General features: G+C 64.0%; 51 protein-coding genes, 1 tRNA gene and 1 pseudogene (1 of these 53 running past the window's edge). 20 read left to right on the plus strand and 33 right to left on the minus strand.

Annotated features, from left to right (window positions below; genetic code table 11):
- Positions 1-110: 110 nt before the first annotated feature.
- From OJI97_RS01405 to OJI97_RS01470, 14 genes are all read right to left on the minus strand, one after another.
- Entirely contained in the window at positions 111-914 is an 804-nt protein-coding gene (locus OJI97_RS01405; protein ID WP_297660257.1) for an enoyl-CoA hydratase-related protein, read from the minus strand.
- 297 nt (positions 915-1211) lie between these two features.
- A complete protein-coding gene (locus tag OJI97_RS01410) occupies positions 1212-1676 on the minus strand; it encodes a MaoC family dehydratase (RefSeq protein ID WP_297660260.1) in 465 nt (154 codons plus the stop codon).
- On the minus strand, positions 1673-2455 hold the full coding sequence (locus OJI97_RS01415; protein WP_297660263.1) for an SDR family oxidoreductase: 783 nt from the start codon (positions 2453-2455) through the stop codon (positions 1673-1675). The genes OJI97_RS01410 and OJI97_RS01415 overlap by 4 nt, the downstream gene beginning before the upstream one ends.
- A 12-nt stretch (positions 2456-2467) precedes the next feature.
- Positions 2468-3649 carry an acyl-CoA dehydrogenase family protein gene (locus OJI97_RS01420; RefSeq protein WP_297660266.1) on the minus strand — a complete coding sequence of 394 codons (1182 nt, stop codon included), beginning with the start codon at positions 3647-3649 and terminating at the stop codon, positions 2468-2470.
- The gene (locus OJI97_RS01425) at positions 3646-4710 is read right to left on the minus strand and encodes an acyl-CoA dehydrogenase family protein (protein WP_297660268.1); all 1065 of its coding nucleotides are present in this window, start codon (positions 4708-4710) and stop codon (positions 3646-3648) included. Before OJI97_RS01425 ends, OJI97_RS01420 begins: the two co-directional genes overlap by 4 nt.
- Position 4711: 1 nt before the next feature.
- Positions 4712-5614 carry an SDR family oxidoreductase gene (locus tag OJI97_RS01430; RefSeq protein ID WP_297660269.1) on the minus strand — a complete coding sequence of 301 codons (903 nt, stop codon included), beginning with the start codon at positions 5612-5614 and terminating at the stop codon, positions 4712-4714.
- A 5-nt stretch (positions 5615-5619) separates the two neighbouring features.
- Entirely contained in the window at positions 5620-6771 is a 1152-nt protein-coding gene (locus OJI97_RS01435; RefSeq protein WP_297660272.1) for an acetyl-CoA C-acetyltransferase, read from the minus strand.
- A gap of 13 nt (positions 6772-6784) precedes the next feature.
- On the minus strand, positions 6785-7798 hold the full coding sequence (locus OJI97_RS01440) for an acyl-CoA dehydrogenase family protein (RefSeq protein WP_297660275.1): 1014 nt from the start codon (positions 7796-7798) through the stop codon (positions 6785-6787).
- Positions 7799-7804: 6 nt separating this feature from the next.
- Positions 7805-8956, minus strand: coding sequence for an acyl-CoA dehydrogenase family protein (locus OJI97_RS01445; protein WP_297660277.1), 1152 nt, complete (start codon positions 8954-8956; stop codon positions 7805-7807).
- Positions 8956-9711, minus strand: coding sequence for an enoyl-CoA hydratase family protein (locus tag OJI97_RS01450; RefSeq protein WP_297660280.1), 756 nt, complete (start codon positions 9709-9711; stop codon positions 8956-8958). Before OJI97_RS01450 ends, OJI97_RS01445 begins: the two co-directional genes overlap by 1 nt.
- Before the next feature lie 3 nt (positions 9712-9714).
- Positions 9715-10794, minus strand: coding sequence for a nitronate monooxygenase (locus tag OJI97_RS01455; protein WP_297660283.1), 1080 nt, complete (start codon positions 10792-10794; stop codon positions 9715-9717).
- Positions 10794-11717 (minus strand): enoyl-CoA hydratase, encoded by a 924-nt coding sequence (locus OJI97_RS01460; RefSeq protein ID WP_297660286.1) that lies wholly within the window; start codon positions 11715-11717, stop codon positions 10794-10796. The genes OJI97_RS01455 and OJI97_RS01460 overlap by 1 nt, the downstream gene beginning before the upstream one ends.
- 3 nt (positions 11718-11720) lie before the next feature.
- On the minus strand, positions 11721-12521 hold the full coding sequence (locus OJI97_RS01465) for a ketoacid CoA transferase (RefSeq protein ID WP_297660288.1): 801 nt from the start codon (positions 12519-12521) through the stop codon (positions 11721-11723).
- 11 nt (positions 12522-12532) lie between these two features.
- The gene (locus OJI97_RS01470) at positions 12533-13396 is read right to left on the minus strand and encodes a CoA transferase subunit A (protein WP_367184739.1); all 864 of its coding nucleotides are present in this window, start codon (positions 13394-13396) and stop codon (positions 12533-12535) included.
- Between the two features lie 143 nt (positions 13397-13539).
- Between OJI97_RS01470 and OJI97_RS01475 the strand changes: the two genes are divergently transcribed.
- A complete protein-coding gene (locus tag OJI97_RS01475) occupies positions 13540-14304 on the plus strand; it encodes an SDR family oxidoreductase (RefSeq protein ID WP_297660293.1) in 765 nt (254 codons plus the stop codon).
- Between the two features lie 118 nt (positions 14305-14422).
- On the opposite strand, the gene OJI97_RS01480 is transcribed toward OJI97_RS01475, so the two are convergent.
- Positions 14423-15280, minus strand: coding sequence for a tyrosine-protein phosphatase (locus tag OJI97_RS01480; protein ID WP_297660296.1), 858 nt, complete (start codon positions 15278-15280; stop codon positions 14423-14425).
- A gap of 59 nt (positions 15281-15339) precedes the next feature.
- On the minus strand, positions 15340-17562 hold the full coding sequence (locus OJI97_RS01485; protein WP_297660299.1) for a TonB-dependent receptor: 2223 nt from the start codon (positions 17560-17562) through the stop codon (positions 15340-15342).
- A 142-nt stretch (positions 17563-17704) separates the two neighbouring features.
- Here OJI97_RS01485 and OJI97_RS01490 point away from each other — a divergent pair, with 142 nt between their 5' ends.
- Positions 17705-18337, plus strand: coding sequence for a TetR/AcrR family transcriptional regulator (locus OJI97_RS01490; RefSeq protein WP_297660302.1), 633 nt, complete (start codon positions 17705-17707; stop codon positions 18335-18337).
- 72 nt (positions 18338-18409) lie between these two features.
- Here OJI97_RS01490 and OJI97_RS01495 read toward each other — a convergent pair whose 3' ends face one another.
- Positions 18410-20149 carry an amidohydrolase family protein gene (locus OJI97_RS01495; RefSeq protein WP_297660304.1) on the minus strand — a complete coding sequence of 580 codons (1740 nt, stop codon included), beginning with the start codon at positions 20147-20149 and terminating at the stop codon, positions 18410-18412.
- 288 nt (positions 20150-20437) lie between these two features.
- Between OJI97_RS01495 and OJI97_RS01500 the strand changes: the two genes are divergently transcribed.
- The 4 genes from OJI97_RS01500 to OJI97_RS01515 are packed head-to-tail and all read left to right on the plus strand — an operon-like array spanning position 20438 to position 24961.
- On the plus strand, positions 20438-22612 hold the full coding sequence (locus OJI97_RS01500) for a TonB-dependent receptor (protein WP_297660307.1): 2175 nt from the start codon (positions 20438-20440) through the stop codon (positions 22610-22612).
- Positions 22613-22635: 23 nt separating this feature from the next.
- The gene (locus OJI97_RS01505) at positions 22636-24024 is read left to right on the plus strand and encodes an MFS transporter (RefSeq protein WP_297660310.1); all 1389 of its coding nucleotides are present in this window, start codon (positions 22636-22638) and stop codon (positions 24022-24024) included.
- A complete protein-coding gene (locus OJI97_RS01510) occupies positions 24021-24416 on the plus strand; it encodes a nuclear transport factor 2 family protein (RefSeq protein ID WP_297660313.1) in 396 nt (131 codons plus the stop codon). Before OJI97_RS01505 ends, OJI97_RS01510 begins: the two co-directional genes overlap by 4 nt.
- A 20-nt stretch (positions 24417-24436) precedes the next feature.
- On the plus strand, positions 24437-24961 hold the full coding sequence (locus OJI97_RS01515; protein ID WP_297660316.1) for a VOC family protein: 525 nt from the start codon (positions 24437-24439) through the stop codon (positions 24959-24961).
- 45 nt (positions 24962-25006) lie between these two features.
- Here the strand turns inward: OJI97_RS01515 and OJI97_RS01520 are convergent, their stop codons facing one another.
- From OJI97_RS01520 to OJI97_RS01535, 4 genes are all read right to left on the minus strand, one after another.
- Entirely contained in the window at positions 25007-25450 is a 444-nt protein-coding gene (locus tag OJI97_RS01520) for a MarR family transcriptional regulator (protein ID WP_297660319.1), read from the minus strand.
- Positions 25451-25651: 201 nt separating this feature from the next.
- Positions 25652-27982 carry a TonB-dependent receptor gene (locus OJI97_RS01525; protein WP_297660322.1) on the minus strand — a complete coding sequence of 777 codons (2331 nt, stop codon included), beginning with the start codon at positions 27980-27982 and terminating at the stop codon, positions 25652-25654.
- A gap of 118 nt (positions 27983-28100) precedes the next feature.
- A complete protein-coding gene (locus tag OJI97_RS01530; protein ID WP_297660325.1) occupies positions 28101-30191 on the minus strand; it encodes a PEP/pyruvate-binding domain-containing protein in 2091 nt (696 codons plus the stop codon).
- Positions 30192-30318: 127 nt separating this feature from the next.
- Positions 30319-30978, minus strand: a complete 660-nt coding sequence (locus OJI97_RS01535) for a TetR/AcrR family transcriptional regulator (protein ID WP_297660328.1) — start codon at positions 30976-30978, stop codon at positions 30319-30321.
- A 193-nt stretch (positions 30979-31171) separates the two neighbouring features.
- Between OJI97_RS01535 and OJI97_RS01540 the strand changes: the two genes are divergently transcribed.
- From OJI97_RS01540 to OJI97_RS01560, 5 genes are read left to right on the plus strand one after another with little or no spacing between them, the layout of a single operon-like run.
- Positions 31172-32389, plus strand: coding sequence for an amidohydrolase family protein (locus OJI97_RS01540; protein ID WP_297660331.1), 1218 nt, complete (start codon positions 31172-31174; stop codon positions 32387-32389).
- Between the two features lie 33 nt (positions 32390-32422).
- Complete coding sequence (locus tag OJI97_RS01545; protein ID WP_297660333.1) at positions 32423-33472, plus strand: hypothetical protein; 1050 nt, start codon at positions 32423-32425, stop codon at positions 33470-33472.
- 56 nt (positions 33473-33528) lie between these two features.
- Positions 33529-35238, plus strand: coding sequence for a PEP-utilizing enzyme (locus tag OJI97_RS01550; protein WP_297660334.1), 1710 nt, complete (start codon positions 33529-33531; stop codon positions 35236-35238).
- On the plus strand, positions 35238-36479 hold the full coding sequence (locus OJI97_RS01555; protein ID WP_297660336.1) for a cytochrome P450: 1242 nt from the start codon (positions 35238-35240) through the stop codon (positions 36477-36479). The genes OJI97_RS01550 and OJI97_RS01555 overlap by 1 nt, the downstream gene beginning before the upstream one ends.
- Before the next feature lie 52 nt (positions 36480-36531).
- Positions 36532-37269 carry an SDR family NAD(P)-dependent oxidoreductase gene (locus tag OJI97_RS01560; RefSeq protein WP_297660338.1) on the plus strand — a complete coding sequence of 246 codons (738 nt, stop codon included), beginning with the start codon at positions 36532-36534 and terminating at the stop codon, positions 37267-37269.
- Between the two features lie 271 nt (positions 37270-37540).
- On the opposite strand, the gene OJI97_RS01565 is transcribed toward OJI97_RS01560, so the two are convergent.
- Entirely contained in the window at positions 37541-38098 is a 558-nt protein-coding gene (locus OJI97_RS01565) for a hypothetical protein (protein ID WP_297660341.1), read from the minus strand.
- Between the two features lie 140 nt (positions 38099-38238).
- Here OJI97_RS01565 and OJI97_RS01570 point away from each other — a divergent pair, with 140 nt between their 5' ends.
- The 5 genes from OJI97_RS01570 to OJI97_RS01590 all read left to right on the plus strand — a co-directional run bounded on the left by OJI97_RS01570 (position 38239) and on the right by OJI97_RS01590 (position 44018).
- The gene (locus OJI97_RS01570; RefSeq protein ID WP_297660344.1) at positions 38239-39522 is read left to right on the plus strand and encodes a phospholipase D family protein; all 1284 of its coding nucleotides are present in this window, start codon (positions 38239-38241) and stop codon (positions 39520-39522) included.
- A 297-nt stretch (positions 39523-39819) separates the two neighbouring features.
- Positions 39820-40980: a site-specific integrase gene (locus OJI97_RS01575; protein WP_297660347.1), complete on the plus strand. Its 1161-nt coding sequence runs from the start codon at positions 39820-39822 to the stop codon at positions 40978-40980.
- A gap of 13 nt (positions 40981-40993) precedes the next feature.
- Positions 40994-41710: a hypothetical protein gene (locus OJI97_RS01580; RefSeq protein ID WP_297660349.1), complete on the plus strand. Its 717-nt coding sequence runs from the start codon at positions 40994-40996 to the stop codon at positions 41708-41710.
- A 281-nt stretch (positions 41711-41991) separates the two neighbouring features.
- Positions 41992-42258 carry a hypothetical protein gene (locus tag OJI97_RS01585; RefSeq protein WP_297660352.1) on the plus strand — a complete coding sequence of 89 codons (267 nt, stop codon included), beginning with the start codon at positions 41992-41994 and terminating at the stop codon, positions 42256-42258.
- The gene (locus OJI97_RS01590; protein ID WP_297660355.1) at positions 42255-44018 is read left to right on the plus strand and encodes a bifunctional DNA primase/polymerase; all 1764 of its coding nucleotides are present in this window, start codon (positions 42255-42257) and stop codon (positions 44016-44018) included. The genes OJI97_RS01585 and OJI97_RS01590 overlap by 4 nt, the downstream gene beginning before the upstream one ends.
- Positions 44019-44198: 180 nt before the next feature.
- Here the strand turns inward: OJI97_RS01590 and OJI97_RS01595 are convergent, their stop codons facing one another.
- From OJI97_RS01595 to OJI97_RS01610, 4 genes are all read right to left on the minus strand, one after another.
- Positions 44199-44498 (minus strand): hypothetical protein, encoded by a 300-nt coding sequence (locus OJI97_RS01595; protein ID WP_297660358.1) that lies wholly within the window; start codon positions 44496-44498, stop codon positions 44199-44201.
- Between the two features lie 70 nt (positions 44499-44568).
- On the minus strand, positions 44569-44796 hold the full coding sequence (locus OJI97_RS01600; RefSeq protein ID WP_297660360.1) for a hypothetical protein: 228 nt from the start codon (positions 44794-44796) through the stop codon (positions 44569-44571).
- 228 nt (positions 44797-45024) lie between these two features.
- Positions 45025-45624: a hypothetical protein gene (locus tag OJI97_RS01605; protein WP_297660364.1), complete on the minus strand. Its 600-nt coding sequence runs from the start codon at positions 45622-45624 to the stop codon at positions 45025-45027.
- Positions 45625-45751: 127 nt separating this feature from the next.
- The gene (locus OJI97_RS01610; protein WP_031292190.1) at positions 45752-45955 is read right to left on the minus strand and encodes a helix-turn-helix domain-containing protein; all 204 of its coding nucleotides are present in this window, start codon (positions 45953-45955) and stop codon (positions 45752-45754) included.
- A 139-nt stretch (positions 45956-46094) separates the two neighbouring features.
- Between OJI97_RS01610 and OJI97_RS18985 the strand changes: the two genes are divergently transcribed.
- Entirely contained in the window at positions 46095-46367 is a 273-nt protein-coding gene (locus OJI97_RS18985; RefSeq protein ID WP_367184740.1) for a DUF5818 domain-containing protein, read from the plus strand.
- A 136-nt stretch (positions 46368-46503) separates the two neighbouring features.
- Here OJI97_RS18985 and OJI97_RS01615 read toward each other — a convergent pair whose 3' ends face one another.
- From OJI97_RS01615 to OJI97_RS18990, 5 genes and pseudogenes are all read right to left on the minus strand, one after another.
- A complete protein-coding gene (locus tag OJI97_RS01615) occupies positions 46504-46923 on the minus strand; it encodes a very short patch repair endonuclease (protein ID WP_297660371.1) in 420 nt (139 codons plus the stop codon).
- Positions 46924-46925: 2 nt separating this feature from the next.
- Positions 46926-48212: a hypothetical protein gene (locus OJI97_RS01620; RefSeq protein ID WP_297660373.1), complete on the minus strand. Its 1287-nt coding sequence runs from the start codon at positions 48210-48212 to the stop codon at positions 46926-46928.
- Between the two features lie 2 nt (positions 48213-48214).
- Complete coding sequence (locus OJI97_RS01625) at positions 48215-49486, minus strand: AAA family ATPase (protein ID WP_297660376.1); 1272 nt, start codon at positions 49484-49486, stop codon at positions 48215-48217.
- Between the two features lie 94 nt (positions 49487-49580).
- Entirely contained in the window at positions 49581-50069 is a 489-nt protein-coding gene (locus OJI97_RS01630) for a hypothetical protein (protein WP_297660379.1), read from the minus strand.
- A 12-nt stretch (positions 50070-50081) separates the two neighbouring features.
- Positions 50082-51014 (minus strand): annotated as a pseudogene (locus OJI97_RS18990) (DNA cytosine methyltransferase); the annotation flags it as partial.
- A gap of 306 nt (positions 51015-51320) precedes the next feature.
- Between OJI97_RS18990 and OJI97_RS01635 the strand changes: the two are divergent.
- On the plus strand, positions 51321-51785 hold the full coding sequence (locus OJI97_RS01635) for a hypothetical protein (protein ID WP_297660382.1): 465 nt from the start codon (positions 51321-51323) through the stop codon (positions 51783-51785).
- A 105-nt stretch (positions 51786-51890) separates the two neighbouring features.
- Here OJI97_RS01635 and OJI97_RS01640 read toward each other — a convergent pair.
- A tRNA-Lys gene (locus OJI97_RS01640) sits at positions 51891-51966 on the minus strand.
- A gap of 176 nt (positions 51967-52142) precedes the next feature.
- The gene (locus OJI97_RS01645) at positions 52143-53180 is read right to left on the minus strand and encodes a LacI family DNA-binding transcriptional regulator (protein WP_297660385.1); all 1038 of its coding nucleotides are present in this window, start codon (positions 53178-53180) and stop codon (positions 52143-52145) included.
- Between the two features lie 137 nt (positions 53181-53317).
- Here OJI97_RS01645 and OJI97_RS01650 point away from each other — a divergent pair, with 137 nt between their 5' ends.
- The gene (locus OJI97_RS01650) at positions 53318-55807 is read left to right on the plus strand and encodes a TonB-dependent receptor (RefSeq protein ID WP_297660388.1); all 2490 of its coding nucleotides are present in this window, start codon (positions 53318-53320) and stop codon (positions 55805-55807) included.
- Between the two features lie 7 nt (positions 55808-55814).
- Positions 55815-56602, plus strand: the 5' portion of a protein-coding gene (locus tag OJI97_RS01655; RefSeq protein WP_297660391.1) for a family 1 glycosylhydrolase. The gene runs 535 nt beyond the window's last position; the window shows 788 of its 1323 coding nt (coding positions 1-788); it begins with the start codon at positions 55815-55817; its stop codon lies off the right edge, out of view.

Here is a 56602-nt window from a genome sequence, read left to right on the forward strand (position 1 = left end):
CCCCCGGCCCCACCCCGCCCAACCCCACCACCCCTGGGGGGTGGGGCGTGGAGGGGGCCTCCCCCCCCCCCCGCCCCCCCCCCCGGCGCGGGGGCGACGCTGTTATTTCATCATTTCCCCGTGAACGCGGTTTTGCGCTTCTGCTGGAAGGCAAGAATGCCTTCCATCGCGTCGGCGCTGTTGCCGGCGATGAACTGGCCCTTCGCTTCGGCGTCGAGCGTGTCGGCATAGCTTCGCGACAGGCCCTCGCGCAGCACCTTGCGCATCGTGCCGAGCGCGACGGTCGGTCCGTTCGCGAGCCGCGCCGCCAGTGCCTTTGCCTCGCTCAGCAGGTCGGCATCCTCGACGCATTTATAGATCAGGCCCCAGTCGGCGGCCTGCTCGGCGCCGATCTTTTCGCCGAGCATCATCATCTGCGCCGCGCGCGGCAGACCGACGAGGCGCGGCAGGATCCATGACGAGCCGCCGTCGGGGACGAGCCCGATATTGACGAAGGCCTGGAGGAAATAGGCGCTCTTGCCCGCGATGGTGAAATCGCCCGACAGGCCAAAGCTGCACCCGACCCCCGCCGCGGGGCCGTTGACCGCGACGACGACCGGAATATCGAGATTGGCGAGCGCGAGCAGCATCGGGTTATAATGGTTGCGCAGCGCCTTGCGGCTGTTCGCGCCGCCGCCGACCGCCGACCCGCTGCGGTCGCCCGCAAGGTCCGCGCCCGAGCAGAAACCGCGCCCTTCGCCGGTGATCAGCAGCGCCCGCGCGCCGAGCACCGGCAGATAGTCGAGCGCGGTGCGGATATCGTCGGCCATCGCAGGCGGCATCGAATTGAGCCGCTCGGGCCGGTTGAGCGTGATGGTCGCGACATGGTCGGCGACGTCGAACTTGATCGTGTCGAAGCTGGGGGTGTCGGTCATGGGGAATTATCCTCTCGCGGGGGCTTTACCTTTACGTTCACGTAAAGTTTTGACGCATTTGGAGGGAGAGTGCAAGAGGGAGGACGAGTGGAGGTGCAGTGTCTGTTTTCGAGCGATTGTGGCCCCCGGCGGAGCTTGCTCTCTCCCCTTCAGGGGAGAGATACGAAGGCTTGCCGGTTTACCGGCTAGCCGGAGTTGAGAGGGGCGTGGACGCCTCCCCCTCTCCCAACCCTCTCCCCTGAAGGGGAGAGGGCTTTATGGCCACTCCCCACCCCAATACGGAAATAGCTCTTCGGATCACGTCTCGGGGTAAAAGCGGCTGATCGTATCGACCACGCAGGCGGGCTTTGCTTCGCCCTCGATCTCCACCGTCACGCGCACCACGGCCTGCACGCCGCCCTTGGCTTCCTCGGCCTTGACCAGTTCGCCGAGGCCGCGGATGCGGCTGCCCGAGCGGACCGGGTTCAGGAAGCGGAGATTGTCGGTGCCGATGTTGATCCCCATCGCGACCCCGCGCACCTCGACAAGGTTGGGGAGGAAGCGGTTGACGAGGCTCATCGTCAGATAGCCGTGCGCGATCGTGCCGCCGAACGGGCCGTCCCTGGCGCGTTCGGGATCGACGTGGATCCATTGATGATCGTCGGTCGCCTCGGCGAACAGGTCGATGCGGTCCTGCTCGATGGCAACCCATTCGGTCGGGCCGAAACTTTCGCCCACCGCGTCCAGCAGCGCCGCGGGCGTGGCAAAGACGCGCGCGCTCATGCCTGCTGGCTCGACACAGCGACGACTTCGCCCGCCATATAGGAGGAAAGATCGCTCGCGAGGAACAGCATGACGTTCGCAACCTCCCACGGTTCGGCATAGCGGCCGAAGGCTTCCTTCTCGGTCAGTTCCTCGAGCAGCCCCGGCGGCGTCACCTTCGACAGCGAGGCGTGCATCGCAAGGCTGGGCGACACCGCGTTGATCCGCACGCCGTGCTCGGCGGCTTCGAGCGCCGAGCAGCGGGTGAAGGCCATCACCCCGGCCTTGGCCGCGGCATAATGCGCCTGCAGTTTCTGCGCGCGCCAGCCGAGGACCGAGGCGTTGTTGACGATCGCGCCGCTCTGGCGCGCATACATGTGCGGCAGCATCGCGCGGGTCATGCGAAAGACGCTGGTCAGCGTCACGTCGAGCACCTTGTGCCATTGCTCGTCGGTCATCTCGACGACCGGCGCGGCGCCGCCGAGCCCGGCGTTGTTGATCAGCACATCGACATGCCCCATCGCGCCGATCGCGCCCTGCACCAGCGCCTGCACCTGGCCCTCATCGGTGACGTCGCAGACGAGCGTGCCGGGGCGGATGAAGCCGAGCGCTTCGATGCGGTCGGCGGTTTCGCCGAGGCGGCGCTCGTGCATGTCGGAGAGGAACAGGGCCGCGCCTTCCTCGGCCGCGCGCTGCGCGACGGCGCCGCCGATGCCGCTGCCCGCGGCGGCGGTGATCAGCACGGTCTTGCCCTTGAGGAGGCCGGTCGGGGTCGGATAGTCGGGGGCCGGTCGTGCCACGTTTCGGTTCCTTTACTTGAGGTCGCCGCGCGGCTCGCGCGGGAGGCCGAGCGCGCGCTCGGCGATGATGTTGCGCTGAATCTCGTTAGTGCCGCCATAGATGGTGTCGGCGCGGCTATAGAGGAACAAATTGGGAAGGGCGGGGAAGGCGTAATCGCCGCCGGGCGCCGTCTCGCCCGCCGGGCCGAGAACGTCCATCGCGAGCTCGCCGAGGTCGCGGCGCCACGTCGCCCACTGGATCTTGTAGGTGAGCGCGGCGGGGTTGAGCCTGCCGTCCTCGGCATCGGTCAGCATCCGAAGCGCGCCGTAGCGCATCAGCTTGAGCCCGATTTCGGCCTGCGCGATCCGCTGACGGATCAGCGGATTCTGCGCTTCGCCATTGGCGCGCGCCGCCGCGATCACGGCGTCGAGTTCGTTGCGGAACCCCATCTGCTGCGCCAGCGTGGAAACGCCGCGCTCGAAACCCAGCAATCCCATCGCGACCTTCCAGCCGTCGCCGGGCGCGCCGAGGATGTTTGCCGCTTCGGTGCGCGCGCCGTCGAAGAAGGTTTCGTTGAACTCGGCCTCGCCGGTGATCTGGTGGATCGGGCGGACGGTGACACCAGGCTGATCGACGGGCACGAGCAGGAAGGACAGGCCCTTCGGCCCGCGCGAACCCTCTTCGCTGCGCGCGATGACGAAGATCCAGTCGGAAAATTGCGCGAGGCTGGTCCACACCTTCTGGCCCTCGATTACCCAGTCGACGCCCTCGCGCCAAGCGCGGGTGCGGACGTTGGCGAGGTCGGACCCCGCGCCGGGCTCCGAATAGCCCTGGCACCAGATTTCCTCGCCCTTTGCGATGGCGGGCAGGAAGCGCGCCTTCTGCTCGTCGCTGCCGAAGGCGAGGATCGTCGGGCCGGCGAGTTCGATGCCGATATGGTTGAGCCGCGGCGGGCCGCCCGCGCGCGCATATTCCTCGGCGAAAATGACCTGCTGCGCGAGCGTCGCGTCGCGTCCGCCATAGGCTTTCGGCCAGCCGACGCAACTCCAGCCCGCTTCGCCGAGCCGCCGCTCCCAGTCGCGGCGGCGTCCGGGTGCATCGGTCAGGCTGGTCAGCCCGCGCACGTCGGCGAACGGGCCACCCAATTCGGCCGTCAGCCAGGCCGCGGCCTCGGCGCGGAAAGCCTCTTCGTCGGGGGAGAATCCCAGCTTCATGCCGCCTCGTCCAATCCGGCCATCCGCGCGATCCGCTCGCGGTGCCAGTCGGGGGTGCCGAGCAGGGTGCGGTCGCTGCGCGCGCGCTTGAAATAGAGGTGCGCGTCATGCTCCCAGGTGAAGCCGATGCCGCCGTGAAGCTGAATCATCTCGCCCGCGCAATGGCTATAGGTGTCGCAGGCGAAGGCCTTGGCGGCGTGAACCGCGAAGGCGGCTTCGTCCGACCCTTCGTCGATCGCGCAGGCGGCCCAGTAGACGGCCGATCGCGCCTGTTCGACCCCGACCATCATGTCGGCGAGGCGGTGCTTGACGGCCTGAAAGCTGCCGATCGCGCGGCCGAACTGGACGCGCTCCTGTGCATAGGCGACGGTGCGGTCGAGGCACGCCTGCGCGCCGCCGAGCGCATCGGCGGCGAGGACGAGCGTGCCGGTGCGCTGCGCGGCGGCGAGTGCGGCGATGGGGTCGGCGAGCGGCTCGGCCGCGACCGCCCCGAAATCGAGCCGCGCATAGGGGCGCGTCTGATCCATGCTGGTGAGCGGGGTAAGGGCGAGGCCGGGCGCGTCGCGTTCGACGAGGAACATCGCATCGCCGACCACGACGGCGAACAGATCGGCGCGCGCGCCGTGCGGGACGTGCAAGGCGGCGCCGGTCAAGGCGCCATCGCTCCGGGTCGTGCCGGGCGCGGCCTCGGCAAAGCTCGCGACCAGCCCGCCCGCGGCGAGGCGGGGAAGAAGGCGCGCTTTCTGTTCGGCGCTGCCGCCGGCAAGGATCGCCGGAATGGCAAGACCGACGCTGGCGAGTAAAGGCAGCGCCGCGACGTGCCGCCCCGCTTCCTCGGCCAGGATGGCAAGCTCGACCATGCCGAGCCCGCCGCCGCCTTCGCTCTCGGGCACCGCGACCCCGGCGAGGCCGAGTTCGGCGGTGAACGCCTGCCACAGCGCCTCGTCGACGCCGGTGCCGGCCATCGCGGCGCGGGTGCGCTCGCTCGTCGCCTGCCCGGCAAAGAAGGCCTTCGCCGTCTCGGCGATCATCGCCTGCTCGTCGGTGAAGGCGAAATGCATCCTAGCTGCCCCAGACCTTGCGCGGCGCGCGGCGTTCGGACAGCAGCTTGCCGACTGCCGCGCCGACGTCGGCGGGGCTCCATTTGGCGTTCTGGTCGACCGTCGGGCCGAGGTTCCAGCCGTCCTCGATCGTGATCCGCCCGCCCTCAAGCTCGAAGACGCAGCCCGTGACATGCTTCGACTGTTCCGAGCCGAGCCACACCACGGTCGGCGCGATATTGTCGGGGTCCTGCACGTCGAAGCCGGTTTCGATCGCCGCCATCTTGTCGGCGAAGGCCTGTTCGGTCATCCGCGTCCGCGCCGCGGGGGCAAGGGCGTTGGCGGTGATGCCATAGCGGCCGAGCTCGGCGGCCTGCACCAAAGTCAGCGCAGCGATCCCGCCCTTCGCGGTCGAATAGGCCGCCTGCGCGATCGAGCCTTGCAGCCCGGCACCGCTCGTCGTGTTGATGATCCGCGCATCGACGGGGTTGCCCGCCTTTTGGCTAGCCCGCCAGTAATCGACGGCGTGGCGGGCGACGCAGAAATGGCCGCGCAGATGGACGTGCATCGTCGCGTCCCATTCCTCGGGCGTCGCCGACACGAACATGCGATCGCGCACGATGCCGGCGTTGTTGACGACGACATGCAGGTCGCCGAACGCGTCGACGGCGGCGTCGACGATCCGCTTCGCCGCATCCCAGTCGGTAATGTCCTCATGGTTGGCGATGGCGTTGCCGCCCGCCGCCTCGATCTCTGCTACCACGCCGTCGGCGGCCGAGGTGTCGCGGCCCTCGCCCGACAGGCTGGTACCGATATCGTTGACGACGACATTCGCGCCCTCGGCGGCAAAGGCGAGCGCATAGGAGCGCCCGAGCCCGCGCGCCGCGCCGGTGATGATGACCGTTCGTCCTTCGCAAATGCCCATGGGTGTCACAGCCTTTCGATGATGGTGACGTTGGCCTGGCCGCCGCCTTCGCACATGGTCTGCAGGCCATAGCGGCCGCCGGTGCGTTCGAGCGCGCCGAGCAGGGTGGTCATCAGCCGCGCGCCGGTCGCACCGATCGGGTGGCCGAGCGCGATCGCGCCGCCCTGCACATTGACCTTCTCGTGCGGCACGCCGAGTTCCTGCATCCACGCCATCGGCACGCTGGCAAAGGCCTCGTTGCATTCGAACAGGTCGATGTCGTCCACCGTCATCCCCGCCTTTTCGAGCGCATATTTCGTCGCCGGGATCGGGCCGGTGAGCATCCACACCGGATTGTCGGCGCGGACCGACAGATGATGGATGCGCGCGCGGGGCTTTAACCCGTGCGCCTTCACCGCCGCCGCGCTCGCGATCAGCAGCGCGGCGGCGCCGTCGCAATTCTGGCTGGCGATGCCCGCGGTGATCACGCCGCCCTCGTTGACGGTGCGGAGCGTCGCGAGACCCTCGGGTGTCGTCTGCGGACGGACGGTCTCGTCCTGCTCCAGTCCTTCGAGCGGCGCGATTTCGGCCTTGAACCAGCCATTGTCGATCGCGGCCTGCGCGCGGCGGTGCGATTCGGTGGCGAAGGCCTCCATCGCCTCGCGGCTGATCCGCCACTTGGCGGCGATCATCTCGGCCGATTTGATCTGGTTGACCTCTTCGGTGCCGTAGCGGGCGTCCCAGCCCTTCGAGCCGATGAAGGGGCTGTCGAAGCCATAGGGCTGGCCCGCGAACATCGCCGCCGAAATCGGGATCGCGTTCATCGCCTGGCTGCCGCCCGCGACGACCAGATCCTGCGTGCCGCTCATCACGCCCTGCGCAGCGAAATGCACCGCCTGCTGCGACGATCCGCACTGGCGGTCGATCGTCGTGCCGGGAACGTGCTCGGGAAGCCCCGCGACGAGCCACGCGGTGCGCCCGATGTCGCCCGCCTGCGGGCCGATGGTGTCGCAGCAGCCCCAGACGACATCGTCCACTTGGCCTGCGTCGATTCCGGTGCGCTCGATCAACGCCTTGATCGGATGCGCGGCGAGGTCAGCGGGGTGGACGGCCGCGAGGCTGCCCTTCTTGCGCCCGATGGGAGTGCGGACGGCGTCGATGATATAGGCTTCTGCCATTATTCCTTTTTCCTTATGCGAAGCTGTGGCCGGGGCCGATCGGCAGCGCGCCGCCGAGGATAGCGGCGTCGATGCGGCCAAGATGGAAAGCGCGGTCGCCCCATGCGCCGGACAGCGCCCAGGCGCGCTTCATCCAGAAATGCAGGTCGACTTCGTAGGTATAGCCCATCGCGCCGTGGGTCTGGATCGCGGTCTCGCTCATCGCCCACGCCGCGTCGGCGGCGGCGAGCCTGGCGTGGCTGACGTGGACGGGGGCGCTGGCCGATCTTTCGGTGAGCGCCACCGCGGCGCGCTGGATCACCGGCTTGGCGAACTCGATCTTGACCACCGCGGTCGCGAGATGATGCTTGACCGCCTGAAAGCTGCCGATCGGCTGGCCGAACTGGCTGCGGTTCTTCGCGTATTCGGTCGCCTGTTCGAGCATCGCATCGGCGACGCCGACAAGCTGCGCGGCGGTTATCAGCGCGGCATGGTCGAGCAGCGCATCAGCCGAACCGACCTTGGTTCCCGAGGGTGCGATGGGTGCATAGAGGCGGCGGAGCGGATCGACGCTGTCGAGTAATTCGCCGCCGCCGCTATGGTCGGCGAGCAGCAGCGCGCCGTCCTTTGCCGACAGGACATGGCTGGCGCCATCAAGGTCGGCGACCCACGGATTGGCCGGATGCTGAAGCGCAATTTTCGCGTCGCCGCTGGCGATCGCGGCGAGCAGCGCGTCCTGTCCGCCTGCCTTTGCGAGCAGCGGCGCGGCGACGAGCGCGGTATCGGCCAGCGGTTCGGCGACCCCGGCGCGGCCCAATTCGGCGGCGATCAGCACCGCGTCGAGCAGCGACAGGCCGAGCCCGCCCTGCGCCTCTGGCACCAGCAGGCCGGGCAGGCCCATCTCGGTGAGACCCTGCCAGACGTCGGCCGAGCGGCGGCTGTCGCTGGCGTCGAGCGCGCGCAGCAATTCGGGCGCGTGGACGCCCGCCAGATAATCGCGCACGCCTTGCGTCAGCGTCGCCTGATCTTCGGAAAGAGTGACGTCCATGGCGCCTTACCTCGGCAGGCCGAGCAGGCGCTCGGCGATGATGTTGCGCTGAATCTCGTTCGACCCGGCGTAGATCGGGCCGGAGAGCGAGAAGATATAGCCTTCGAGCCACGCGTTGAGCGCGCCGCCGTCGAGATGCCGCAATTCGGCCGATGCGCCGAGAAGCTGCATCGCGGTGCGATGCGCGGCGCGGTCGAGTTCGGACCAGAATATCTTGTTGAGGCTCGCCTCGGCGCCGATGTGGCCGCCCGCCATGATCTTCGACGCGACGGCATAGGTGTTGTAGGCATAGGCCTGCGCGTCCATCCACGCCTGCATCACCTGCTCGCGCGCGGCGGGCGCGGCCTTGGCCTCGTGCTGGCGGAACAGCCTGACGAGACGTTCGGTGGCCGCCTGAAAGCGCGCGGGCGAGCGCAGCATCAGCCCGCGCTCGAAGCCCGCGGTCGCCATCGCGACGTTCCAGCCTTCGCCTTCGCCCGCGATGCGGTTTTCGACCGGCACGCGCACTTCGTCGAAGAAGAGTTCCGCGAAACCGGGATCGCCGTGCAACTGGCGGATCGGGCGGCGTGTGACGCCGGGTGAGTTGAGGTCGAACAGGATGAAGCTCAGCCCCTTGTGGCGCTTCGAGTCCGGGTCGGTACGGAACAGGCCGAAGCCCCAGTCGGCGAAGCTGGCGCGACTCGACCAGGTTTTCTGGCCGGTGATGACATAATGATCGCCGTCCCGGATCGCCTTGGTCGTAATGGCCGCCATGTCGGACCCGGCGGCCGGTTCGGACCAGGCCTGCGCCCAGATCACCTCGCCTTTGGCCATCGGGGTCAGGAAGCGCGCCTTCTGTTCGTCGGTGCCGAACTCCATCACCGTCGGGCCGAGCAGGAAGATGCCGTTCTGGTTGACGCGCAGCGGCGCCCCGGCGCGATAATATTCTTCCTCGAAGATCAGCCACTGGATGAGATCGAGCCCCCGCCCGCCATAGGCTTCGGGCCAGGTGACCATGCCCCAGTTGCCGCTCGCGAGCTTTCGCTCCCACTCGACATGCTGATGATAGCCGTCCTCGCGCTCGAGCGTGACAAGCGGCTCTTTCGGCACATTCGCTTCCATCCACGCGCGCACCTCGGCGCGGAAATCCTGCTGTTCGGGGGTGTAGGCGAGGTCCATCAGAATTCGGCCGCCTTGCCCGTCTCGACGAAGGCATCGCGCGATTTCTGGCTGTCCTCGTGCATATACATTTCGAGCGTGAAGCCCTGTTCCCAGCGATAGCCGCGATCGACGTCGCGCGCTTCGAGGCCGTTCAGCGCTTCCTTGGCGATCACCAGCGCCTTGCGCGACTTGCCCGCGATGACGGCGGCAAAGGCGCGCGCTTCCTCGACGAGCTTTTCGCGCGGCACGACCTTTTCGACCGCGCCGAGCCGGTAGGCTTCCTCGACCGGGATGTTGCCGCCGGTGAAGAAGGCCGCGCGCACCTTGTGCAGCGGCAGCATGCGCGAGAGGTGCGACGCGCCGCCCATCGCGCCGCGATCGACCTCGGGCAGCGAGAAGAAGGCGTCGTCGGCGGCGATGATCGTGTCGCTCGCGCCGCAGATACCGATGCCGCCGCCGATCACGAATTTATGCACCGCGACGACGACAGGAACCTCGCAGTCGCGCACCGCCTTGAAGGTCAGGTAATTGCCGCGATTGAGCAGGGTGATGCGTTCGGGATGCGCCTGCATTTCCTTGATATCGACGCCGCCGCAGAATCCGCGCGCGCTCTCGGCGGCGCGGATCAGCACGACATTGACCTCGGGATTGTTCCCCGCCTCGCGGATGATCGCGGGCAGGCCGTTCCACGTTTCGCTGTCGAACGCGTTGACCGGCGGGACGTCGAAGACGATTTCGGCGATGCGGTCCTTGATCTCGGTATGGATCGGCATGGGTCAGGCCCCTGTTGACGAGGAAGAGAAGAGGGCGGCGAGACGTGCGCGTGCGTCGCGTTCGATGTCGCCAAGCAGGTCGGCGCAACTCGGCAGGTCGGCGAGGCGCCCGGCAACAAGGCCGGTCGCCATCAGCCCATGGTCGGGGTCGCCCTCGACCACCGCCTTCTGAATCAGCATCGGCGCCGAAGCGGCCATCATCGCCTGCGGCAGGGTCAGGCCGCCGTGGCTGGTCATACCCTTCGCGGCGCGGAACAGTTCGGCAAAGGAGGCGCCGGTCTGGCGCTTCATTGCGAGCCCGCTCTCGACCGCGCGGCGCCAGATGCCGAGCCCGGTCGAGCGCTCGATGCGGTTCAGCAGCGCATTTTTGATCATCCGCTGCGGCAGGCCGTCGACCTTGGTCGACACGAGAATGTCGTCGGTGCCCGCGCCAACATAGCGCGCCTTGGTCACATCGGGGATCGGGCTTTCGCGTGTCATCAGGAAGCGCGTGCCCATCGCGATGCCGACCGCGCCGAACGCCAGCGCCGCCGCGAGCCCGCGCCCGTCGCCGAAGCCGCCCGCCGCGATCACCGGCACCTTCACCGCGTCGAGCACCTGCGGCAGCAGGATCGTCGAGGCGACCGAGCCGGTATGCCCGCCGCCTTCGCCGCCCTGCACCGTCACCATGTCGACGCCCAATTGCACCATTTTCTGCGCGTGTTTGACCGCGCCGACCGTCGGCACGCAGAGGATGCCCGCATCCTTGAAGCGCCCGATCATCTTGGCGTCGGGGCCGCGCCCGAAGCTCACCGCGCGGATCTGGTCGCGATGCTTCAGGATGATCTCGACGATCTCCGCCGCGCCGGGCTGGAACATATGGAAATTGACGCCGAAGGGCTGCTTCGTCCCCGCCTTGACCGCGAGGATCGCGGCTTCGAGTTCGACTGGCTGCATCACCGCGCCCGCGAGAAAGCCGAAGGCGCCCGCCTCGCTCGACGCGACGACGAGCGCGGGCGTCGCGATCCAGCCCATCGCGGTCTGGATCACCGGCAGGCGGCAGCCGAGCCGTTCGGTCAGCAGGGTGGCGAGCGGGTCGGCCATCAGCCTGCGTCCTGATCCTTTTTGGCGGCGTCCTTCTTGTTCGCTTCGGCCATCTTCTTGCCGTCGAACCCGGCGATATAGTCGCCCTTGACGAGGCTGTTGTTGGCGTGGGCGAAATGATGGTAGCCGAACGCAGCATCGATCCCGGCATTCTTGCCCGCCAGCGTCTCCATATGGTTGCATGCCTGTTTCGCGAGCTGGAGCGCGAGGCGCGGCTGGGTCGCGATCCGTTCCGCGACGCGCTTCACTTCGTCGGCGAGCTCGGCACGCGGCACGACGCGGTTGACCATCCCGGCTTCGCGGGCGCGTTCGGCGCTCATCCGTTCGCCCAGGAACAGGAATTCCTTCGCCAGCCGGACATTGAGCTCGTGGCAATGCGCGAAATATTCGAGCCCCGGAAAGCCCATCTGCAGCACGGGGTCCTGAAAGAAGGCGTCGTCCGACGCGATGATCAGGTCGCACACCCAGGCGAGCATCAGCCCGCCGGCGATGCAGCCGCCGTGGACCTGCGCGATGGTCGGCTTGGGAATGTCCCGCCACCTCTTGCACATGCCGAGATATTGCTCATGCTCGCGGGCATAGGCCTTTTCGGCGCCGGCCTTGGTCGAGTGATCGTACCACATCAGCCGCCGCTCGACCGGCGAATGAAAGTCGCGCCCCGGCGTGCCGATGTCGTGCCCGGCGCTGAAATGCTTGGCGTCGGATTTGAGGACGATGACCTTGACCGCATCGTCGTCGACGGCGCGGTAGAAGGCGTCGTCGAGCGCATAGGTCATCTGGCTGTTCTGGACATTGTGATATTGCGGGCGGTTGAGCGTCACCCACGCAATGCCGTCGGCCGCCTCATAGAGGACCGGCGTATCGGTCTCGTAAACCGGCGCTTCATCGACCGGCGGGATCAGCCCGTCATTCTGATCGGTCATGGCTCAGCTCCTCTTGCCCGCGGGATTGTCCTTGAGCACCCCGGCGCGCAGACCATGCGGGTCGAGCCGCGCGATGATCGCAAGCTGTTCGGCGGTCGGGGCGGGGGTGGTCGCGACCTCGGTGGCGGCTTCGAGCGCGAAGCCGGTCGCGTCCTGCACCTGCTCGAAAGTCACGCCGGGGTGCAGCATGACGACGCGGATCGCCTTGTCCTTGCCGCCGAAGTCCATCACACACAGGTCGGTGACGATCAGCCGCAGGTCGACGCGGCTGAAATTGACGCCGGGGGTGCGGCGCGCCGGATTGTAGCCGACGCTCGACACCATATCGACCTCGCCCTCGACGAAGACGCGCTTCGAATGGGCGGGGACGAACATCGAATTGATGTGGCAGATGCTGTTGCCCGGAAAGCCGCGCGCGCCGAGCATCTGCACCTTCGGCTGGTCATAGGTGCCGCCGAGGTAGGAGATGTTCGTCTGGCCGAAGCGATCGATCTGGCTCGGCGTCACCATCGCATGGCGCTTGCCCGACCATACGGCGGCGTCGAAGAAGCGCGAGAAGGGCAGATATCCCGCCGCTTTGCGGTCGTCATAGCCGCGCGGGCCGATCGGCACGGGGTCTTCGACCAGAAAGGCCTCGCCGTCGGTCATCATCAGTTCGGGCGTGTGGGTCAGCTTGGCGAGCCCGGCGGCGAGGCGCGGCGCGGGGCCGATGCCGGTCGCGACGAGCTCGCCATTGCCGCGCCACGCCTCGGACGCGGCGACGATGAGCTGTTCGCAAAGGGTGAAGTCAGGCGCGGTGGTCATGGTCGGCCGCCTCAGAAGATGGGAAGGGGAAGGGCGACGACGGCATCCTTGCCGCCGACACGGGCCAGATAATCCGCCTCGTCGGCGCCGATGATGTCGGCGGCATAGGCATCCCAGCCGGCTTCTTCGCGCGCGCTCGCGGCATAGGCCTTGAGCTGCTTCATATCCCAGCCATAGGCGGGCGGCATCGAGGTGGGGTGCGCACCGAAGGGAGCTTCGATCACGGCGTGGACAAAGCAGCGTTCGACGATGTTCGCGCGAGCGTCCTCGGGGTAGCTGTGGTCCATCCGATCGACCACTTCCTCGGCCGAGACGAAGGTCCGGTCGGCGGCGCGCGCGAACCATTCGTCATAGTAAGTGTCGGGGCCGAGGGCCTGGATATTGCCGAGCCGGTCGGCGCGCTGGACATGCAGCAGCGCCGCGTCGAGTTTCAGCGCCGGCATTGCGAGCAGTACCTCGCCGTCGGCATAGGGCGACTGGACGGTCTTGAAGCCGCCGTGCGTCATCACGTCGGTGCCGAGCCCGACGTGCGTCGGCAGGAAGGGTAGACGGAACGCCGCGGCCTTGAGGCCCCATTGCAGCATGCCTTCATCCAGTTCGAAGATGTCGAGCCCGCCCGCCTCGCGGCTTTTACGGAAATAGGGTTCGAGCGGGATCGCGTCCATCGAGACGAAGCCGAAGATGACCTTCTTCACCTTGCCTGCGGCGCACAGCATTCCGACGTCGGGGCCGCCATAGGCGACGATCGTCAGGTCGGTGAGGTCCGAACGCAGGATCGCGCGGACCAGTGCCATCGGCTTGCGCCGCGGACCCCAGCCGGCGATTCCGATCGTCATCCCGCTTTTCAACGAGGCGACGAACTGCTCGATAGTCACTTGCTTGTTCAATTCCCTCTCCAGCATCATGGGGCCTTTGTCGGGCTGGATTAGGGACTCTGGCGGCGGGTCCGATACCGCCATATGGGGGGAGACTTCGCGCCGGCCGGAGCGGAGAGGTCGGCCGAAGGATGGAGGCGGATATGACGGACGGAAAAGGGCGCGTCGCGCTGGTCACCGGGGGCGGCAAGGGGATCGGCCGCGCGATCGCGCAGCGCCTGCTTGCCGACGGCTTCGCGGTCGTGATCTGCGGCCGCAATGCGCCAGAGGAACTGCCGTCGCACGATGGCGTGGCCGCCGAGTTCGAGGTGTGCGACGTGCGCGAGGCCGATGCGGTGCAGGCGATGGTCGATCGCATCTTCGCGCGCCACGGCCGGCTCGACCTTGCCGTCAACAATGCCGGTGGCTCGCCCGAGGCCGACGCCGCGACCGCCTCACCACGCTTTTCGGAACGCGTCCTCGCGCTCAACCTGCTCGGGCCGCTGCACGTCGCGCAGGCGGCGAACCGGATCATGCAGGCGCAGGCCGGGGGCGGCAGCATCGTCAATATCGCCAGCGTGTCGGGGGTGCGGCCCTCGCCGGGAACCGCGGTCTATGGCGCGGCGAAGGCGGGGCTGCTCAGCCTCACCGAATCGCTCGCGATGGAATGGGGGCCGAAGGTGCGCGTCAACGCGGTCGTCGTCGGGCTCGTCGCGACCGACGCGGCCGCCGACCATTATGGCGGGGCGGAGGGCATGAAGCGCATCGACGCGATGCTGCCGCTCGGCCGCATGGCGAACGGAGCGGACATCGCGGGGGTGGTGAGCTTCCTCGCCTCGCCCGACGCCGCCTATGTCAGCGGCGCCCGGATCGCGGTGCACGGCGGCGGCGAGCGGCCGGTGTTTCTAACGCTGGCGAGCGGCGGGTAGGAAGTCACCAGAGCTCAATCGTCATTGCGAGCGAAGCGAAGCAATCCAGAGCGGCTTGTCACGCCCTGGATTGCTTCGCTTCGCTCGCAATGACGGAGTTTGGGGTTGCGGCGGTGCGTCAGCGCAGCATCCGCTGGCGCAGCCGCTGAATCGCCGCGCGGTCGACCCCCAGTTCGCGCTTCAGATAGCTCTCGACGCTGCCATAATCCTTGTCGATCTGGTCGAAGGCGGCGTCGAGATAGGCGGGCTCGACGTCGAGCAGCGGCTTGACGGCGTCGGCGGGCAGCGCCGCCGTCGCGGCGTTCAGCCCGGCATCGGCGCGCAGCTTGTCCATGTCGAGCGCGCTGTTGCTCAGCAGATAATCCTGCATGATCGTCTCGCGCGGAACGCCGAGCGCGCTCAGCACGAGCGCGGTCGCCAGGCCGGTGCGGTCCTTGCCCGCGGTGCAGTTGACGATCACGGCCTTGTCGGAATGCAGCAGCCGGTCGAACAGCATGCGATAGGAGGCCGCCTGCTCCTTGGGGAAGCCGCGATAGCCCTCGATCATCGCCGCGCGCATCGTCGCGGCGTCGATCTTGGCGCCCTTGGTGAACAGCGCGCCGAGATTGCCGGCGGACAGGTCATAGTCGCGCGTCCAGTATCCGACACCGGCATCCTGCATCCACGGGGCCTTGTCGGCCTGCCGCTCGCGCGTCGAGCGCAGGTCGATGATCGACCCGACCGACAGCGCATGGATCAGCGCCTGATCCTCGGCCGTGTAGCGCCCGACCGACGCCGAGCGGTAGAGCTTGCCCCACATCACCTTGCGGCCATCCGTGGTACGATAGCCGCCGACATCGCGGAAATTGTCGCCGCCGGTCATCGCAAATTCGCGCGTCACCGTCGTCGCAGAATCGGCCGCCACGGGGCCCGGTGCAGCTTGCGCCATCGCCATCGCGGGCGAGAGGAGCAGCAGCGCGAGAAATGCCTTTTTCATATCCTGTCCCTTTTCAAAAAACCGCCCGGCGGCAACCACCCCGCCGGGCGATTCCTCCCTTAGAACTTCATCCGGGCCTCGAGGCCATAAGTACGCGGTTCATTATAGAATGTCGCGGTCACGCGGCCCGGAATGCGGAAATCGAGCAGATTATAGGTCGTGTTGGTCAGATTCTTGCCCCAGACCGCAATCTCCATCTCACCCCCGCCGAGCGCGATCTCGCCGAGCGACAGCCGGCCGTTCAGCAGCAACGCCTTGTCCGCCTTCACGTCGACCGTGCCGTTGGGGATATAATTGCCCGCGGTATCGAGCCCGACGTGTGCGCGAAGCTGTCCGAACGAAAAGGCCGGAAAAGCGTAATCGGCCGCGAAGGACGCCGAGTGCTTCGGCGTGAAGGCCGAAAAAGTCTCCTCAATCACGCCGGTGAAGATGTTCCGCACCGGCGTCGGCGGGGCGTCGGTGTAGACATAGTTGACCGACAGCGACAGCCCGCGGACGGGAACAAGCGTGATATCGGCTTCGACCCCCTTGATGTGACGCTTTTCGGGTGCGTTCACCGTTTCGGTGTTCGAAATGAAGGCAGGGTTGAGGAAATCGACCTGCTGGTTCGACAACCGGCTGGCATAGGCGGCGAGGTTGACGCGCAGATGGCGGTCGAACAGGTCGGCCTTCACCCCCGCTTCCCACGCCGTCAGTTCCTCTTCGCCGAACGTGCGCAGGATCGTCGAGCGCGTGTTGGCGCCGCCGGCGCGGTACGCGCGGCTCCACTTCACATAGGCGTTGATATCGTCGCTGACATCATAGGCGATCGTCGCCATCGGGTCGACGCGGCTCGAATTGAAGACAAATGACAGGTCCGGGTCGGCCCCGGCGATAAACAGCAGACGGCCGTCCTTGTGATCGTCGGTGTAGCGCGCGCCCGCGGTGATGTGCAGTCCGCGGATCGCCTCGGGCGACCAGGTCGCCTGGCCGAACAGCGCTTTCGAGCGGACGCGGACGTCTGCGGCGCGGTCGGGAAGCCGCGCGGCGCCACCATCGGGCGAGGGTTCGGGAAAGAGATTGACCCCGGTCAACGCCGGATTGAGAGTCCCCAGCGAATAGACGATCGCTTCGTCGCGGCCGTTTTCCTTGAAATAATAGCCGCCGACGACGAATTCGAGCTCACCCAGATCACCGACGAGCTGGAATTCCTGGCTGAACTGGTTCTGCCTGACATTGGCATAGCTGAGCCGGCCGAAGCGGCGGCCCGGACCCCAGGTCGTGTTCGACCCTTCGTCGCCGTCCATCTGCGTCGAATCGAGGCTGCGCCACGCGGAGATGGAGCGGAGCGTCAGCGCGTCGTTGACCTCCCATTCGGCGGTCAGGCTGTGCCCCTTCGCTTCCTGCGGATTGCGATAGAGCGGCAGGCCGATGCGGCCGGTTTTGACGCGGCCGGTGTCGAGCTTGATGAAGGTCGGCGTGTTCGCCGCCGGCTGTGTCGAGGCGGTGATATAATGATAGAGGCCGGTCGATTTGTCGCGCGACAGATCATAGGAATAAAGCAGCGAGACATTGTCGGCCGGGCGCCACAGCGCCGAGATCTTGAAACCATATTTCTTGACCTCGCCATAGTCGCGCGCGTCGCCGCCGAGCGGGTTCTGCACCAGCCCGCCGCGCCCCTCGAAGACGCCGTCGACCTTGACGCTGATCCCCGCCGCCTCGGGCAGGTTGATGTGCGTCGCGAACGACCGGCCGCGGTAATTGCCGATCCCGGCCTTCATGTCGAAGCCCAATTCTCCGGTCGGGCGCTTCGATACGATGCTGATTGCGCCGCCGATCGTGTTGCGGCCGAACAGCGTGCCCTGCGGGCCGCGCAGCACCTCGATCCGTTCGATGTCGGCCAGCTCCATTCCGAGCCCCGACACGCGGCCGAGATAGACACTGTCGACATAGACGCCGACCGTCGCGTCGCGCGTCACCTGCGTCGCGTCGACCGGGACGAGTCCGCGCATCCCGATGCTGACCGCCGACACGCGGCCGACGAAGGGAGCGATGCGGATCGAGGGCACGGCGCCGGTGAAGAGGTCGGTCAGCGAGCCGATGCCTTTCTGTTCGAGCGCTTCGGACCCGAGCGCGACCATCGAAATCGGCGTGTCCTGCAGATTTTCCTCGCGCTTCTGCGCGGTCACCACGATGTCGGCGACGCCGATATCCTGCGTCGGCTGGTTTTCCTGCGCGCTCGACGGCGTCGCCGCCAGCCCCATAGCCCCCATGGCAACCGAGGCCGCCAAAGCCACGCGCATCGGACCCGTCTTTTCCCTGACCATAAACACCCTCCCAATATCGCGGTTTGCCCGCATTTGAATCACCTACTGGTGAGTAGGTGAATGTCTAGCCGCGAGTCGGCGAATTGCAAGAGCAAAGGGAATCGGCCACAGAAGGCCGATGGAGATGGCCATTTCGATGCCGGCGACGCGCAAGGAGCGCGCCGATGCGACCCGCGAGGCGATCCTGCGCGAGGCCGAGCATGTCTTTGCGATCATGGGGTTCCGGGCGTCGCGGCTCGAGGACATCGCCGATGCCGTCGGCATCCGCCGGCCCTCGCTGCTCCACCATTTCGTGACCAAACAGATGCTCTACGACGCCGTCGAGGAGCGCCTCTTCGCCGATATGAGCGCAGCGAGCGAGTCGCGGATCGCGGGGATCGCGGACCCGATGGAGCGGCTCATCGCGCACCTCGACGCGTGGCTCGATTTTTTCCTCGTTCGACCGTCAGCCGCGCGGATTCTTCAGCGACTGGTCGCCGATACCGCGGTGCGGCGGGGCAATCCGGTCCAATTTTCCTATCGCGTGCTCGAGGATATGGACCGCACGCTGGCCTATGGGATCGAGAAGGGCGCCTTCGCCTCCATCTCGACGATGATGTTCGTCAACGGCGTCGGTGCCGGTATCCTCTTTTTCATCTGCAACAGCCGCCAGGTCGGCGAGCAACGGAATTACGAACCGTCCAATCCCGCCGATCTGACGGTCTTCAGGACCTTGCTGCACAAACTGGCCCGCACCGCCGTATCGCCTTGATTTGCAGCCATATCGGCATGGCAGATTGAACCCGCGACATGGGCGCGTCGAACGCTCTCCGGTCGAACCTGCTCAGGCGGCGCGTTCGAGCGGCTGCGCGCGTGATCGCCGCACCAGCCGGCCCGGCAGCGCGCCGGTATGCTCGCCGTCCAGATAGGTGATCTCGCCCGACACGATCGTCGCGACATAGCCGTCCGACGCCTGCTGCATCCGCTTGCCCCCCGCGGGCAGGTCATAGGCGACGCGCGGGACGTGCAGCCGCAGCGCGTCGAGGTCGATGACGTTGATGTCGGCCTTCCAGCCTTCGGCGATCCGCCCGCGATCCGCCATGCCCACGGTCGCCGCCGCCTTGCTCGTCAATTCGGCGATCGCCAGCGGCAGCGGCAGCCGCTGGTCGTCGCGCGCGTCGCGTGCCCAGCGCTGGAGCAGATAGGTGGGGAAGCTGGCGTCGCAGATCAGCCCGTAATGCGCGCCGCCGTCGGCCAGCCCCATCACGGTGTTCGGATGCCCCAGCATCTCGCGCACGCTGTCGAGATTGCCGCCCGAATAATTCGCCGCGGGAAGGTAGAAAACCGCGTGGCCCTCGTCGCCGAGCAGCAGGTCGTAGCTATAGTCTTCGAGCGATCGGCCCGCCGCGGCGGCCAGCGATTCGACGCGGTCCTCGCGCGCCGGTTCATATTGCGGCGTGTCGCCCCACGGGCAGGTCGCGCGGAATGCCGCGACGAGGTTCAGCGTGACCGGATTGCTGTCCTCGGGCTGTTCGGACAGGAGCCGGCGGCGGAAGTCCGGATCGTGCATCCGCGCGACCCGCTCGGCGAGCGGCAGATGCGCGATCGCCCGGTAGCTCGGATGGCAGGAGAAGAGGTGCAGGCTGAGGTCGAGGCCGAAGAACATGCCGACCGGCCGCGGCGCGACCTGTCCGCGCATTTCGACGCCGTCGGCGGCGGCGCGTTCGAGCCCCGCGAGCATGTGCCGCCAGCCGCCGCCGGGCTGGCCCGCGACGTCGAGCAGCGTGAAGGAAAGCGGGCGGCGGCCGTGTTCGGCGACGGTCCGGAGCACATCGAACTCGACCCCGGCATCGCCGTCGGGCGCCGGGATGATCTGGAACACGCCGGCGTCGGCGTCGGTCAGCCCGTCCATTAGCGCGCAAAGCTCGTCGACGTCGGAATGAAGGCTCGGCGCCAGCTCGCCCGCCTTCGTGCGGTGCATCATGTTGCGCGAGGTGGTGACGCCGAACGCGCCCGCGTCGATCCCCTCGGCGACGAGCGCGCGCATCTTTGCCAGATCGTCCGCCGTGGGTGCCTCGCGCCGTGCCGCGCGTTCGCCCATGACATAGATGCGCAGCGCCGAATGCGGAATCTGCGCGGCGATGTCGATGTCGAGCCGCCGTTCGTCCAGCGCGTCGAGATAATCGGGGAAGCTTTCCCAATTCCAGGGGAGACCGTCGACCATCACCACTTCGGGAATATCCTCGACCCCCTCCATAAGCTTGACGAGCATGTCGCGCTGGTGCGGGCGGCACGGCGCGAAGCCGACGCCGCAATTGCCCATCACCACCGTCGTGACGCCATGGCCCGACGAGGGCATCAGCCGCTCCTCCCAGGTGACCTGTCCGTCATAATGAGTGTGGATGTCGACGAAGCCGGGGGTGACGATCTTGCCCCGCGCGTCGATTTCGCGCTTTCCCGCCCCCGTCACGTCGCCGACCGCGACGATCAGTCCGTCGCGGATGGCGACGTCGGCGGCACGCGGCGGGCTTCCCAGGCCGTCGTGAACGGTTCCGCCGCGGATGACGAGATCGTGATCGGCCATGTCCATTCCTCTTCCCGATTGCCGCTGGTTGCGGGTTTCCTTTTGCAACGGGTCTAACCTTTTCGGGGCCCGCCGGAAAGCCCCGAACCGAAAAACATCGCCGCATGCCGGGCCCGCGGACGCCTTTGTCTCGTCAGGAATGTTGACATGATGACGCGATAACTCGTCATTTAATTTGACAAGATGAGATTCATAGATAGCTTACTAATTAACCGTCGACACAGATCGGCGGCACGACATGGGAGAGGGATGAACATGGGCAAGCGCTCCATTACATGCTGTGCGTCGTTGCTGGCTATCGTCGTCACGACCGGGGCCTCGGCACAGGTCGAAACCGCTCCGACCGGGCAGAGCGCCGGGTCCGCGGATCAGGTCGCCGAGATCATCGTCACGGCGCAGCGCCGCGAGCAGAATCTTCAGGACGTTCCCGCCTCGGTGACCGCGTTCGACAGCGCGAGCCTGGAGGCGCAGTCGGTCCTCAACCTGACCGACCTCAATTCCAAGGTGCCGAACGTCGTCCTCGCGCCGGTGGGCGCCTATCCCTATGCCAGCGCCTTCTTCATTCGCGGCCTTGGTTTCGCCGACGTCGAATCGACCTTCGAGCCGTCGGTCGGGGTCGAGATGAACGGCGTCTATCTGGCGCGCAACAGCGGCGCGCTCCAGGATTTCTTCGATATCGAATCGGTCGAGATCCTGCGCGGCCCGCAGGGCACGCTCTATGGCCGCAACACGATCGGCGGCGTCGTCAGCGTGCGGACCAAGCGGCCGGGCGACAGCTTCGCGGGCGAGGGGCAGCTGACCTTCGGCGACCGCGGCCGGGTCGAGGCCCGCGCGGCGCTCGAAACCCCGCTGGGCGACACTCTCGCGGTGCGCGCCTCGATGCTCTACAAGACCTATAACGGTTATAATTACAACGCGACGACCGGCGAAAAGGTCGGCGGCAACGAGGTCTGGTCGGGCCGTCTGACGCTGGTCGCGCGGCCGTCCGACACTCTCGAAGCGACGCTCGTCGCCGATTTTGACCGCGAGCGCGGGTCGGGCGCGGCGTTCCGCAACGCCTCGCTTCCCGGCGACGTTTACTATAATTTCAGCCCCGATACCGGCACCCCGACCCCCGCGGTTCCGGCGGGCAATTCGGACCCGACCGATCCCTATACCATCTATTCGGATACCCCGCTGTTCGCGAACCTCGACACCTGGGGGCTGGCGTTCAGCCTCGATTGGGCGATCGGCGGCGCAAAGGTCACCGCGGTCACCGGCTATCGCGAGTTCAAGGATCGCGTGCAGAGCGATTATGACGCGAGCGCCTTGCCCTTCTTCTCCGCTCTGCGCGACCAGAAGCACGAGCAATTCAGTCAGGAAATCCGCATCGCGTCGGACGGCAAGTCGCGCCTCGACTATGTGCTCGGCGCCTTCTTCATGCACCAGAGCTATGACATCACCAATGCGCAGAGCGGGCTCATCTATGACGGCGCGACCGTCCCGCAGATCGCCAGCCAGAGCAACACCGCCTGGGCGGGCTTCGGCCAGCTCGACTTCCACGCCACCGATGCGCTGACGCTGACCGCTGGCGGGCGCTACAGCTATGAGAAGAAGCGCTTCACCAACCAGCCGCTCTTCTTTCCTGCATCGATGACCTATCGCGACAATTGGGACAATTTTTCGCCCAAATTGGGGATCAGCTATCAGGTCAATCCCGATGTCCTTGCCTATGTCACCTGGTCGAAGGGCTTCCGCAGCGGCGGATATAACGGCCGCGCGGCCAGCTTCACCTCGGCGGGGCCCTATGATGCCGAAACCGTGTCGAGCTTCGAGGGCGGGCTGAAGACCGAATTGTTCGACCGCCGCGTGCGCTTCAATCTCGCCGCCTTCTCGTCGACCTACACCGACATGCAGGTCGGCACGCAGGGGCTGACCTCGGGCGGCGTCTATGAATCGATCGTCACCAACGCCGGCAAGGGCCGCATCGACGGGATCGAGAGCGAATTGCAATGGGTGCTCGGCGGCGGGTTCAGCATCAACGCCAACGCCGCCTACCTCAACGCGCGGTTCAAGGAGAATTTCACCGATCTGACCAGCGACGGTATCGATAATCCGACCGACAACAGCGACCTGCCGTTCGCCTATGCGCCGAAATGGTCGGGCAGCCTCGGGCTTTTCTATGACGCCGATGTCGGGATCGGAAAGCTGAACGGCTCGGTCAACGCGGTCTATATGGACGACCTCTACACGAGCGGCGGCGCCGCCAACCGGACCAGCGACGTGCAGTTGCGGCCGAGCAATGTGCTCGTCGATGCGACGCTCGGACTGCAGAGCGAGCAGGGCTGGCGGATCGGCGTCTGGGTCAAGAACGCCTTCGACAAGACGGTCATCAACAACACCTTCGGCCTTGGTCCGCTCGGTTTCCTGCGCATCTATTCGCCGCCGCGCACCTTCGGCGTCGATCTGGGCTATAAATTCTGATGCTGGAATCGGGCGGCGGACCCTTGGAGACCCACCTGCCGCCGCCGGATTCCCGGACCGGCGCCGGGGCGGGGCAGGGGGCCGCGATCGGTGCGCGCGACCGGCGCTACGCGGTCTTCATGCTGCTGGTGGTGTCGACGATCGCCTTCATCGACCGATCGATCCTCAACACGGTGGGGCAGGCGATCAAGACCGATCTCCACCTCAGCGACACGCAGCTCGGCCTGCTCGGCGGCGCGGCCTTCGCGATCCTGTACGGCGTCCTCGCCATTCCGGTCGCGCGCCTTGCCGAACGCTATAGTCGCGTGCGCATCATCGCGGTTTCGATGGCCGCCTGGTCGGCGATGACGGCGCTGTGCGCCGCCGCGAGCGGCTTTGGCGGACTGATGCTGGCGCGGATCGGCGTCGGCATCGGCGAAGCCGGGTCGGGGGCGCCCTCGCAGTCGCTGGTGGGCGACTATTTCCTGCCCGAAAAGCGTGCTTCGATCTTCGGCATTCTCGGCCTCGCGACGCCGATCGGGATCATCCTCGGCGGGATCGGCGGCGCGGTCGTCGCCGAAAGCCACGGCTGGCGGGCCGCGTTCCTGCTGGTCGGGCTTCCCGGCATCGCGCTGTCGGCGATCGTTTGGCTGACCCTCAAGGAACCGGCGCGCGGCCTTTCCGACGGCCGGATCGCCTCCGACGTCACCCCGCCGCTCGGCGCGGTGCTCCGGCGCCTGGCCGGAAGCCCCGCGTTTCGCAACCTCGTGCTGGCGGGAACGGTGGTGAGCTTCGTCGGCTATGCCGGCATGACCTTCGCGCATCCCTTCTTCGTGCGCAATTTCGACGTCGGCTATACCGAGGCGGCGATCGCCTTCGCGGTGATCAACAGCCTTTCGCTCGGCAGCGGCAGCGTGCTCGGCGGGATCGCCGCCGACCGGCTGGGGCGCCGCGACATCCGCTGGTATGGCTGGCTTCCCGCCATCTGCATGATCCTAGCGGCCGCGACCTATATGCTTGGCTTTTCGCAGACGAGCTGGTTCTGGACGATCCTGCTCCTGACCCCGCCGGGCTTTTTCGCCGGCGTCTTCACCGGGCCGACCTTCGCCGTCACCAGCAACCTCGTCGAGCCGCGGATGCGGGCATCGGCGACCGCGATCCTGACGCTGACGATGAGCGTGCTCGGCATGACCCTGGGCCCGATCACCGCCGGCTGGTTCAGCGACATCTTCGCGGCGCAGGCTTTCGCCGGCGATTATGCCGCGCGCTGCGGCGAGGCGACGACGGCCGCGGCCTGTGCGGCGGCCTCGGCTCAGGGGCTCCGCACCGCGCTGGTCACGGTCTGCTCCTTCTATGTCGTCGCGGGATGGCTGTTCTTTCGCATGGCGGCGCACCTGCCGCGCGAGCTGGCTCATATGGAGGAGCGCCGATGACCGAAGCGGAGCAAATCGCGGCGGTTGCCGAGCGCTTTTTCGGGGCGGTCGAGGCGGGCGACACGGGCACGGTCGAGGCCTGCTACGATCCCGCGGTTGTCATCTGGCACGGCCACACGCGCCAGGCGCAGGACCGGGCGGCGAATGTCGCGACGCTGACACAGTTCATCGCACTCACGCGCGAGCGGCGCTACACCGACCGCAAGATCCATGTCTTCGACGGCGGTTTCGTCCAGCAGCATCTGCTGGTCGCGATCGCCAACGGCGGCGCGCGGCTCGAGCTTCCGGCGGCGCTGATCTGCGCGGTGACGGGCGACCGCATCACCCGGCTCGAAGAATATTTCGACAATTCGGCCGTGATCGAATGGGCGAAGGCGCCCGATTTCGCGTGACGGCTTCAGGAGAGACGCAAATGAAGACAATGGGGATCAATCACATCGCGCTGGTGGCGCGCGACATGGCCGAAACGGTCAAATTCTATACCGAGGTGCTGCAGATGCCGCTGGTCAAGACGGTCGAACTGCCGACCGGCGGCCAGCATTTCTTCTTCGATTGCGGCGGCGGATCGGCGGTCGCCTTTTTCTGGTGGCAGGACGCGCCGCCCGCGGCGCCGGGCGTCGCGTCGGTCAAGAAATTTCCCGGCGACGACAAGACCGCGGTCGGATCGATGAACCATCTCGCCTTTCATATGGAAGAGGAGGAGTTGGAGGCCGCGATCGGGCGGCTGGTCGAGGCGGGGGTCGAGGTCATCCCGATGGTCGTGAACCACGACGACAGCGAGACGACGGTGAGCATGACGATGCACGACGGCGTGTTCATCCGCTCGGTCTATTTCACCGATCCCAACGGCATCATGATGGAATTCGCCGCCAACACCAAGGTCTTCGGCCCCGAGGACGTTCGTCACGAACCCCAGCGGGTCGAAGCCGCCGCCTGACAGGGCACGCCGCTGGCGGTTTTTGGGGCGGCTGTGGGGGGCGCTTCAGCGCTTGATCGTAACGACCGGCGGTTCGCCCCATTCGGCCTCGAAGGCGCTGTGCAGCGCGCGCACGCGGCGCTTGCCGATCCGCTGTTCGAGCCGCACGCCCAGTTGCTCGACGATGGCGTTGGCATCTTCGTGCATCTGCGCGCCGCGCTCGGCGAGCGTCACGATCTTGATCCTGCCATCCTCGGGATCGGGTTCGAGCGCGAAGAAGCCCGCCTTGACCAGGCTGCCGATCGTCGTGTGCACCGCCTGGCGCGACAGGCGAAGCGCCCGCGCGATATCCGCCGGCCGCCGCGTGCCGACGAGGACGTGCAGAATGACCATCGATTCCGCGCGCGTGACGGGTTCCCAGCCCGCGGCCTGAAGGCTGCGCTGCAACGCATCGTCGAACCATTCAAAACCCTCGAGCAGCGGGGCGATCAGATAGTTGGTCGACTGCATCGCCGATGTCTATGCATATGGTTTGCCGATAGGCAAGGGAGGAGCGGAGGCGGAAGCACGGGATGTCGAGGTGCGCCGGTGATGCGCGGCGAGTGTGGCTTTCGGCACTTCTCCGCACTCGCCCCGACCGGGCCGCGCAAGGCAGCGGCGGTGCAGGAAAAGGCGGAGCAGAGGAATAAACCGCTCCGCCGGTCCCGACGGTCAGAAGCGATAGCGCGCTTCGAGCGAATAGGTGCGCGGTGCGCCCGGAAGCGCCGAATTGAACTGGAGCAGCGCCGCGAGCGGCATACCGCCGACATAATAGACCTTGTCGAAGGCGTTCTTGAGGTTGGCCGACAGCGACCAGCCGGCCGCTTCATCCTCGATGCCGATCCGGAAATTGGCGATCGAATAGCCGGGCAGATGCGCGGTCGGGTTAAGGTTGCCCGACGCGATATAGAAGGTGCCGGTCTGCGAATAGAGGTCGCCGCGCAGCGAGGCGGTGAGGCGGCTCGACACCGGCGCTGCAATCTCGCCATAGACGGTGCCCGACCATTCGGGGGTATCGGGAACCGTTCCGAGCAGGATCGTTCCGCCGAACGCCGGGGTCAGGCCGTTGGTGAAGCGCGCGTGGGTATAGTTGAGGTTGCCGCCGATGCGCAGCCAGTCGGTCAGCCGCAGATCGCCGTCGAGTTCGAACCCATAGACCTTGGTGCGCGGAACGTTGACGGCCAGAGAGGCGGGGCCGTTGATGTCGGCAAAGGCGTTTCGCTGCCCGTTCTTGATCCACATATTATAGAGCGCGATGTTGAACCGCGCGGGCATGGTGCCGAGAAGACCCTGGAATTTGGCGCCGGCCTCGACATCGGTGACGGTTTCGGTGCCATAGCTGTTGCCGTTCACCGTGGCGTCGCCGACGATCGGCGGCGAACTGCCGTTGAAACCTCCATTGCGATAGCTGCGGCGCGTAACCGCATAGAGCAGGACGTCGTCGCTGATCTGGTTCTGCAATCCGAAGGTCCAGCTCAGGTTGCGGATCGTCTTGCGCTGGTCGTTGTCCGCCACGCCGCTATCGATCTGCGCCGGCGTCGCATAGCTGTTGTCGATCGGCAGCGTCCGTCCACGCACGGTTTCGCTGGTGTAGCGCAGCCCCGCCGTTACCCCGAACCCGCCGCCGAGCTGATAGGTGCCCTGGCCGTAAAAGGCGTAGCTGTTGTTATAGGCGACGTCCGAATTGACCGACAGCGGCGACAGGCCGAGATCGCCGAACACGTCGAGGAAGGTCGCCTGGCGGAACACGTTCGACTTCTCGCTCGATAGATAGAAGCCGAGGGCATAGGTGAGCCTGTCGGCGGCGAGCGTGCCGAGAAGTTGCAACTCTTCCGACAGGATCGTCGTTCGCGTATGGCCGCCGGGCCGTCCAACCTCGTCGATTTCGCCGTCGCCCGCGACGCCGAAGGGCGAACCGTCGGTGTCGCCGCGAACATCGGTCTTCAGATGCGCATAACCGATGATATTCTTGAGCTTGGTCGTGTCGTTGAGATCGACCGATGTCGAGTTGGTGACGATCAGATTTTCGGCGCGATAGAAATTGGCGTCGTTGGTTGCGATCGTGAACGGCCCCCGCGCTTTCTGGATCGCCAGGAAGTCGGCGAGACCGCCGGCGGGGATCGTCGGGTTGGTGTGCCGGCTGAGATAGCCGTCCCAGGCGCCGGGGCCGAAGACGAGATCGAGGCCGGGAGAATAGAAGAGAGTCACCGCCGCCGCGGTGGGCTGCGTCGGATCGAGCGCATAGAGGACCGACTGAGTGCTCGTCCCGTCGGCTTTGTAGTAATCGACAACCAGATCATTCTCGAAGCCGCCTTCGCCGCGCCAGGTCAGGCTGCCGCGTACGCCATAGCGTTCGATCGAGCCGGGCCGCGACCCGTCGTAGAGATTGTGCTGGAATCCGGTCTGGTCGCTGTAGAAGCCCGCGACGCGCGCAAGCAGCCGGTCGTCAACGATCGGCAGGTTCAGGGCGCCTTCGAGCTGCACCGTGTCGTAATTGCCGTAGCGCGCGCTGAGATAGCCCCCGAATTCATTGGTCGGCTTGGCCGAGGTGAACAGCACCGCGCCGCCCGTCGCGTTGCGGCCGAATAATGTCCCCTGCGGCCCCTTGAGCACCTGGACCGATTGCAGGTCATAGAAGGAGGTCGCGCCGCTGCCGCCGCCGCTGTTGCTGCTGATCTGCACTTCGTTGAAATAGGGGAGGACGCCGGGACGGGTGCCGGTGAACTGGTCGACCGATTGCCCGCGAAGCGAGAAGTTGACTTCGTTCGAGGTCGCGCCCGCGCGCACCGACAGGCCGGGCGCGGCGAATTGCAGGTCGGCCTCCGACCGCACATTCTGTTCGGCCAGTTCCTGCATGCCGACGACATCGACCGCGACCGGCGTGCGCGACAGGCTTTCGTCGCGGCGCTGCGCGGTAACGATGATGTCGTCATTTCCCGCTGTCGTTTTGCTGGCGCTGTCCGCCGCCGTCTGGGCGAGGGCCGGCGCGGCACCTCCCAGCATTGCGGCGGCCATCGCAAATCCGCTGATCCCGTGCCTCGGCATCGTCTCTCTCCCCAGGCTCCGCACCTTCGGGCGCGTGTTGTCTGTAATTAATTACTTACATGAGCGATTGCGCCTGTCAACCGGCTTCCTGACGGCCCTCGGCTTCGGCGCGCGTCATCCCCGCCAGGCGGATGAGATATTCGTGCAATTCGAACCAGATATTGTGATAGGAATCGACCTTCGGAGAGGCGAGATAGGGGGCTTCTCCGGCTTGCAGCCTGGCGAAGGCTGTTTCCAGGCGCCTGCGAAAGAAGGGAAGCGGCCCTTGCGGGTCGACCGCCTCCAGCCACGCCAGCGTGTCGCGATGCAGGCCGGGCATCCGGCCCAATATGCCGGCGTCATAATCGGGATCGCTATGGTCGTTGAAGACCGGAGCGCCGTCGGACGGCCGCATCTGCCAGCCGGTGACGAGCGTCTTGAAAGCGTCGTTGTATATGTGGAACGCGGCGAGGCGATCGCGTGCGGCGTCAAGTCCCATCGCATCCCGATGCGCCGCGACAATCTGATCGCCGCGCGCCTTGCCCACATCGGTCGCCTTGATGAAACGGGGCGAGGCGGCATCGAGAAATTCGCCCAGCCCGGCGAGCTTCGCCGCCAGTGCGTTGCCGTCCAGCCGCCCGATTTCGATCGCGGCATCGCGGGGGCAGAAGCCCTTCAGCGCGACGAGGAGGACCAGTTCGTCGTCGGACAGCGCCGACTGCACCGCGCCACCGTTCGCAGGCTTATCCTGCCAGCCCATCATGACCACGGCCTCGGGCGTAAGATGCGTCTCGCAGGCAAGCTCGCCGGCGAATATCTCGCCACTCTCGCCGTCGATCGACAGGATCGCACCCTCGTCGATCCGCATATCGCCCACCGAAATGCCGCCTTCGACGAATTGCATCGCGCCCCAGCCGACCACCGCGGGCTTGCCCCAGCCGCGCGCGACCACCGCCGCATGGCTGGCGAGCCCGCCGCGGGAGGTCAGCAGTCCTGCGGCGGCGGCGATGCCTTCGATATCCTCGGGCGAGGTTTCGGGGCGCGCGAGAATCGCGGCTTCGCCCTGCGCTGCAAGCTCGACGGCGCGCTCGGCGCTTGTCACCAGCTTCCCCGAAGCAACGCCCGGCGACGCGCCAAGGCCGGCGCCCAAGGCGCTTTCGTCGCCGGCAATACGCCGCGAACGCGCCGCGGCGCCGAGCAGATGCCCGACCCTGTCCAGCGCTTCGTTCCGTGTCAGGGGAAAGTCGGGGTCGAGCGCCATGTCGTGCGCGATCCGGATCGCCGCTTCGGGCGATCGCTTGCCGGGGCGCGCCTGCAAAATCCACAGCTTTCCAGACTCGATGGTGAATTCGACGTCGACGAGATCGCGATAGTGGCGTTCGATCGCGTCGAGGCAGCGGTCGAGCGCCGCGGCGGCTTCGGGCAGCCGGTTCGGTAGTTGGGCAATGTCGATCGTCTGGTGAGCGCCCGATACCACGTCCTCACCCTGCGCCTGAAACAGAATGTCGCCGAAGATCCGCGGTTCGCCGTCGGAGGGATTGCGGCTGAAGACCACGCCCGTCCCCGACATCGCGTCGCGATTGCCGAAGACCATCGCCTGGATATTGACCGCGGTCCCGGCGTCGTCGGCAATCGCCTCGATCCGCCGATAGGCTTTGGCGCGCTCGCTGTTCCATGACTGGAACACCGCCTCGATCGCCGCGCGCAACTGCGCGCGCGGCGCATCGGGTGGCGCGTGCCCCACCGATTTGACGAAGGATTCGTGGAGGCGGTGCAGGCAGTCCCGGGCGAAACCCGCATCGCCGCCGCTACACGCCGCGAGCCCCGGGACGATATCGGCGTTGAGCCCGACGTTGAGCACCGTGTCCATCATCCCCGGCATCGATGCCGCGCCGCCCGACCGGACGCTGAGGAGCAGGGGGTTGATCGCATCGCCGAAACGCCGCCCCAGCATCGCCTCGATCTGCGCGAGATGCGTCTCGATCGCCTCGTCGAACGCGGGCGACCAGCCCGAGCGCAAATAGTGCCGGCACGCGCCGGTGCCCAAGGTGAAGCCCGGCGGCACCGGCAGCCCCATGGCGCGGGTCATGTCGGAAAGGCTCTTGCCCTTGCCGCCCAGCAGTTCGAGACGCTCCGCGTCCGACAGCGCGTGGGGCGCATCGAACATGAAGGCAATCGCTTCGCTCATCACCGGCGATCCGTCACCGTCGAGCGCGCCGCTGGGCAGTCCGCCATGCCAGTCTCCTCTTCCCGGCCGATCTTGCTCGATCGACTTTTTGTGTAAGCAAACACTTACTTCTGGGGGCCGGGATAAGTCAATCGGGCTTTCTGTCCGCGCTATCGCCGCGATGTTCGAACAGCGGCAGCATCATCTGCGCAAGCTGCTTGGCGCTGGCCTCTGTATCGAGCCGGGTGCCGCGGAAATGCGCGTTGGCCGCGACGAAAAAACTGATCCCGATTCCGGCGATCGCCAGGAAATGCTGGTCGAGCTTGCTGCCGGGGGCATCCGACGGCATCGCGGTGGCGGTCCGCCGCGCCCAGCCTTCGATCAGCGGAACGATGCGCTTGGCATAGAATTCGGGGCCGTAGCTGCCGCTGCCGAACAGCGCGATGCCCAGCAGCGGAAACACCTCGTCCATATGGCTGAGATATTGCTCCGCGCCGCGTTCGAGGAGCTGGAGCTGGGTTTCCGCATCGGCCGCGGTCGCGACCAGCCGTCCCGCATGATTATAGGTTTCGAGCCAGCTTTCGAGCGGCTCGATCACCGCCGCGTCGAACAATTCTTCTTTCGAAGCGAAGTGGCGATAGATCAGCGCCTCATTGATCTTCGCCTCGACCGCGATGTCTTTTGTCCGCGCCCCCGCATAGCCACAGCGGATGAACACTTCGGTCGCCGCCGCCAGGATCGACTCGCGGCGTTCGGCGGATGAAATGCGGCTCGTCGCTTTCTTCGGCTTGGCTTGCGCTTTGGTCACCACCATCCCTCGATCTCCGGTCCGTGCAGTACGGCAAATAGCGTGATGGCCGCCCCGAATGCAAATTCGGCCGGTCGCGGCGCCCGATCCCGATGCCCCCTGCGCCGCCAGCCGCGGCGGCAAGAGGATTGACGCTCCTCGAATCCAGATGTAAGCATTTACTTACTTAAAGAGCGAGAGAGGAATTTCATCGATGTCCCGTGCCCCGCGCCTGATTTCGCCGGACGATCATCTGCAAGCGCCCGCGCATCTGTGGCAGACGCGTCTGCCGGCGCGGCTTCGGGATCAGGGCCCTTATGTGAAGCGGATGACCGGCACCGCTTACGATGCGGGCGGCGGCAATTTCCGCTTTCGCGAAACCCCCGACGGGGTGCTTGGCGACGTCTGGCATTATGACGGAAAGCAGGTTCCGATCGTCAAGATCGCGGCGGCGGCGGGCTTCTATCCGCGCTCGTCGGTGAAGTTCGGGCCGAACACCTTCGACGAGATCCGCGAAGGCTGCTACAATGGCACGGCACGCCTCGCCGACATGGACCAGGCCGGCATCCTTGCCTCGGCCAATTATCCCAACATGTTCGTCATGTTCGCGGGCGAGCAGTTCAGCTTCGCGTCGGACAAGCCGCTCGCGCTCGAATGCATCAAGGCCTATAACGATTTCGTGATCGAGGAATGGTGCGCGGGGACGGGCGGCCGCCTGATCCCGATGGGGATCGTTCCGCTCTGGGACGCCGACCTCGCGATCGCCGAAACCCATCGGCTCGCCAAGCTCGGCTTCAAGACCATCTCCTTTCCCGAGGCACCGCATCGCAACGGTTTGCCGTCGATCTCGTCGCGCTATTGGGACGGGTTGTTCGAGGCGATCGCCGATGCCGACATGGTGCTGTCGGTCCACATCGGCACCTCGCCGATGACGCTCGCCGCGCCCGACGCGCCCGCGGCGGTCGCGCACGTCGGCGCTTCCTATTATGTCATGCACTGCCTGATGGAGTTCCTCTGGTCGGGTGTCTTCGTGCGCTTTCCGCATCTTCGGGTCTCGTTCGCGGAGTCGCAGCTCGGCCTCGTGCCCTACACGCTCGACCGCTGCGACTTCATCTGGGAGAATATCGTCATCGACGGCGTCGCCACCGTCGACCAGCGCGCGCTGCCCGAAAAACCGTCGCATTATTTCCGGCAGAATTGCTACGTCTCCTATTTCCGCGATCCCGTGGGGCTCGAAATGACGCAGCATATCGGCGTCGATAACATCATGTTCGAGACCGACTATCCGCATCTCGATTGCGACTGGCCCGATTGCCTGACCGAGGCCGAACAGATGGTCGCCCATCTGCCCCGCGAGGCGCAGGACAAGATATTGTTCGGCAACGCGCACAAGCTGTTCCGGCTCGACATCAAGGAACCCGCGCTCGCCTGAGCCCGGGAAAACAGACGAAAGCAGGAGAGGGCGATGAAGTTCACCGCGACCGAGCGGATGGCGCCGCACAGCATGCCGGATTCGGACGAATATTTTCACCGGCCACCCGATCCGCTGCCCGAACGGTGGCAGGAAAATACGATGCTCGCGGCGTGGAACATCGACGAAGGGCACGGCTTCCTGGTCCATACCAAGCGCTGGCCCGCCAAGGGCGATCATGAGGCGCATATCATCGTCTTCGTCGATGGCGTCGCCTCGTCGGCGATCCTGCACCGGCCGACCGGCAACACGCTGCGGATCAACGACGAAATCCCCGAATTGCTGTTCGAGCCTGAGGTGCCGTGGAGCCGCTGGCGGCTGAACGCCGAAATTCAGGGTGCGGGCGGCATCGGTCCGCACGGGTTTCTCGCTCACGCGCCGCGGGGCGATACGATCGGCGCGATCGACATCGTCATGGAAAGCGACCTTCCGGTCGCCGATTTCAACGCGGCGCTGGCCGAATGGGCCGAAACGCTGAGCGCGGCGGGGTCGCATTCGCACAATTCGGCGCAGGCGCATTACGAGCAGGGCGGCCGCTGGCACGGCACGCTGCGCGTCGGCGGCCGGACGGTGAAGACCAGCGGCCTGTTCGTGCGTGACCATAGCTGGGGCGAGCGTGTCGAGCGCGGTTTCGACTCCGGCGTGTTCTGGACGGCGTCGTCGCTCGATAACGGCAATATCTTCTGCAACGCGATCGGCTTTCCGCAACCCGACGGTTCGGCGATCGGCACCGGCATCCTGGTGAACCGCGACGGCGCGTTCCTGACCAACAAGGTCGGGGGGCGCTTCACCCCCGAGCCGGGCCTGCTCAGTTACGACCGATCGGAACTGACGTTCGGGTTCGATACGCCGGTCGTGCTGACCGGCGAAACCCACGTCCACGTACCCAAATATCTGCCTGGATCGGGCTTCCGTCGCTATGACAATAATGCGATCTCGCGAGTGCGGATCGGCGACCATGTCGGCATGGGGTGCCTCGAATGGGCGGCGGTGCTCGAAAAGCATCAGGCCGACGATCTCGATCGCCTGCTCGAGGACGCATAAGGAACCGACCGTTCGACCGGCAAAACGCCGGCGGCCGGATCGGGGGAGAGGATTGCATGACCGTTGACACCTGGCTGCTGCACGACACGCCGTCGAAGCGCTTCCCGATTTACACCCGCTCCAACGCGGCCGAGGTCATGGGCGCGCCGGTATCGCCGCTCGGCTGGTCCTATGTCTGGCGGGAGGCATTCGGTCCGGGCACGGTGCGCGGCTATGTCGATTTCGGCGGTTTCGACGCCGACGAGTTCGACGGGCCCGAGGATGTCTATGGGATCTTCGGGGGCTATTTCTACCTCAACATCTCGGTGATGTTCGTCGAGATGGAGCGGATGATGCCCGGCGGCGCGGCGCGCATGGCGGCGATGTTCGACAGCGGCCCGGGAATGCCGCCGCATATCGCCGAGAATTGGCACGCGAATGCCGCCTGCGGTGCGCGGGTCGCGGCGAATGTCGGGCGCTTCATGGCGGGCGAGGTCCACCCCGACCTGGACGTTCTGCACGAAGCGGCGATCGCGCTGCGCGCGGGCCGTCCCGATCTCGCGTCGATTTCGCCTGCCGAGATCATCGCGCGGCTGCGGTCGATCACGCCGCTCCTCGACCGCGCCGGATGCATCCATGTGCAGATCGGGCAGGCGGGCATGATCGCGATGGGCCAGCTTGCCGAGCTTCTGGCGGCCGTCGGCCGAGCCGGGGACGTGGCGCGGCTCGGCACCGGTATCGGCGATGTCGAGTCCGCCGATATCGCTCGCGGGCTTTGGACGATCAGCCGCCTGGTTCGCGGATCGCCCGCGCTCAAGGCCGCTTTCGCGCCGGGCACCGACGGCGTGCTGGGTCGCATAACCGACCTCCGGTTCCACGACCTTTTCCGCCATTTCCTCTATGAGCATGGCGCGCGCGCGACGAACGAGTGGGATCTGATCTACGATACGTATGAAACCGCGCCGCAAACCGCGCTGGCGCTGATCGACGCGATGGCGAAGCAGGGGGACGAAGCCGATCCCGAGGCGGCGCTGAATCGCAACGCGGCGCTGCGGCGCGAATGCCTCGCCGATATTCGTGCGCAATTTCCCGGTCAGGCCGATGCGATCGACGCCGCCGCCGCGGCGCTCGCGACATGGTTCGTCGCGCGTGAGCGGTCGAAGAATATGTGCGTCCGCCTGGTTCACGAGGCCCGCATGGGCTGCGAAGCGCTGGCGGCGCAGGGCGTTGCGGCGGGCGCGCTCGACGACCGGCGGCAATTCTATATGCTTCTGTCGAATGAACTCGACGCTTGGGCGAGCGACCCCGCCGCCTTCACCGACACGCTGTGCCGGCGACTTGGCGATTATCACGCCCTGGATCAGATCGAGCCGCCCTTCTTCGTCAACGGCGAATGCCCGCCGATTGCCGAATGGCCGCAGCGAAGCGTACGTGACATCGCGGCCGCCGCCGATGGCGACCGGCTGACGGGTGTCGCTTGCTCGCCGGGCCAGGTCACGGGGCGGGCGCGGATCATCCTCGACCCTTCCGACCCCGGCGCGCTCGAACCCGACGAGATTCTCGTCACCACGAACACCAATCCCAGTTGGACGCCGCTGTTCCTTGTCGCCGGCGCGGTGGTCACCGAGTTCGGGCTGTTCAACAGCCACGCCAGCATCGTCTCGCGCGAACTCGGAATCCCGTGCGTCGCGTCGGTTGACGGCGCGACCGACCGGATCAAGGACGGGATGCTCGTCACTGTCGACGGCGCCGCGGGCACGGTGGAGATATTGGCGGGGGCGGCGTGATGACAGCGACCGGCGACGCCATCGTCTCGCCCTACACCTATGCCGATCCGGGGGCGATGGATGCGCTTTTCGCGCAGCTCCGCCGCGACGATCCGGTGCACCGCGTCGAACATCCCGATTATCGCCCCTTCTGGGCGGTCACCAAATTCGCCGATATCCAGGAGGTCGAGCGGCTGCCCGACGCCTTTCTCAATGCGCCGCGCACATTTCTGCGGACGCTCGCTTATGAGGAGCGTGCCCGCGCTGCGACCGGCGGCAATCCGGCGCTTCTGCGCAGCCTCGTCTTCATGGATGCGCCCGATCATGCGCAATATCGCAAGCTCACGCAGGCGTGGTTCATGCCGGGGCGGATCAAGGCGCTTGAAGCCGATATCCGCCGGCTCGCGGCCGAGGTGATCGATGATATGGCCGACTGCGGTGGAGCCTGCGACTTCGCCGCCGACGTCGTGCCCTATTTCCCCGTGCGGGTCATCATGCGCATCCTCGGCGTGCCGCGATGCGACGAGCCGTTGATCCTGCAACTGACGCAGGAAATCTTCGGGTCGGACGATCCCGACGTGCAGGCGGCGCGGACGATGACCGCGAGTCTGGCCGATACGGTGAAAGTCTTCTCCGACTATTTTCGCGACCTGACCGCCGAGCGCCGCCGCAATCCCGCCGACGATCTTGCGACCTTGTTCGCGCAGGCAGAGATCGATGGCCGGCCGATGGCGGACCATGAAAGTGTGTCCTATTATATTTTGGTGGCGACGGCCGGGCACGATACGACCAGTTCCACCACGGCGGGGGGCCTGTTGGCCTTGATCGAAAATCCCGACGTGCAAGCGCGGCTAAGGGCCGATCCCTCACTTTTACCCGGCGCCGTTGACGAGATGGTGCGCTGGGTGTCGCCGGTTCGGCATTTCTTCCGCACCGCGACCCGCGATCATGAGTTGCGCGGCAAGACCATTCGCGTCGGTGACAGCCTGATGATGTGCTACCCCAGCGCCAATCGCGACGAGGAGATATTCGACGATCCTTTCGCGTTCCGGGTCGATCGCCCGGCGAACCGGCACATCGCCTTCGGCTATGGCCCGCATCTGTGCCTGGGAATGCATATGGCGCGGATGGAAATCCGCATCTTCTACGAAGAGCTGCTGCGCCGGGTCGCCTCCGTCGAGCTCGCGGGCGACGCGGCCTGGCTCGCATCGACCAATGTCGGCGGGCTCAAGCGCCTGCCGATCCGCTTCACGCTCGCTTGACAGACGGGGCTCGCCCCGTCGATCAGGCGAAGGCGGCAACCGGGGAGAGATTATGATCGCCGACACCGATTTTTCCGGAAAGACCATCCTCGTCGTCGGCGGATCGAGCGGCATCGGCAACGGCATTGCGCATGGCTTTCGCCAACGCGGCGGAGCGGTGCACGTCTGGGGAACCCGCGCCGCCGCGTCTGATTATGATCCCGCCGACGGCTCCGATCTCGCGGGGCTCGGCTATGATGGCGTCGATGTCGGCGATCCCGCCGCGATCGAGGCCGCCGCGACGCCCTTCGACCGGCTCGACGTGCTTGTGCTGTGCCAAGGCGTCGTCGTCTACAAGCGCGGCGAGTTCGAGCGCGAGGGGTGGGACCGCGTCATGGCGGTCAACCTTGATAGTCTGATGCATTGCGCGCGCAAATTTCGCCGCCAGCTATCCGAGTCTCGCGGTTCGATCGTCGTGGTCAGTTCGATTTCGGGTTTGCGGGGAAATATCGGCAACCCCGCTTATGCCGCGTCCAAGGCGGGCGCGATCAGCCTGACCAAGACGCTCGGCCAAGCGTTCGCCGCCGACGGCATCCGCGTCAACGGCCTGGCGCCGGGGCTGGTCGACACGAAATTGACCAAGGCCACGACGCAGCATCCCGACCGCCTGGCGGGCCGCCTCGCGGCGATCCCGCAGCGGCGGATGGGAACGCCAGAGGACATGGCCGGCGCCGCGATCTTCCTCGCGTCCCCGCTTGCATCCTACGTAACGGGCCACACGCTCGTGGTGGATGGCGGCCTTTCGCTTTAACACCTGCCGCAAAGCCCTTCCGTTACTGGAAGGACAGTGGAGATGTTCCCGTAAGTCGTTGAAAAATGGTGGACGCACTAGGGCTCGAACCTAGGACCCGCTGATTAAGAGTTTGCCTTAAGCTCTTGGTATTACGTGGTAATGTGTTGCATCTCGTTGTTCGGGGCACAGGTTTGCGCGGTCCGAGCGTTTGCAGTCCATTGCAGGCTTTCGTGATCCGTAGCGGCCAATTGTTCGTTTCTGATACCCCGTTGATGCCCCGTGTCAGTTATCAAGGCATCGCAGTATGGAGATCGCTTAGGTAGCCGTCACACCCGCTAAAGTAGCCTGCAACGGCTTGCATCACATCTGCTAGGTTAGCGAGATGGGTTGCGGCAAACGTAATGGGTAGGGGGTTGCCTTTTTGATCGACCGGATAACGATAGGCATCCGACTTCGGGTCAATTTTTGCAAACTGCGCAACTACCGAGGCTACAACGGGGTCAGCCTCGTCCGGATCGGAAGTGCCGTATCGGTCAAGCAGGGTTGTGAAGTCTTCCCAGAGCCTGTCCAGGCTATGGGTCTTCCAGTTCGCGTCAATTCCGACTTGTCCCCCATGCGTCGCAAGCTGATATTTGAGGGATAGTTCGATAAATTGCCGATAGTTGAATATGATTGGATAGACGAGAAAGTCCCGGTCCGCTGGCTGTTCGGCGCAGTGGGCAACGGCGATGTCCGCTGACCTCTTGTATCCGTCAATCATGAGCACCAACCGCGTGAAGTCGTCTTTTGCAATCAGCGCATTCTCCGTCGGATTCTCAGCCTCGACAAAAGGTGTGTCACCTTCCATCGGCCAACGAAAATCCGAGTTCAGAATTTCCTCGAATACATGCCTCTTCGACATCCGCTATCTGAACTCCGCAAGAAAGCTGTTAGCCCCGGCGTTTAATCAGATAAAGGTGACGCCTCAACAGAGATCTGGATGGTATCATGCCGAAACTAAGGGACGCATACGGAAACTCCAAATCCAGTGGCTACACCATAGATTTCTTTGAGCTTACGGCACCGGGTGCCAAGTCGGCGATGTTAGCAAGCCCCTTTTTCTCAACCTACGATCCCATCGAAAGGCTCACCAAGAGAGGCTGTGAGGTGAAGCTGATCGTGCGTTTGTGCTCGGTTACTCCCCCAACGGTGGTTGCCAAGGCAATGGCAGATCCGCTGGTCACTCTGCGATTTTTCACCAGTCGGGCATTTCACGCGAAGCTCTATATTGTCGATGATCAAGCGATGGTCGGGAGCGCAAATCTGACATCTGCGGGATTAATGTCCAATCGCGAAGTTTCGATTGTGGTTCGTAAAGACCGCGATGCGGCGTTCGACGAATTGCCCGGCCTCTTTGACCTATTCTGGAGCCACGCCGGTGCGATGACGCCCGATATTCTTGCCGCGTACCAAACCGCGTTTCGTCAGATCGGAAACCCGAAAGAAGAGGCCGAATTTGAACAATATTTGACGAAGCTAGTCGGAAAAGTGGACCCACCAAGCGCCATGGCGGGTAGCGACGTTATGTCCAAACGGCGGTCGTTCCTTGAGCAATTGCGTCGAAAATATGACGAACAGGTCATCCCAGCCTTTCGGGAGGTTCGGGATATTATGTTGGAAAGCGGGCTTAGGCGGGCCGAGTTTGCCGATGGCGACATCGAGATTGAACTCAATCGGTTTCTAGGCTGGACCCGATTGATCCACGCACCCGGCGAAACTTGGAAACAATCAACCCTGGTTGCTCAGCCGGAACGTCGCGAGCGGACATTGACCTATCTACGGGACTGGGCGCAAGTCGGCGATACCAGAGCAGGCGATATGTATTATGCCGAAGAGGAGTTTGGTAACATCGCGCGGCTGCGGGAGGGATTCGCGTCGGTCTCTACTATCGAGGCCATGGACTACGATCAGATGTTTGACACCCTGTGTGGATGTCATGCCTTTTACGACATGCTTAGATTCGTGTCGGGCGGGTTGCCGGGCCTAAAAACCGATTTTGCGAAGCGCAACACACTACCGGAAATTAAGGCTACACTTGCTTACTTGTTGCACGGTGATGGGCTCATGCTTGAGCGGGCCTACGATTGCATATTCGATGAGAAGTGGAAGTTGGGAAGGTTCGGTGAAAACTGTGTCATGGAATTGGTCGGCTGGATGACCCCGGATCGGCCGCCAGTGAATGGGCGGACATTGAAGGCTTTAAGATTTATCGGCCATGACATAGCAGGCTAAAGGGTATGTCTGCCGTTCAGTGATATGGTCGGTTTAGAGGATTTGGAGACCGGCCCGCTCTCCATCACTGACATTACGCACAAGCGGCAATTGAACGAATGAGACTCTAAATTCCCCAGACTATCGCGCGGCACTTGGTCTGCGTTCGTTGCCCGGATTTCGGTTCTAAGCACCCCCCGGTCATCGGTGGACCTGTAGCAGCCCGTAGTTTTCTTACGCATCCCGTCCGCGATCAGGAATTCCTTTGAGAATGGCGGAAATCCATGATTATTGAGGTGCCGTTGAAAGGAACGGCACATGCGCAAAGCACTTAGCGTCAAGGCAATCGAAGCGTTCAAGCCCGATGTGAAACGGTATGAGGTCCATGATCTCTTGTGCCCGGGGTTCAGCCTTCGGGTATTCCCGACCGGCAGGAAGGTCTTCACGGTCAAGTACCGCTACGGACTGACCCAACGCCGTTTGCCGCTTGGCGTTCATCCCCGCATCTCCCTTGCCGAAGCCCGCAACAAGGCGCTCGAAGCGTTGCGGTTGGTTGACGAGGGCATTGATCCCGCCGCGCGCCGCCGCCAGCTCAGCATGACAGTGGAGTCCGTCTGTGCTGATTTTATCCGCCAATACGCCCGCCCGCGCAACCGCAGTTGGCGAGAGGCCGAGCGCATCATGGATCGCGAGTTCGTGTCCGTTCTCGGGCAGCGCGATATTCGCGAGATCAAGCGGCATGACATCATCGAATTGATGGACGGAGCCATTGAGCGCGGGGCATCCTATCAGGCGAACCGCATTCACGCCCACCTGCGCAAGCTCTTCAACTGGTGCACGGAGCGCGGCATCATCGAAGCATCGCCCGTTGCCGGGACCAAGCCGCCCACTCGCGAACAACCGCGCGACCGGGTGCTGACCGACGATGAAATCCGCGCCGCGCTTCGTGTCTGCGCCAATGAACCCTACCCGTTCGGGCAATTCGTGCCCCTTCTGCTGGCGACCGCCCAGCGACGCGGAGAGGTTTCGCAGATGAAATGGAGCCAGGTCGATCTTGATGGCAAGCAATGGGTGATCCCTGCGGAGTTAGCCAAGAATGGCAAGCCACATGTCGTCCCTCTCAATGATTTCGCGTTGCGTATGCTGGCCGCTGTCCCGCGTTTTGAGGATTGTGACTGGGTTTTCACCACGACGCGCCGCTCACCGATCAGTGGGTTCAGCAAGGCGTTGCGCCATATCCATGAGCAGACAGAGACATCCGGCTGGCGCTTTCACGATCTTCGCCGAACTGCCACAACAGGCATGGCCCGCCTTGGCGTTCTCCCTCATGTAGTCGAGAAAATTTTGAACCACACCTCAGGAATTGTGTCGGGAATCGCCGCTGTATACAACTTGTTCCAATATCAGACTGAGCGGCGGACGGCATTGGATATGTGGGGGCAGTTTCTTGAAGGCTTATGCTCGGAGAACGACAAGTGAGGCTCGCGCAGCGATGCGCGCCCGCCTTCGTGCCGATCCTTATTTGCCTAAAGGGCTAGATTTCCTGCGTTCGACCGAATTACGGGCTATTGCCGAGGCCATCGGCGGAGTAGAGCAGCGCAGCCTTGTTGATCTCCGATACCACCTTGCCAGCGCATTTGCGCAGCACGTCCGCGACGTGGCAGGGGATAGGCTCAAACCCAATAGGTCAGAACGGCGCAAGGCGTTACGGTCGCTTCAGGCGAAAGCTGCGGCCTTGCGGGTAGCAGCCGAGGAAAACATGCCTTGGCTTCGATCTGAGCATTATGAGGCAAAATTTTTCGGGGCGACTGGTCCAGACTGGTCACCCTTCGAATATGACTATGTAGCTTTGGTTCAACCCGTCGAGCGGCTGGAGGCTATCGCCGCATCAATCTTGAGTGTGCCGCCTATCGGGAACGGTACAGCAACCAGCCCATTTCTCGCGGGCTTCCCCAGCGACCGGCTAGAAAATCCCGGAACAGGCGTACAGTTCGCCTTTGCCCGCCGCCTGGCTCAAATCTACTTCGACCTAACAGGCAAGACACCGGGTGTAACCAAGGAGCAGCCCGGGCCATACCAGCGGATGGTGGCGGCTGCGTCTGACGCATTTCGCAATGCCTACAAGGCGGCGGAAAGCCCTTTCGGGGAATGGAGAGCGCCGAGCCGAGAGGTCATGCAGAAGGCATGCAAAAGCATAGGGCGAAAATAGGATCATTTCGCGCCCTCTTTTCAGCCCTGCATTCGTTTCGATCCTGCGCATATTTGCTCGAACCGCTCCAAACAGAAAGGACGGTTTGAAATGCAACAAAATCCAATTGCCCTTGATCGGGCAGGCTTGCGGGCTCTTGGCGTTCGCAATGCAAACAGCACAATTTTGCGCTGGGAGAAGGCTGGGGTGTTCCCCCGGCGATACCGCATTGGCGGCTGCGTATTCTGGGACGCAGAAGCTGTGCGCGATCATCTCGTCCGTCTCGCTGAGGAGGCTGGACGATGAGCAAGAAGCTACGCAATCGCAAGGCTGCGCCGGTCAATCCGGCGACCGAAGTAGAAGTCGAGTTCCGACTAACAATCAAGGAGGTCCACACCCGGACAACAACAATCTGCGATCAGCGCTCAAACACGTTCGCTTTCGATTTCGGGCATGACTTTGAGGCAGCGCGAGCATGGCTGGAATCTGAAGAAACTTGGACTGATTTGGGAGATATGTGTGCGGAAGCTCGCGATCACTTCGCCGCATGGCGGGAGGCCGCCCGATGACGTCTGCACAAACCATTGCAGTTCGGTTTGACCGAAGCGCCAGCGTTCTCAGCATGATGGAAAGGTTCGCAGGGCAGGATATTCCTGTCCTGCCGATCCACGGTGTTGTCGCTCGCCGGTGCACATGTGGCGTCGATGAATGCTCAAGCCCCGGCAAGCACCCGATCAGTTCTCTGGTTCCCCACGGGGTCAAGGACGCGACGGCCGACCTGAAAACCATCAGGCGTTGGCATCGCAAGCACCCGGACATGAACTATGCCGTGGCGACCGAAGGGCTGGCGGTGATCGACTGCGACAGCAAGGAAGCGTTGGGGGCGTTTCGATCCGGCTATCACCCGCCGCCGACCTTCACCGTGAAGACAGCGCGCGGTTTTCACTTCTACTATCGGGGCGAAATGCCCGCCCGCAACGGGGTGCAGAACAAGCTTGATGTGAAAAGCGGTCCCGGCTCCTATGTCGTCGGGCCGGGCTCGCGCCATGCTTCCGGGGCGATATATGCTGTGTGGGAAGACGAGCCATTAGCTGACTTGCCGCAGAACATCGCGGACATGTCCGAACGGCCCGAAGAATCGTCCGATGAGGGCGGAGGCGGGCCGATCCCCGTTGGGCTGCGCAATTCCACCATGACGCAGTTCGCGGGATACATGCACGCCAAGGGGGTGCCGCGAGCGGCGGTGCTGGAAACGCTAAAGACGTTGAACCGCACCATGTCGGAAAAACCATTGCCGGATCGCGAGGTCAGGCAAATCGCGCGCAGCGTCTCGCGATATCCGGTCAAGGCCTTGCCCCAGATCATTCCGTTCTCGGAAATCCCGGAAGAGCGCCTTGATTTCCTATGGTATCCATACATCTGCCTTGGCACGCTCGGGCTGTTGGACGGTGATCCCGGCGACGGGAAGAGTCAGCTTTGCGTTTGGCTCTGCGCGCGTCTGAGCCGTGGCGACAAGTTGCCTAACGGGGACCGGTTTGAACCTGCCAATTGCTTCCTGTTCAATTTCGAGGACCTGCCGGGCGCGGTCATCAAGAAGCGGCTGGAAGCGAACGGTGCGGACCTGTCGCGGGTGTTCATCCAGTCGCGGCAGTTCCAGCTCACAGCGGAAATGGTCGAGTGGATGGATGGCGAAATTGCCGAAAAGCGACCCCATCTCGTTATCCTTGATCCCATTCAGGCCTTCATGTCCGGCGTTGACGGCAACAGCAATATCGACGTGCGCGAGTTTATGTCACGCTTGGGCGAGATCGCGATGAACCGAAAGTGTGCGATTATCTGCGTCCGTCACTTCGGCAAAGGTGCCCAAGACAAGGCCATGAAGAAGGGGCTGGGATCGACCGACTTCGTGGGTATCTCGCGCAATCAGTTTGGCCTTGCCCGCCGCAGCGACGGTGTCCGGGGCTTCATCGTGTTCCACATGAAGACGAACTTCGAACGCGGGGAGTCCATGCTGTTCACGATGGGCGATGCCGATGGTCGGAAGGGAGAGCAGCCGAAGATCGGCTTCGACAAGTTCACCGACATTACCGCCGATGACTTCTTTTCGGGCGAGACATCCATGCGCGGCCCGGATCAGGATGAAAGGGAGGTAGCCAAGGAATATCTGCTTGAGGCGCTGGCCGGTGGCCCCAAGGCGGCTGCGGCGCTCAAATCGCAGGGCGAGGCGCGGACGATAAGTGCATCCACCCTTGACCGAGCGCGGAAGGAACTCGGCATCATTACCGCCAAGCAGGGCAAAATCTGGTTCTGGTCGCTCCCGCCGGAGTAATCCAACTATTCAAGTTTCCAAGTTTTCATCGCCGGGGTGGGGGCGGAAGTTGCATCATGCGTTTCCGTGTCGCCCCGGCGCTTTTCATGATGCTCCTGGCGTTGAAAACATGAAAACCTGAAATGTTGGATTGGGCACGGCGCGAGAGGCACCGGGCTGACCGATGCCCCCGAACGCGCCTCAGACGGTCGGCGTTGCGGACAAAGCTTTGCGGGCTTCCTCCAGCGCCTTCGATCCCGGAGTCCACTGCCACGGCTGGCGCGCGGCATGATCTTTGCCCAATGTCGGGTAAAGCTTGGTTTGCTTCGCAGCGAGCCGCAGCAGCATCCGGGCGTCACGGGGCGGCATGTTCAATTCGCGGGCAAGCTGGTCGAGCGTGACCATGTTCGGGGTGTCCTTGGAACTGGCCGCCTTGGTGCCAGTATCGGGTTCGACTTTTGCAGTCGGGGCGGGGGCGGTCGGGTTCGTCGTAGTGGTCATGTCGTTCACTCCTTGGTTGTTGAACGACCTTTCCATTAAGGCGGATTCGGAAGGCGTGTCAGGAGAAATCCTAGAAATCCCAGTCGATTTCCATGAGCGGGATCGAGAATGACGCTTTCCCGTCGGTGAAAAGATATTCGTCATCATCGCTGCCGATCTCGAAGGTGTAGCGGTGCCCGTCCACCTCAATGTGGATGATCTCATCAGGTGTGTAGATCACGTCGATTGTCGCGCCGGGGAAGAGCGCACGGGCATGATCGATCAGGTGCAGTCGATCGAGCGGTTCGTCGTTGGGCAAGATGGCCTCCTTTCGTTGACCATCTTCCCAATAAGATCATAGGGACGGGGAAGTCAGGAAAAACCCCGCGCAAGGCCCGCTGATTTTCGCGTGGGTGCCGGTGCGCCACATCGCGCAATTCGGGCAGGACCCGCTGATTCCAAATCAGGCTGTCACCTTGCCCAAAGCGCGGAAATTGGAATCTCGGGCGGGTTGTCGTCTTTTGCCGGGCATCCGATGGGCACCAGACTAATCGGCAAGGGCGCGCAGGCGATCAAGGTAAAGGGTCTTTGCTTCATATTCTGCTTCGCGGAGGCATCGCACGGTATCGATGCGATTGCGCCCACGCGGGCGCGGTTGACTTCCCGACCCGCAGAGGCGGCTGCGCAGCTTGGCGGTCTTCCGGCGGGCACGGGATAGATCATTCATGCCCTGCACCGCATAGCTTAGCCGCTGTGCCTCGCGAGAGGCGAACCGGCCTCCAGCATAGTAGATCACCTCGCAGCGCCGAGCGGTGAACGGACAGATGAAGTAGCAGCGATGGCCTCCGAATGGTGATGGCAACATTTCGATAGCAATGTGCTGCTTGATGGTGCCACCGGGCATATCGGCGTTGATTGCCATAACGCCACCGCGTTCAATGTCGCTGAGATCGATCCGAAGGCGCGTGCTGGTGCTGCTTAGGCCGCCAATCGTCCAGTGCACCGTGTCGCATGTGCATCCACCGGGGCGAACGACGCCCAGCCGCCGCAAAACGCGAATGTCGAGCGCCAGCGTATCCTCAACATTGCCGATATGTGTTGAGCGCCGCGCGCCCGATCCAATGCCGCCCATAAAAACCTCCTGCATCTCGGACGGCAATATACATCCGAAACTCTCCGGTCTCAGGCCCAGCCTCCGGCTCTTCGGACGGCGGCTGTGTGTCTCTCAAGCTGGCTTTTCAGCGAAATACTGTGGTTTGGGGCAGGTGCAGCGCCTAATCGAGTAGCCGCCCCGGCGTGACGCCCAAGGCAATAGCGAGCTTGTCCACCACGGTAATTGTCGGGTTGCGCGCTCCACGCTCAAGGTCGCTGATATAGGTGCGGTGCAAGCCCGCCTCGTCCGCGAACGCTTCCTGCGACCAACCCTTTTCCTGCCGCAGCAGGCGCAGATTTCTCGCAAGACGTTCCCGAATATCCATTGCGCGACATGGACCGTCATGTAGCCAATCAGTCTACAGACAATCGGTGACAATTCACTTTGCCAGACGGTCGCCGCTTTCTTATCGATGTCACTCATCGACTACAACGAGAGGTGGATATGCATCGACGGACAACCCCATGCCGCTAGGCACGCTTCACACGATCCGAGGCATCATAGAACGGCGGCCGGGCTATCGCTTCTTCATTGCTGTCCGTGAAGGCGGAGAATGGGAACTCGAACCGAGCCGACGCTTCTCACGGTATCTCGATTGTCCTGTGACGATCGAAGGTGTTCGCACCGGCTTCAACCGGTTAGAGGTCGTCAGGATCAAACGCGACGGCGAAGATTGGCCGCCGAACCAGAGTTGGACCCGGTGGTTCAATCACTGGCGGAAACGACAACGACTTTAAGATTAACGGCAAGCGCCTTGTCTGAGTTAAACCAAAGGGATCAATGTTCGGCGCAAATGCTCGTTCGGTTGGAATGCCTTCCGGCGCGACGAAGACCGAAGTTTCCACAACAGCACGGTGATGGGCCGCACAATCATTAGCTGTAGCGAGTAGGGCCTAGGAACTGCTGAAGACGCTTCTTCAGGTCAGGTCGTTTCGTTTCGCATTCCCAAACCGTCAGGACATCCCAACCTTCGTCCTCCAGCTGGGACCTCGACACCTCATCTCGCTCTACGTTGCGAGTGAGCTTCTGGTGCCAATATGACTTACTCGACTTAGGGCGGGTCGCCCTCGGGCATCCCGGATGTTGATGCCAAAAGCAGCCATGCACAAACACGATTTTGCGGCGGCTAGTAAAAACCAAGTCAGGTTTCCCGGGAAGGTCGCGCCGATGACATCGATAGCGATAACCTAAGCCATGCAGCAGCCTCCGGACTACCAGCTCCGGCTTGGTGTCTGTGCTTCGAATCCGAGCCATGTTGGCAGAACGGCGCTCAGCCGAGAGATGATCGGTCATCTCTAAGCGGCCATTTCCTCAACGGCTGGAGCAGGGACTACCCCCGTTATCGCATTTGCGAATTTTTCTTCCTCGTCGAGCAAGTTCTCGGCGGCCAGGTCAAAGCCGTAACCGAACACGCGCACTCCGTTGATCGTGCCGCGCAGCTTCATCCCTGTTTGAGTCGGGCCTTTGGCAGGGTACGCGAGGATGACGGTGTTTGTCCGATAGCATGCCGCATAGGTGACCACTTGGTTCACGTCGGCTCGATCGGGTTTGTTCTTGTACTTGGCATCAACGATTAATGGCGGCCATTGCGCATGTTTCACGACGATATCCGGGTGGGCGGGCGGCTCAGGCCGGTCGTCGTAAAGGGGCCGAGCCCCGTCTCCATTGCCATCCTTGACAACGAACGGGTCCGGTGCGCGGAGCTGTAGAGTCCGTCTGAGATATCTCTCGAACACGTCTTCGAAGTCGAGGACGAACGTTTCGAGTTCGACATTACCGCCGGTGTGCTCAAGCGAGACAGAAGCGCGCGACAGGATCAGTGTGGCGATCTCCAATGGCCGATAGTAATAATCACGGGACGCTGGTAACGACCGCGAGCGGAGCAACTCTGCGCATGCTACGAGATCCGAGTTTCGAAAATTCGTCACAGTGCGGGGAAATTCGACAAAGAAGCGGTTGGCTCGCTTTAGCACCGGCGATTCCGGCATTGCTCGCCGGAGGGCGACCATCGCGCATTCCAGCGCCTGCTTAATCGCTCGGTTCGGTGAAACGTCCACCGTCTGCTCGAATGCCTCGGTCGCCACCCTGTGCCTCTCGCCTCGGCTCCAAAGCGACTTAACGGTCTGACCAACCAAAATACGGCCGCGCGGCAATCCGGCTTCGCTGCGGCGGACGTACGTTTTTAGGTAACCGCGCGCTTGAACCTCTCTGAGTGCGCTCAGCAGGTTGCTCAGTAGAAACTCCAGTATCGTGGAACCTTGATCGCCACCAAGCTCATACACGCGATCAAGCGCGACGCTGCCCAGCGAAGCTCGTGCATGGTCAAGAATATGGGCGAGATTACTCACTGGTAGCTTCGGCCTCACTTCGACTGATATGTTCGGCGTGAGCGGGATCAGGCCGATGTATTTGCCGGCCGTAATAATGACGCGACCTCCTTGGAATTGGAGGAACAGTAGGCCCTTGCTCTCGACCTGTGGGTAAACCTCTATGGCGCCGTCCGCCAAGACTGCGGAGAGCGGCAGCTCGACAGAGCTGCGAGACGCGACTGTGAGCAGCCGATGTTCAGCGCCGTTTGCCAATCTTATTCGGCCGCGATCTGCTCGGATTCGGCTGCGGCCCCAGGGCCGGTTTTGGGTGCCGTTGGCTGCAAAGCCGCCTTGCATTCAGCCCAAAGCGTCTCGATCTCAGTAAGTCCCGCCGGATCGAACCGGAACCTCTTGTGCATCTGGTACTTGAGCTGCGTGTCCCACAAACGCGTGAGCGATGGCGCGTCCTTGACACGTCGAAACAGCGCATGGCCAAGCGGCGCGTGCTTCTGGACAGTCTGGAAGAACTGGATAGTGGCAGCGATGAAGGCCCCATCAGCCCCGTTCTTTTTCAGGAACTCGCGAACTTTGTCGGCGCTCGGTTCGAGAGTGACCTTGCCCCAACGGCGATCCATCGCGTCGTCAATATCGTCGACCGAGCGATCGTCAGGGTTCATTGTCGCGAGGAAGACGAGGTTCTTCGGGATTGCGATCTTGCGCCCCGATGGCAGGTAGAACGGGACGCCTCTCATCGGGCCATCCATGTAGGTGAGCGCCTCACCGAGAACGCGGGCGGGATCGGTTCGGCTAAACTCGTCGATGATCATTACGACCGGTTCGTCTGTCTTGTTCGCTTCTTCGATCATTTCAAGAAGGTGCTTCGGTGCCAGGCGGAAGCCAGCCTGGGCGTCAGGTACGTACCCTTCAACGAAGTCTTCATATTGATAGGACGGGTGGAACTGTATCTCGCGAATGCGCTGGCGATTGTCGCTCGTCAGCTTGCGGGCTACCTGCCGTGCATACCAAGTCTTACCTGTCGCCGGCACGCCGACGAACAAGACGCCGCCCATCTCGTCCTCTTCGATACTGTGTCGAACAGCTTGGAGATATGGATCGTCGTCGCCGATCTCGATCGGGTCGTGGTCCTCGTCGATCGGATTTGGAGCTTTCGCTACGGACGGACGTTCGATCAGCTCAATCTCAGCTGCATCCGGCAGCGCATCAAACAGTCCTTCGCGCGATTCGGGGAGCAGGCGAGCAATGATCGCACCGATGGTCGCGAACTCTTTCGGCGTGAGCAGCTGTACGACCTGCGACGAGTAATTATTAAGACCGATGATAGCTGCTTCGGAAAGCGATCGGGCATACGTCTCCGGCGACGCCTGAAGCAGCTCAAGCTTCTCGACGGAGCGGGGCAGCATCAGCAGGTCAGTGATAACGATCCGGTACCGAGAACCACCCAAGGCATCCTTCTGAGCGCACCATCCGAGAGCCCGGATGCCTTGCGTCCAATCGGTCGCTTGACCCTTGTTGTTGTCGCTGCCCAACCACAGCCAAACGGGAGAACCTGCGTCGAAGCCGCCTGGGACTTGAGCGCACTCAAGCTCAACGTCATGGGAGTAGGGACCCGCAGGAGTCTTATCAAGTTCCTGCGACTTGGCAGCACTGCTCGGTCCGAGCCGTACGAATGCGGGACTGGCCAACTGCTTCTCCGGTTACTACTGCTCCATTGTCTGGGGCTACAGTAGTCCTTTTGACCAAAATCTCTAGGGCTTGCCGCATCGGGCGAAAAAGATTGCGCCCCAGCGCGTCGGCTCGACGCAGGATGCCGGTTGCGGCATTCGGTGTGAGAAAGTATCGATCGTCCGGCAAGCTTTCATCAAGTGCGTCCACGAACGAAGAATTGACGATTTTGGTCGGTGCCGCCGGTGCAACACCTTCCACAATGACATTGTTGAACGCGCAGCCGCCTGACTTCCAACGCCGTTGGAAATGACCCTCGTCTAGATCTGTCTCAATCTCATCGAAAAGGACGATCGAAGTGCGATTCTTCAGATCTGGGGCAAGTTCTAGGACGGCGCTTTTTAGATCCTGCGTGTTCGATGGGTGAGAGTTTCGAAGCAGCGGCATGAGCCGGTTTGCAATCCATTGGACTACCGGTATTGCTACGGCGTTCCCAACTGCCCTGTAGCGCTCGGAATCCAAGCCGCGAGCCGGTGGGCGATAGTCATCTGATGGGATTGTCCAGTCAGCAGGAAACCCTTGCAGCCGTTCGCTTTCGGTCGGCGTCGGCCGTCTCACTGCGTCCGCGTACGAGACGTAAGAGCGACTCCAATCAAGACCGGTGTGCCGACCGGACGTGGCGGACACGCAATAAGCCACGAGCGGAACCTTTGCGCCTGTCTTGGCATGGCTACATTCGGTGATGAAGCCCGTCCGCTCTGGCCCCGGTTTCGTTCCAGGCGTCTCCTCAAATAGTGCTTTGACAGCACTATGGTAGTCACCACGCCAAGCGCATAGAAATACCCGAGGTCGTGACTGTGGCGCTCCAAAGTAGCGGGCATTCATAACTCGCCAAGCAACCGCGTACCCATGCGAGGTCAGTTCTCGCAGGATTATAGCGAAGTCGAGGCCACCATGAGAGTTCAGAAGGCCGACTACGTTCTCCAGCAACAGGACCTGGGGGCGGCACTCCGCTACGAGGTCGGCGAGCTTGAAGAACAAGCTCGTGTGGTTCCCTTTGAGGCCGGTACGGCCGTGGTTCCCACGAGCTAACGAGACGTCCTGACAGGGGAAGCCTGCGGTCCAGATGTCCGCATCAGGTATCTCCGATGCCTCGATTTGCCGTATGTCTGTGGCGATCGCGCTGTCGGGCCAGTGGCGCTTTAGCACAGCGCGGCAAAACCGATCCTTTTCGCATTGGTATACGACTTCGCCACCTTCGAGTTCAAAGGCACGATCGAAACCGCCTATTCCGGCGAAGAAAGATGCTATCTTGAACGTTGAATTGCAGGCTGAGCCTGCGGCGGTACAGTCACCGGCTTCCTGCCGTGTTGGGTGCTGGTCTCGAAGCAATCTCTAATCCCTCATTTCCAGCTCTGGCGTAGCCGCACACATCGATTCCTTGCGCGCATCATATCGAGCATATGCGCAAATGGCAGCCCTAAAATCTCCTATGATCCACAACAGTTTGTGCCGGCAGAAAGTTAGGCACATCGGGGGCAGGTCGGTACCTTGCAGACGAATTTTATCGCAGTCAGGGCCGTCGGTCTGGCGGTGTCGGCTGGCAGGTGGCAGAGGATATGCATGCGCCTACGAAGTATTGCGTCTCACCTCAGGCCTTATCGAATGCTTGTAAGGCGGCGCACAACCATCAACCACATGTTCGCTGCCGCTATCGCGCCGCATGACTCCTTCGATGAAGCGCGGGTCCGGGAAGCCGTCACCTTACTTGGCAATGACCCCGACAACGACCTATCTTGCGCATATTGCGGTGATGCAGCGGAAACGTGGGATCACGTCTTCGCAACCGTCAAGGACAGCCGGTTCAGCGGTTATGGCCATCGCCTCGGAAACCTGCTTCCTTGCTGTAAGCCTTGCAACTCGCGGAAGGGCAACAAGTCGTGGCAAGCGCACCTTGCCGGACTCGAACTCGACGAGCCGGAACGGGCGCGTCGCGCAGCTCTCATCGATCGATACATACAAGTTTACGGCCGAGTGGAAGACGGACTGACGTCCACGCCCGATCGGCAGCGCCTAGATGTGATACGTGCTCAGATACTCACGCTCGTTGCGGAGGCCGACGAAGTAGCATCCCGCATTCGCGGTAGCATCGACAACGGCTAATTCAGGCTTTCGGTAGCGTTTTGCAGGGCAGGAATTTTGCCTGGTGCCCAGATGGTGCCCCGATACGAGGCAAGGCGAGCCGCCTACATCTAAGTCATTGAAATATGGTGGACGCACTAGGGCTCGAACCTAGGACCCGCTGATTAAGAGTCAGCTGCTCTACCAACTGAGCTATGCGTCCACTGCCGGTTTTCGGCGGTCTTCTCAGCGGCTCCGGGGAACCTTGTGCTGCGAAGAGAGCGGCCCGCTATCATGCTCATTCGCGCATGGCAATGGCCTTTGCCGATATTTTTTCCGCCAGGATCGGGTCGCCGCGAAATGGAGCGGCCGGCCGGGGGCTTTTCGGCCAAGGCGGTATCATGTCTGCCGGGCGACGAGTTGGGTCGGCAGCATGGCGGATCGCGGCCGCCCACCATCCAGCGTCTGCATCAGTTTCTCGACCAGCAGCGCCCCCGCAACCCCGGTCTGCTGCGCGATCGTGGTGATCGACGGGGTGAAATGGGCGGCGGGCGGAATGTCGTTATAGCCGATGAGCGAATAATCGCGCGGGGTCAGATGGCCTTCCTTGTTGAAGGCGCCGATGACCGCCATCGCGGCGGTGTCGGAAAAGGTGAAGACCGCGTCGGGCCGCTCGGCACAGGCCTTCAGATAGGTGTGCGCCTGGTCGTGAACCGCCGAAAAGGCCATGGATTCGATCGAAAGAACCTCGATCTCGATGTCCTGGCCTGTCCGAGCGGCCGCTTGCAATCCCTCGAAGCGCAGGCGGATTTCCTCGTGCTGGCGGTTGCCGACGAACAGCCAGCGGCGGCGTCCGCAGGATAGGAAACGCTCGCCCGCCAGCCGGCCGCCCAGGAAATTGTCGCTGCCGATCGCGCAATAGCCGCTCGCGTCGCTGACCGCACCCCATACGACCATCGGAATGTCCTTGCGCGCGACCTTCCGCAGCAGCGCATCGCGCGCGCCCTGTCCCAGCACGATGAAACCGTCGGCGCCGCGTGAGCGGTGGAGATCGACGAAACCCTCGACCGTATCGAGCCCCGACGGCGACAGCAGCAGATCGAGATCGCGCACCGACAGCGCTTCTGAAATGCCCGCGAGCAGCTCGAAGATGAAGGGGTCGCCGATCGCGCCCTGGCGGTGCGATCCGAAGTCGAGCACGACCGCGATCGCGTTGGCGCGTTCGCGCCGCAGCTTCTGCGCGTTGCGGTTCGGCGCATAGCCCTGTTCGCGCGCGACCGCGAGCACGCGCTCGCGCGTCTCGGCGCTGACCAGCGGGCTGCCGCTGAGCACCCGCGAGACGGTCGGCTTTGAAACTTTTGCAATACGCGCGACGTCGTCCATCGTCGGGCGTGTCATGCGCGGCATCGTGGTCGTATCGCTGTTCCGGGCCGCCATAGGCCGTTCATATGGCAGCGATGCCGCGCGCGCAATGCTCGATCGCAATGCTATGAAACTTGTTGTTGAAATGCATTTCATAAAAATCTATCAGAATCAGCGAACGGGTGACACAGCCCGCCGAGGGAGGATGATCGATGGCAATCACGCGCAAATATTGGATGTCGCTTTGCTGGGGCGTGGCGCCGCTGGCGCTGGCCGCCGTTCCCGCGCCGGTGCTGGCGCAGGACGCGCCGGAAGCCGATTCGGCCGCGGGCGGGCTCGACGAGATCATCGTGACCGCGCGCCGCGTCGACGAGCGCGCGCAGCAGGTGCCGATCGCGATCACGGCCTTCAACCAGGACAATCTGCGCGAAAAGGGCGTGAACAACGGCACCGATCTTCAGAATTACACGCCGTCGCTGTCGGTTGTCGGCGACGTTGCGCGCAATCAGGAAACCTATTCGATCCGCGGCATGGGCGGCAGCACGGGGCAGGGCACGGGCAGCGGTCCGGGCGTCGTCGGCTATTTCGCCGAAGTGCCGACCAGCGTCAGCGGACCCGGCAGCTTTTTCGATCTTGCCTCGCTTCAGGTGCTGAAGGGCCCGCAGGGCACGCTGTTCGGCCGCAACACCACCGGCGGCGCGGTGCTGCTCGAACCCATGCACCCGAAGATGGGCGTCGTCGAAGGCTATGCCGACCTGACGCTCGGCAATTATGATCGGCGCAGCGGGCAGGGCGCGCTCAATATCCCGCTGGTCGGCGACAAGCTCGCGATCCGCGTTGCCGGGCAGTTCGACAAGCGCGACGGCTATGTCCGCGATGCCGTCACGGGCTTCGACTATCTCAACCGCAACAATTACAGCCTGCGCTTCGGCCTGCAGTTCAACCCCACCGACACGATCCGCAGCTATACTGCGGTCAGCTTCGTCAATGTGAAGGAGCATGGCGGCGGCAGCATCCTGCTCGCGGTCAATCCCGATCGGCCCTATGCCGCTTTGCTCCAGCCCTATCTGCTGGAACAGCAGGCACGCGGCGTGCGCGAGACGGCGCTCAGCGTTCCCACCCGCGAAGTCGCGAAAGCGTTTCTCGCGCTCAACAACACCGAATTCGACCTGTCGGACACGCTGACGCTGAAGAATGTCTTCAGCTACGCGCGCACCCGCTCGACGAGCGCGACCGACCGCGATTCGACCCCGCTGCCGATCGCCGACCTGCTCGGTGCCTATCCCGGCAGCTATAACAATAACCTGCGCACGATCACCGAGGAACTGCAGCTCCGTTATGACGACGGCACGCTGCGCATCCAGGCGGGCGGCTTTTTCCTCGACGACAAGACGCCGTCGCCGCTGACCTTCCAGACCGTCAATCCGATGCAGTTCGGCGGCATCCTCGGCGGCGGTCCGATCATTCTGCCGCCGGAGTTTCAGGCAGCGCTGGGCGTCGACGGGCCGCTGCTCCCCGCGCTCAGCCTTCAGCCGGCCGCGCGCGTCAGTGCGCAGAGCAAGGCGATCTATGCGCAGGCGCAATATAAGCTGACGCCCGACCTCACCGCGACCGCGGGTTTCCGCTGGACCTGGGACCGTTTCGGCGGCGAGATCCAGGCCTATCAGGCGGCCGAAAGCTACGACGTCTTCAATCAGCTCGCGGCCGTCGGCCTCATTACGCCCGAACAGGCGGCGCAGGTGATCGGGCTCAACGCCGATCTTTGCACCTATGACGCCTTCAAGGCGGTGGCGGCGGGCGGTTTCCCGACCCTCTATTACCCCAATTGCACGACGCCGAGCTTCAACGGCAAGAGCAACGGACCGACGTGGCAGGTCGGCCTCGACTGGCAGGCCAACCCCGACACGCTGCTCTATGTGGTGTCGCGGCGCGGCTATAAATCGGGCGCCACCAACCCGATCGTCTCACTGTTTCTTGGCGAGGAACACCCGCTGTTCGCGGTTCGGCCGGAACAGGTGACCGACCTCGAACTCGGAGTGAAGAAGGACTGGAATCTGGGCGGCGATGCCAGGGCCCGCACGAACATCTCGGCCTTCTATACCTGGTACAATGATATCCAGGTGATCCAGCGCGCGTCGATCGCGGGGTCCGACATTCTGACCAACGCCAAGAAGGCCCGGGTCATGGGGCTGGAGTTCGAGGGGCAACTCGTGCCGGTGCGCGGTCTGACGTTCAGCGCGGTCTATTCCTATAATTCGGCGAAATATCTCGAATATGATTCGATCGCGATCCCCGAAATCCCTTCGGCGCTGACCGCGGCGCAGCCGAGCCGCGACCTGTCGGGAACGCCTTTCTCCTTCGTACCCAAGCACAAGTTCAGCCTCAATGGGCGGATCGATCTGCCGCCCGTCGAAGGGGTGGGGGAGATGGCGTTCAACGCGAACTGGACCTATCAGTCGAGCCAGCGCGTGACCCCCGAAGCGCAGCCGTTCGACACGATCGCGGGTTATGGCCTCGTCAACCTGCGCTTCGAGTGGAACAATATGTTCGGCGCGCCGATCGACCTCGCGGTTTACGGCACCAACATCTTCGACAAGGAATATCGCGTCACCGCCAATCCCGGTTATAATAATTCGGGTTTCATCAACTCGATCTATGGGGAGCCGGCGCAATATGGCGTGCAGGCCCGCTATCGCTTCTGAGCCCGGCATGACGGCCGGAACCCGGTTCGACCGGCGCGAGATGATCGGCCTCGGCGCTGCGGCGGTCGCCGCCGCCGCGGCCGGCCCTCTCCGCGCGGCTCCCGCCTCGCATCCCTTCCTCTGGGGCGCCGCGACCGCGGGGCATCAGGTCGAGGGTAACAATATCAATGCCGACATCTGGCTGCTCGAGCAGGTGAAGCCGACCATCTTCGCCGAGCCGTCGGGGGATGCGTGCGACAGCCTGCACCGCTGGCGCGAGGACGTCGCGATCGTCAAGGCGCTCGGGCTCAACTGTTATCGCTTCTCGGTCGAATGGTCGCGGATCGAGCCGGCGCCGGGGCAGTTCAGCCAGGCCTGGCTCGATCATTATGCGCGTATCGTCGATCATTGCCGCGAGCAGGGGCTGGCGCCGGTCGTCACCTTCAACCATTTCACCACCCCGCGCTGGTTCGCGGCGGCGGGCGGGTGGGAGAATCCCGACGCGCCCGACCTGTTCGCGCGCTATTGCGACCGGGTCGCGCGCGCGATGGCGGCGGGGATCAGCCATGCGCTGACCTTCAACGAGCCCAATCTGGCGCTCGGCGGCAACTGGGCCATTCACCCGCTATCGCAGGCGATGCGCGATGCGGTCGCGGCTTGCTGTGCGGCGGCGGCGAAGGCGAGCGGGTCCGATCGCTTCTCGCTGCTCAACGCGGGCGATCCGGCGCCGATGATCTCCGGCGTCGTTGCCGCGCATGTCGCGGCGCGCGCGGCGATCCGCGCGGTGCGTTCGGATTTGCCGATCGGGATGAGCCT

This window comes from Sphingopyxis sp., assembly GCF_025869345.1.
In the GTDB taxonomy this organism is placed as follows: Bacteria; Pseudomonadota; Alphaproteobacteria; order Sphingomonadales; family Sphingomonadaceae; genus Sphingopyxis.

What these genes read in the sequence shown, in the direction of transcription:
- OJI97_RS01405 (WP_297660257.1), bottom strand. Translation starts at nt 914, where the DNA reads ATGACCGACACCCCCAGCTTCGACACGATCAAGTTCGACGTCGCCGAC.
- OJI97_RS01410 (WP_297660260.1), bottom strand. Translation starts at nt 1,676, where the DNA reads ATGAGCGCGCGCGTCTTTGCCACGCCCGCGGCGCTGCTGGACGCGGTG.
- OJI97_RS01420 (WP_297660266.1), bottom strand. Translation starts at nt 3,649, where the DNA reads ATGAAGCTGGGATTCTCCCCCGACGAAGAGGCTTTCCGCGCCGAGGCC.
- OJI97_RS01425 (WP_297660268.1), bottom strand. Translation starts at nt 4,710, where the DNA reads ATGCATTTCGCCTTCACCGACGAGCAGGCGATGATCGCCGAGACGGCG.
- OJI97_RS01430 (WP_297660269.1), bottom strand. Translation starts at nt 5,614, where the DNA reads ATGGGCATTTGCGAAGGACGAACGGTCATCATCACCGGCGCGGCGCGC.
- OJI97_RS01435 (WP_297660272.1), bottom strand. Translation starts at nt 6,771, where the DNA reads ATGGCAGAAGCCTATATCATCGACGCCGTCCGCACTCCCATCGGGCGC.
- OJI97_RS01440 (WP_297660275.1), bottom strand. Translation starts at nt 7,798, where the DNA reads ATGGACGTCACTCTTTCCGAAGATCAGGCGACGCTGACGCAAGGCGTG.
- OJI97_RS01445 (WP_297660277.1), bottom strand. Translation starts at nt 8,956, where the DNA reads ATGGACCTCGCCTACACCCCCGAACAGCAGGATTTCCGCGCCGAGGTG.
- OJI97_RS01450 (WP_297660280.1), bottom strand. Translation starts at nt 9,711, where the DNA reads ATGCCGATCCATACCGAGATCAAGGACCGCATCGCCGAAATCGTCTTC.
- OJI97_RS01455 (WP_297660283.1), bottom strand. Translation starts at nt 10,794, where the DNA reads ATGGCCGACCCGCTCGCCACCCTGCTGACCGAACGGCTCGGCTGCCGC.
- OJI97_RS01460 (WP_297660286.1), bottom strand. Translation starts at nt 11,717, where the DNA reads ATGACCGATCAGAATGACGGGCTGATCCCGCCGGTCGATGAAGCGCCG.
- OJI97_RS01465 (WP_297660288.1), bottom strand. Translation starts at nt 12,521, where the DNA reads ATGACCACCGCGCCTGACTTCACCCTTTGCGAACAGCTCATCGTCGCC.
- OJI97_RS01475 (WP_297660293.1), top strand. Translation starts at nt 13,540, where the DNA reads ATGACGGACGGAAAAGGGCGCGTCGCGCTGGTCACCGGGGGCGGCAAG.
- OJI97_RS01480 (WP_297660296.1), bottom strand. Translation starts at nt 15,280, where the DNA reads ATGAAAAAGGCATTTCTCGCGCTGCTGCTCCTCTCGCCCGCGATGGCG.
- OJI97_RS01485 (WP_297660299.1), bottom strand. Translation starts at nt 17,562, where the DNA reads ATGCGCGTGGCTTTGGCGGCCTCGGTTGCCATGGGGGCTATGGGGCTG.
- OJI97_RS01490 (WP_297660302.1), top strand. Translation starts at nt 17,705, where the DNA reads ATGGAGATGGCCATTTCGATGCCGGCGACGCGCAAGGAGCGCGCCGAT.
- OJI97_RS01495 (WP_297660304.1), bottom strand. Translation starts at nt 20,149, where the DNA reads ATGGCCGATCACGATCTCGTCATCCGCGGCGGAACCGTTCACGACGGC.
- OJI97_RS01510 (WP_297660313.1), top strand. Translation starts at nt 24,021, where the DNA reads ATGACCGAAGCGGAGCAAATCGCGGCGGTTGCCGAGCGCTTTTTCGGG.
- OJI97_RS01515 (WP_297660316.1), top strand. Translation starts at nt 24,437, where the DNA reads ATGAAGACAATGGGGATCAATCACATCGCGCTGGTGGCGCGCGACATG.
- OJI97_RS01520 (WP_297660319.1), bottom strand. Translation starts at nt 25,450, where the DNA reads ATGCAGTCGACCAACTATCTGATCGCCCCGCTGCTCGAGGGTTTTGAA.
- OJI97_RS01525 (WP_297660322.1), bottom strand. Translation starts at nt 27,982, where the DNA reads ATGCTGGGAGGTGCCGCGCCGGCCCTCGCCCAGACGGCGGCGGACAGC.
- OJI97_RS01530 (WP_297660325.1), bottom strand. Translation starts at nt 30,191, where the DNA reads ATGAGCGAAGCGATTGCCTTCATGTTCGATGCGCCCCACGCGCTGTCG.
- OJI97_RS01540 (WP_297660331.1), top strand. Translation starts at nt 31,172, where the DNA reads ATGTCCCGTGCCCCGCGCCTGATTTCGCCGGACGATCATCTGCAAGCG.
- OJI97_RS01545 (WP_297660333.1), top strand. Translation starts at nt 32,423, where the DNA reads ATGAAGTTCACCGCGACCGAGCGGATGGCGCCGCACAGCATGCCGGAT.
- OJI97_RS01550 (WP_297660334.1), top strand. Translation starts at nt 33,529, where the DNA reads ATGACCGTTGACACCTGGCTGCTGCACGACACGCCGTCGAAGCGCTTC.
- OJI97_RS01555 (WP_297660336.1), top strand. Translation starts at nt 35,238, where the DNA reads ATGACAGCGACCGGCGACGCCATCGTCTCGCCCTACACCTATGCCGAT.
- OJI97_RS01560 (WP_297660338.1), top strand. Translation starts at nt 36,532, where the DNA reads ATGATCGCCGACACCGATTTTTCCGGAAAGACCATCCTCGTCGTCGGC.
- OJI97_RS01565 (WP_297660341.1), bottom strand. Translation starts at nt 38,098, where the DNA reads ATGGAAGGTGACACACCTTTTGTCGAGGCTGAGAATCCGACGGAGAAT.
- OJI97_RS01570 (WP_297660344.1), top strand. Translation starts at nt 38,239, where the DNA reads ATGCCGAAACTAAGGGACGCATACGGAAACTCCAAATCCAGTGGCTAC.
- OJI97_RS01575 (WP_297660347.1), top strand. Translation starts at nt 39,820, where the DNA reads ATGCGCAAAGCACTTAGCGTCAAGGCAATCGAAGCGTTCAAGCCCGAT.
- OJI97_RS01580 (WP_297660349.1), top strand. Translation starts at nt 40,994, where the DNA reads ATGCGCGCCCGCCTTCGTGCCGATCCTTATTTGCCTAAAGGGCTAGAT.
- OJI97_RS01585 (WP_297660352.1), top strand. Translation starts at nt 41,992, where the DNA reads ATGAGCAAGAAGCTACGCAATCGCAAGGCTGCGCCGGTCAATCCGGCG.
- OJI97_RS01590 (WP_297660355.1), top strand. Translation starts at nt 42,255, where the DNA reads ATGACGTCTGCACAAACCATTGCAGTTCGGTTTGACCGAAGCGCCAGC.
- OJI97_RS01595 (WP_297660358.1), bottom strand. Translation starts at nt 44,498, where the DNA reads ATGACCACTACGACGAACCCGACCGCCCCCGCCCCGACTGCAAAAGTC.
- OJI97_RS01605 (WP_297660364.1), bottom strand. Translation starts at nt 45,624, where the DNA reads ATGCAGGAGGTTTTTATGGGCGGCATTGGATCGGGCGCGCGGCGCTCA.
- OJI97_RS01610 (WP_031292190.1), bottom strand. Translation starts at nt 45,955, where the DNA reads ATGGATATTCGGGAACGTCTTGCGAGAAATCTGCGCCTGCTGCGGCAG.
- OJI97_RS18985 (WP_367184740.1), top strand. Translation starts at nt 46,095, where the DNA reads ATGCCGCTAGGCACGCTTCACACGATCCGAGGCATCATAGAACGGCGG.
- OJI97_RS01615 (WP_297660371.1), bottom strand. Translation starts at nt 46,923, where the DNA reads ATGACCGATCATCTCTCGGCTGAGCGCCGTTCTGCCAACATGGCTCGG.
- OJI97_RS01630 (WP_297660379.1), bottom strand. Translation starts at nt 50,069, where the DNA reads ATGCCGCTGCTTCGAAACTCTCACCCATCGAACACGCAGGATCTAAAA.
- OJI97_RS01635 (WP_297660382.1), top strand. Translation starts at nt 51,321, where the DNA reads ATGTTCGCTGCCGCTATCGCGCCGCATGACTCCTTCGATGAAGCGCGG.
- OJI97_RS01645 (WP_297660385.1), bottom strand. Translation starts at nt 53,180, where the DNA reads ATGGCGGCCCGGAACAGCGATACGACCACGATGCCGCGCATGACACGC.
- OJI97_RS01650 (WP_297660388.1), top strand. Translation starts at nt 53,318, where the DNA reads ATGGCAATCACGCGCAAATATTGGATGTCGCTTTGCTGGGGCGTGGCG.